Consider the following 41,724-nt stretch of genomic DNA (forward strand, 5'->3'; position numbering starts at 1 on the left):
TTTCCTGATGAATTGTGTCATAGGCAACGGCTTCTGTCGTGACCTCTAGCTCTGGTTTCACCTCGACCAAGCTTGGTGCTCCCTCACTTGGGATTGAGGTGGATTCTACCTTAGTGCCTACTGCGATGATTTCGGTAACTGGTTCTAAGGTTACAGTGTTGGATTTGACTTGGCGGACTTCCTTGCCATCTACAGTCGTCACTTCCGTTAAAATAGTGCGCTCGCCTGCTACTCCTGCTTGAATGACACGGGTTTGACCCTTGAGCAAGTACGGATCGTCCTGATGAATAGTATCATAGGCAACGGCTTCTGTCGTGACCTCTAGCTCTGGTTTCACCTCGACCAAACTTGGTGCTCCCTCACTTGGGATTGAGGTGGATTCTACCTTAGTGCCTACTGCGATGATTTCGGTAACTGGCGCCAAGGTTACAGTGTTGGATTTGACTTGGCGGTCTTCCTTGCCATCTACAGTCGTGACTGCCGTTAAGATAGTACGCTCACCTGCAACACCTGCTTGAATGACACGGGTTTGACCCTTAAGCAAGTCTGGATCGTCCTGATAAACAGTGTCATAGACAATGGCTTCTGTCGTTACTTCAAGCTCTGGCTTCACCTCGACCAAGCTTGGAGTACCTTCGCTTGGGGTTGAGGTGGATTCTACCTTAGTGCCTACTGCTATGATTTCGGTAACTGGTTCTAAGGTTACAGTGTTGGATTTGACTTGACGGACCTCCTTACCATCTACAGTCGTCACTTCCGTTAAGATAGTGCGCTCACCTGCTACGCCTGCTCGAATAAGGCGAGTTTCACCCTTAAGCAAGTCTGGATCGTCCTGATGAATAGTATCGTAAGCAACCGCTTCTGTCGTAACTTCAAGCTCTGGTTTCACCTCGACCAAGCTTGGAGAACCTTCACTTGGAATTGAAGTGGATTCTACCTTAGTGCCTACTGCTATGATTTCGGAAATTGGCTCCAAAGTCACAGTATTGGATTTGACTTGGCGGTCTTCCTTGCCATCCACAGTCATCACTTCCGTTAAGATCGTGCGCTCACCTGCTACGCCTGCTCGAATAAGGCGAGTTTCACCCTTAAGCAAGTCCGGATCTTCCTGATGAATAGTATCATAAGCAATGGCTTCTGTCGTAACTTCAAGCTCTGGCTTCACCTCTTCTAAACTTGGAACACCTTCACTTGGAATTGAGGTGTGCTCTACCTTAGTGCCTACCGAGATGATTTCTGAAATTGGTTCTAAGGTTACAGTATTGGATTTGACCTGGCGGTCTGCCTTACCATCTACAGTCGTCACTTCCGTTAAAATCGTGCGCTCGCCTGCAACGCCTGCTCTGATGACACGGGTTTGACCCTTGAGCAAGTCCGGATCGTCCTGATAAATAGTATCATAAGCAATGGCTTCTGTCGTAACTTCAAGCTCTGGCTTCACCTCGACCAAGCTCGGAGCACCTTCGCTTGGGGTTGAGGTGGATTCTACTTTATCTGCTTGTGGAGAATGAGGTTTTGTATTTTCATTTCTAGAAACTTCTCCATTCCCGCTTACAAAATAATAGCCTGTAAATTCATAACCCTCAATCTTTTCAGGTCTAGGCAAAAATTCTCCTGCAACTGTTTTGACAAGAGCTGGACGAAGCTCTACTAAGTTCTCCAAGGCAGAAACTGATAGTGCAGTCCCACCTACAGCCAAAACTGTCACTAGAAAGAGAGAGGCTCCCTTTCTCTTTTTAATGAGAGTGAGTGAAACCAGCAAGATTCCTGTACCCAGCACAGGCAGAATGGCATTTGAAAACAAGCCAGTATCAGGTAACTTAGTAGCAGACTTACGGTAGACGAAGTAATAATCCTTACCTTCCTCCACTTGGATAGCATTCTCTTCAAACCAACGTAGTTCAGCCTTCAAAGATTCAGGAAGATCTTTATCTTCCACATAGTGTGACACTAGCTGAGGAATTCTTTCCTCTGCAAGCACGGAATTTCCACCTGTGCCTACAAAAAACAAACTCGTTCCCAATAAGACGGAACAAGTTCCTACTGCATACTTTCTCAAAGAAAAGCGTTGTTTTGCTTTAAAATGATGTTTCTTCATGACAAACTCCAATTTCGTATCTATTCCTTTTCCCAGTATATCAAAAATAGTAAACGCCTACAAAAGATTTGAATAATAAAATTGCCATATCTAGCTTCTTTATCCAATTTTAAAGAAATCCATCCGTATCCTTTGTAAACATTCACAATAAGAACGTGATTTCCTCCCAGAAGTTCTTCTATTATCTGCTACTTAATAAAAATCTAGTGAATGAAAGTAGGAGGCCGATGAAGCTTAAAGAGCCTAAATTTCTAGATTATACAAAGCAAAAACCACAAGTAAACTCAGTTTTACTGACTTCACTTGTGGTAGTTATGTTTTATCAAAATATTTACCGAATCCTAATAGAACTCCAAAGCCACATACCTATCTCTTTTTCACCGACATTAAAGATATATCTCGCAAACTAAAATACGTAAGGACCAGCATGGCTACTGTGATAAAGAATTCTGTTGGTAGCTGAAAGATTTGCAGGATGGACAACATGAGCAAAATCACGAGGGAAACGAGACCAAAAACAAGAATTACAATATTAACCGTTCCCTTGATACTTTGAGGTGTCGCAAATATATAGAGTAAGAGTAATAAAATCCCTATGATTAAATAGACCATTTTCTGCTCTTTCTAGCTCTTATTCAGCTGATTTTTTCTTCTTGTTAGCTTTCTCACGCTCTGCCTTGTTAAGAATTTGTTTACGCAAACGGATAGACTCAGGCGTTACTTCCATGTACTCGTCGTCGTTCAAAAACTCAAGTGACTCTTCAAGTGTCAAGATACGAGGAGTCTTGATTACAGCTGTTTGGTCCTTAGTAGCTGAACGAACGTTAGTCATTTGTTTCGCCTTAGTGATGTTAACTGTCAAGTCATTTTCACGAGAGTTTTCACCGATAATCATTCCTTCGTAAACCTCAGTACCTGGGTTGACAAAGATAGTTCCACGTTCTTCGATAGACATGATTGAGTAAGTTGTAGCCTTACCAGCATCGATAGAAACAAGGGCACCACGGTGACGACCACCAATTTCCCCTGGAATCAATGGCAAGTATTGGTCGAAGGTATGGTTCATGATACCGTAACCACGAGTCATTGACAAGAACTCAGTTGAGTATCCAATCAAACCACGCGCTGGCACAAGGAAGACCAAACGAGTTTGACCATTACCAGTTGAAATCATATCCAACATTTCACCTTTACGTTCAGAAAGGCTTTGGATAACAGATCCTTGGTATTCTTCTGGAGTGTCGATTTGAACACGTTCAAATGGCTCACATTTAACACCATCGATTTCTTTGACGATAACTTCTGGACGAGATACTTGAAGTTCATATCCCTCACGACGCATTGTTTCGATAAGGATTGACAAGTGCAATTCTCCACGTCCTGAAACAGTCCATTTATCTGGTGAGTCAGTTGGGTCAACGCGAAGAGAAACGTCTGTTTGCAACTCAGCTTGAAGGCGCTCTTCTACCTTACGAGAAGTTACCCATTTACCTTCTTTACCAGCAAATGGTGAGTTGTTGACCAAGAAAGTCATTTGAAGAGTTGGCTCATCAATGTGTAGGATTGGAAGAGCTTCAATTGCATCTGTCGGAGTAATGGTTTCACCGACAAAGATATCTTCCATACCTGAAACGGCAATCAAGTCACCAGCTTTTGCTTCTTGGATTTCACGACGCTCCAAACCAAAGAAACCGAAAAGCTTTGTAACACGGAAGTTTTTAGTTGTACCATCAAGTTTAGAAAGGGTAACTTGGTCCCCAACCTTAACAGTACCACGGAAGACACGACCGATACCAATACGTCCAACGAAGTCATTGTAGTCCAAAAGTGACACTTGGAACTGCAAAGGCTCATCTGAGTTATCTACTGGAGCTGGGATATGGTCGATAATTGTGTCAAAGATTGGAGCCATAGTAGCTTCTTGGTCAGCTGGATCATCTGACAATGAAGATGTTCCGTTGATAGCTGACGCATAAACAACTGGGAAGTCAAGCTGGTCATCATCAGCACCAAGCTCGATGAAAAGTTCCAAGACTTCATCCACTACTTCTGCTGGACGAGCTGATGGCTTGTCAATTTTGTTAACCACAACGATAGGCACAAGGTCTTGTTCCAAGGCTTTTTTCAATACGAAACGAGTCTGTGGCATAGTTCCTTCGTAGGCATCTACGACCAAAACAACACCGTCAACCATTTTCATGATACGCTCAACTTCTCCACCGAAGTCCGCGTGTCCTGGTGTGTCCATGATGTTGATACGAGTTCCGTTGTAGGCAACTGCTGTATTTTTCGCAAGGATAGTGATTCCACGCTCTTTTTCGATATCGTTTGAGTCCATTGCACGCTCAGCTAATTCTGTACGCGCGTCAAGAGTTTCAGATTGTTTCAACAATTCGTCAACGAGGGTAGTTTTACCGTGGTCGACGTGGGCGATAATCGCGATATTACGGATATCTTCTCTTAATTTTGTCATGATTTCCTCTATTGTATTCAAAAATTTATTTTCTAACTGAACGATTATACCACAATTTTAAGCAAATGACTTAATTCAAGCAAGTGTAAATGTTTTCAAAAGAAAATTCATTCCTTCTCTTTTCTTTTCAAAAATCCTGACTTGTGATAAGATAGGCTGGTATGCGTTTAGATAAATTATTAGCCCAGGAAAAAATCAGTCGAAAAGCCATGAAACAAGCTCTTCTGAAAAAAGAAATCTTTGTAGATGGACTCCCTGCAAGTTCCCTTGCACAGAATGTTGATACAGGGTTGCAAGAGCTGATTTTCAAAGATAGAAAAATCCAAGGATATGAACACACCTACCTCATGCTCCATAAGCCAAATGGAGTCGTGACTGCAAGCAAGGATAAGAAACTCCCAACGGTCATGGACCTCCTTCCTCAGCATCTCCAGTCAGAGCAACTCTACGCCATCGGTCGTCTGGATCGAGATACGACGGGGCTCCTTCTCTTAACGAATAATGGACCTCTAGGTTTTCAACTCCTCCATCCTCAATACCATGTCGATAAAACTTACCAAGTAGAGGTCAATGGGCCACTAACTCCCGACCATATTCAAGAGTTTAAAGATGGGATTGTCTTTCTCGATGGAACTATCTGTAAACCTGCTCAACTTGAGATTTTATCCTCAAGTCCTAGTCTCAGCCAAGCCACCATTACCATCTCTGAGGGGAAATTTCATCAGGTCAAAAAAATGTTCCTCTCAGTCGGTGTCAAGGTTACTGCTCTAAAACGCATCCATTTTGGCCCTTGGAGTCTTGATGACAATCTCCAAGAAAGCGACTATCGACATCTAAATTCACAAGAATTGGCAATCATTCGTGACTTTCTTAGAAAAAGTGGTTAAAAAATGAGGTTGGGACAAAAGATCCCGACCTCACTTTTTATTAGCAATCAAACTTTGACGCGGTTGCTGATTGAACTTTTTGTTCGTCTTTTAGACTCCAAAAAGCTCCTAATCATCCTCGCGGGGCTGGGACTACGAAATCGAGACTTTGTCTATCGATTTCTGTCACACCGCCATTTCTTATTTTTCAACTTTTACTTTCCCTGTCCAAGAATCCAATCCGTAAGAGAGGATATAGATTTCTGAGAAACCTTGTTTTTTCAAGAAAAGTGCTGCGTTTGTGACACGTTGCGCACGTTGGTTTTCATAGAGAAGGACAGGTTTATCCTTGCGAAGAGCTGCAAGACTTGTCTTCAATTGATTTGAAGGAATATTACGAGCTCCGAGGATATGTTTTCTGTGGAAGTCAGCTGGATCACGCAAATCAATCAACTGACCTGTACGAATCAAAGACTCAAACTCTGCATTGTCTACAATTTTCGCTGCACGACGAATGCGAAGATAGTTATATCCCATCCAAGCCAACATCGCTATAATAAGTCCCCATAATACCCAAGTTACCATATTACCTAATCTCCATTTTTTTCTAAATAGTCTAATTCTAGTTTGTGCTCTCTGCGAAGAACAGCCTCCGCTTCAAGATAATCCAGCTTGTCCATCAAGCCTGCATCATAGATTCGAGATAGCTCAATCTTCATCAGTTCAATGTCATAGAGACGTTTTCCCATATAGACAATGATACCAAACTGTTTGAGAAATTGTTGCACATCGTAGAGTGTTTTCATAGCTTTCATTTTAGCAAATAATCAGAGTTTTTTCAATAGTTCCCTAATAGTTCGGGGTAGGTTTCCTTTTTTCACTATTATCTGAATTTCTTTACACTATGACAAAGAAGAAAACCTAGAGTCATTCCTACGATATTTTGCAGGAGATTTGGGATGATTTCTGGAATAGCTGCTCCCCAACCATTCATCCAAGCTGATGCCAAGGCATAGCCAGCTACCATGAGAATAGTCGCCAAGACTAAGCCTAGCCATTGCCATTTTCCTTTAAAACCTGCAAAATAGCCTTGTAAACCATGGTTAATTAAGCTAAAAATCATCCACTGAGGGTAGCCTGAAATGAGGTCAATAAGAAATCCTGCTAAACCTCCAACAACGGCCCCTTCACGACTGCCAAAGTAAAAGGCCGTGAAGAAGACTCCAACGTCCAAAAGTGTTAGAAATCCAGTTGGTGTCGGGATTTTTATAAAATACCCCAATACGATAGAACTAGCTGCCAAGATAGATACTAGGGCGATTTTAGTTGTTTTGGTTTGCTTCATACTGTCTCACTCCATATTGATCTGCTTGTGCAATGGCACGGTAAACAAAGGCTTTGGAAGTTTCAATTGCTGGTAATAGTTCCTCTCCCTTGACTAACTGACTAGCAATACTTGATGCAAAGGTACATCCTGCACCAGCATTTTGTCCTTGGATGACTGGATTTTCAAGAATAGTGAAATTCTCCCCATCATAAAAGACATCCACAGCCTTATCCTGACTGAGGCGATTTCCACCCTTGATAATCACTGCTGGTGCACCCAAATCATGTAATTTCTGCGCTGCAGCCTTCATATCTTCCAGACTTTCAATCTTTTGGTCTGCAAGCAACTCTGCCTCAGGAAGATTCGGAGTAATCACTGATACATAAGGGAAAAAGTGAATCAACTCTTGACAGAGCTCACTAACTGCAACGTCGTGCCTTTCCTTACAAACCAATACAGGGTCCAAGACTACTGGAACTCCTGATCTTTCCTTAATGAAATTCAATGCTTTTTCAGCAACACCGACTGTCGGCAAGAGACCAATCTTAATCCCTCCAAAGTCTACACTCTTGAGGCTATCCAACTGTTGTTGGAAAATAGTTTCATCAGTTGGAAAGACTTCAAAGCCATTTTCTGTCAAAGCAGTCAAGCAGGTCATGGCTACAAAACCATGCAAGCCATTCAAGGTGTAGGTTGCAAGGTCAGCAGCCAATCCACCACCACTAAAAATATCATTTCCTGAAAGTGCTAAAATACGATTATTCTTCATAACGAATCTCCTTTAAATACAAACCATTGGGTGCTGCAGTTGGGCCAGCCAACTGTCTATCTTTTTTCTCCAAGATGAGGTCAATCTGTTCAATCGGCATCCGATTGTTACCAATTTTCAGCAGGGTTCCAACCATATTTCGAATCTGCTTATAGAGGAAGCCATTGCCAGAGAATGTAAAGGTCAAAAACTGCCCTGTTTCATCAACCCTAAGACTAGCTTCCGTAATCGTTCTTACCTTGTCTTCAACACTAGTCCCTGATGCCGTAAAACCAGTAAAATCATGTGTTCCCTCCAGTTTTTTTACAGCAAGTTGCATCCGCTCCACATCGAGTGAATAGGGATAATGAGTCGCATAATGGCGACGCATGGGATTTTTAGGACGTCCTCTATCCACGATAAACTCGTAGGTCTTGCTATGCTTGGCATAACGGCAATGAAAATCATCGGCCACAATCTCAATCGAAATCACATCGATATCTTCAGGACTTTGGGTATCAAGAGCAAAGCGAAGTTTTTCCTCATCCATCTGATAGGGAAGATCAAAGTGGATGACCTGTCCTAAAGCATGAACACCACTGTCCGTTCGCCCAGCGCCATGAATGGTAATAGCTTGTCCTTTATTTAATTTGGTTAAAGTTTTTTCAATTTCCTCTTGGACACTACGCGCGTGAGGTTGCCTCTGGAAACCAGCAAAGGCGTGGCCATCATAGGAAATTACAGCTTTATATCTAGTCATGTATCTATTTTATCAAGAAAATTTCTCTGCAACAAGTTTGAGAATTAAAAATTGTAAGGGGACAGTTCCTAGTGTAATTTAGTTCTTATCTAGATTTTTTCATTCTGTATTTTCGTTCAGGAACTTCAATGGTTTGAATAATTTCAAATCCCTCTTTGTGGTAGAGGTCTCTAGCTATTTGATTTGACTCAAAAACCGTTAGGGAAATACTCTCAATTTCTTCATTTCCAAATATTTCTTGAACGAAGCCTTGGAAAGCTTTTCGACCTATTCCTTTTCCCTGCTTCTGTGGAGCTATGAGAAATCTTCCAATATGAAGATTTTTATCTTCTAGTTTGATTTTCTGGATGATGCCTACAAACTCTTCTCCAACAAAAATGGAAAAAATCCCTTCCATCTTTTGCAAGGATTGGGCAATCAAGGGATAAGAAATCTTTGGTCCCATCCATTGCTTCTGAAAACTTTCTCCCAAAGCATTAGACCACTGACAAATGAGTTGGGCATTTTCTATCTGAAGTCCTTTTTCAAAGTGAATTTTCATATTTGCTCCCATAACTTCTCCTATATCCAACTATTATACTCTTTCTCTTATTTTTTCCGAATAAATAAGTATGATTCATCTTTATTTTTTTCTTGTTGGAACGATTCTTGCTTCCTTTCTAGGCTTAGTCATCGATCGCTTCCCTGAACAATCCATTGTTTTTCCTGCAAGTCACTGTGATTCTTGTCAGACTCGCTTGAGACCACTAGATTTGATTCCGATTGTGTCCCAGATATTCAATCGCTTTCGCTGTCGCTACTGCAAGGTTCACTATCCTTTCTGGTATGCTTTCTTTGAGTTGTGCTTTGGACTGCTCTTTCTAGCTTTTTCTTGGGAAATTCTAACCTTAGGTCAAGTCATCCTGGTAACTGCCGGCTTAACTTTGGGAATTTATGACCTTCGTCATCAAGAATATCCCTTGATCGTCTGGCTAATTTTTCACTTAATCCTCATGATTTGCTCTAGTTGGAATCTAATCATGGCTTTCTTCTTGATTTTTGGAATCATTGCTCATTTCATCGATATCCGCATAGGAGCAGGTGATTTTCTCTTTCTTGCTTCTTGCACCCTTATTTTTAACCTAACTGAAATGTTGATTTTAATCCAATTTGCCTCCACAACCGGCATTCTAGCCTTTCTCCTGCTAAAGAAAAAGGAAAGACTTCCCTTCGTGCCTTTCCTCTTGCTGGCTGCTTGTATGATTATTTTTGGTAAGCTACTGCTTCTCGGATAAAGTCAGCGATTTCTGCTACTTGTCCTTCATACAGAGCCTTAACAATCTTGGAACCGACGATGACTCCATCTGATACAGCATTGAAGCGTTCCACATCAGCCTGTGTGGATACACCAAATCCTGTCAAGACTGGAATATCAGCTACTTGATGGAGTTGAAACAAGTGCTTGTCCAAATCATCTCGGTAATTTCCTGACTTCCCTGTGACCCCATTGATAGCAACGGCATAGACGAAACCTTCTGCCCCTTCAATCAACTCCTTCTGGCGCTCAATTCCTGTCGTCAAACTAACTAGAGGAATCAAGGCGATATCTGTATCTGCCAAAAATGGCTCTACGAAATTAGCATGTTCATGAGGCAGGTCTGGGATAATCAATCCCTTAACCGCTGTATCTGCCAAATCTTTGACAAAGTTCTCCACACCATACTGAAAGAGGGGGTTGAAGTAGGTCATGATAACAAGTGACACCTCTGTTTGAATGGTTTTCAAAGTTTCAACCAAAGCTTGTGTCGAAGTCCCATGAGCTAGACTGCGCAAGCCAGCTTCTTCGATAACAGGTCCATCTGCAACTGGGTCTGAAAAGGGAATGCCCACTTCAATGGCTGAGACACCCAAATCTTCTAAAAAGTGGATTGTTTCTCCTAGTCCATCCAAACCTTTCTCGTGGTCTCCAGCCATGATGTAAGGAACAAAAATTCCTTTTCCAGCTGCTTTTATAGCATTCAATTTTTCTGTTAATGTCTTAGGCATGAGCTTCTCCCTTCTTTGCTGCATCTGCTTCCAAGCGGTCTTTGACTTGAACCACATCCTTGTCCCCACGACCTGATAGACAGACAATCATGGATTTGTCTGAGCCAAGTTCTTTGGCCAATTTCACCGCAAAGGCGATAGCATGGCTTGATTCCAAGGCCGGGATAATCCCTTCCACACGAGACAAGAGTTGGAAACCTTCCAAGGCTTCTTCGTCAGTCACAGGAACATAGCTGGCACGCTTGATGTCGTGGTAGTGAGAATGTTCTGGACCGATACCAGGATAGTCCAAACCTGCTGAGATAGAGAAGGCTTCAAGAATTTGACCATGGGCATCTTGGAGCACATCCATGAGAGATCCGTGGAGAACACCTGGACGACCCTTGGTCAAGGTTGCTGTATGATGCTCTGTATCCACACCTAGTCCTGCTGCTTCAGCTCCATACATAGCCACTGACTTATCTTCCACAAATGGATGGAAAAGTCCGATGGCATTAGATCCACCACCAACACAGGCTACTAGGGCATCTGGTAAATTTTCACCTGTCAATTCACGGTACTGTTGTTTGGCTTCTCGTCCGATAACACTTTGGAAATCACGAACAATTTCTGGGAAAGGATGGGGCCCCAAGGCTGAACCTAGGATATAGTGGGTATCATCGATATTTGCCACCCATGAACGAAGGGCTGCATTGACCGCATCCTTGAGCACGCGAGAACCATCTGTCACAGCCTCTACCTTGGCACCCAAAAGTTCCATACGAAAGACATTGAGGGCTTGGCGCTTGACATCTTCCTCACCCATGTAAATGGTACATTCCATGTTAAAGAGAGCCGCAGCTGTTGCAGTTGCCACACCATGTTGACCGGCACCTGTTTCAGCAATTATTTTCTTCTTGCCCATGCGTTTAGCCAGTAAAACTTGTCCTAAGGCATTGTTAATCTTGTGGGCACCTGTATGGTTGAGGTCTTCACGTTTAAGATAAATCTTGGCTCCGCCGATATGCTGGGTCAAGTTTTTTGCGTAGTAAAGAGGAGTTTCGCGACCTACATACTGGCGCAAAAGTTGGTTTAACTCCTCTTGGAAACTTGGATCTGCCTGACTTTCACGATAGGACTTCTCCAACTCTAAAACTGCTGTCATCAATGTTTCTGGGACAAAACGTCCACCGAATTTCCCATAAAATCCATCTTTATTTGGTTCTTGATATGCCATGCTTTACCCTCTCTATAAATCTTCTAATCTTTTCATGATCTTTTTGTCCGTCTGTCTCTACCCCACTTGATACATCTACTGCAAAGGGGGTAAAGTGTTGAATAGCTTCTTCTACATTGTCCTCATTTAGCCCGCCTGCAATGAAGAAAGGCTGAGATAATTCTGTCGTATCCAGTTGCCCCCAATCAAAGGTCTGACCACTTCCTGCCACAGGTGCATCAAAGAGGAGATAGTCTGCCTGAGAATTGGGTACATGCCCATCCCCATCTACTTGAACAGCCTGAATGCTGGCACAAGGCAAATCCTCAAACAAATCATCCGCCACCTGACCATGAACCTGCACCAAGTCCAAGCCAACCTTTTCAATCGCTTCTAGTAATTCTTCCCGACTTGGTGAAACAAATACGCCAACTTTTTTTACATATGTAGGAATAATCTCAGCCAGTTCTGTTGCTTGTTCCAAGGTCACCTGTCTTTTACTGGGTGCGAAGACAAAACCAATATAGTCAGCCCCTGCTGACACAGCTGTTTCTACCGCCCCTTTGGTCGATAGTCCACAAATCTTAACCTTTGTCAATCTGCAACTCCTTGATTCTCTGGGCGACATCTTCTGCTTGCATCAGAGCTGTTCCCACCAAAATTCCGTTAAAGTAGGGTGCAACACGTTTCGCATCCTCTCCTGTAAAAATGGCAGATTCAGAAATATACAAGCAATCGTCCTTGAAGTGTTTGGCCAAGTCTACACTAGTCTGCAAGTCAACTTCAAAGGTAGTCAAATTACGATTATTCACACCGATAATTTGAGCTCCAAGGCGGTGAGCCACTTCTAGTTCTTCTAGATTATGAGTTTCCACTAACACTTCTAGTCCAAGCTCTGTCGCATAGTCATACAGTTCCTTGAGGCGTTCCTCTGATAAAGCCGCTACGATGAGCAAGATAACTGTCGCACCTGCATTGCGAGCACGGATGATTTGCTTTTCATCGATAATAAAATCCTTGTTTAAAGTCGGAATCTGTACCTGACTGGAAATCTCACGAAGGTAATCCAAATGACCTTTGAAGAAAACCTCATCTGTCAGAACAGAAATCATAACAGCGCCGTTAGCCTCGTAAGTCTGGGCCTGTTGAAGGATATCCACATCCAGATTGATATCACCCATACTTGGACTCGCCTTCTTGACCTCTGCAATGATTTGCAGACGTTCTTGATGCTTTTTCAAATATTCAGCCAAACGATAGCTTGCTCGCAGGGGCTGAAGTTCCTCTCGTTCCATCGTTTCAACTTCACGCGCCTTCTGCTCTAAGATACGTGACAAAAATTCCTGACTCATCTTTGATACTCCTGTAATAGTCTGAGTTTTTCAAGGGCCTTACCACTGGCAATCACTTGACGTGCCATTTCAACTCCGTCCTTGATACTGTCTGCTTTACCATTGGCATAAAAACCAAGGCCAGCATTTAAAACGGTTGTTTCCAAGAATGGACTTGGTTCGTTATTAAGAACGCTGACAAGGATGGCTGCATTCTCATGCGCATTTCCCCCACGAATGTCCTCAATGGCAATGCGTTCCATTCCCAAATCTTCTGGAGTAAAGGTTGACAAAGTGATTTCACCATTTTCAAGAAGGGCAATGCTGGTAGTACCATTCAAACCAGCTTCATCTAATCCTTCTGGACCAGCTACTACGATAGCACGTTTGCGACCCATGTTTTTCAAAACCTGAGCAGTACTTTCCAGAAGTTCAGGACGACTGATTCCTAGAAGCTGTGTTTCCAAGACCATTGGGTGAATCAGTGGGCCTGTCAAATTCATGATGGTTGGAATTCCCAACTCCAAGCGTGCTGGCATGATATATTTCATAGCTGGGTGCATGTTTTTGGCGAAGAGAAAGACAATTCCTGTTTGATCAAATACCTTACCCAATTGTGCTGGCTTGAGGTCAATATTGATTCCCAAAGCTTGCAAGACATCTGCTGAACCAGATTTAGAAGAAATAGAACGATTTCCATGTTTAGCCATGTGGATGCCACCACCTGCTAAGACAAAGGCTGCAGTTGTAGAAATGTTAAAGCTAAATGACTTATCTCCACCCGTACCACAGTTATCCATAGCATCTTGAATGTTGGTTGGAATGTGTTGAGCATGTCCTCTCATAACTTGAGCGAGGGCTGTTCTTTCTTCAGGTGTTTCTCCCTTCATCTTGAGAGCTAACAGTAGAGAAGCGATTTGTGCTTCTGTCACTCGCCCTGTTACGATGCGTTCGATCACATCTGTCATCTCAACACTTGATAAATCTTCAAAGTTCGCTAATTTTTCAATAATTTCTTTCATTTTGTGTTCCTCACTTTACAACTTTCTCGATAAAATTCTGAATAGAAGATAGGCCATCTGGCGTTCCAATACTTTCTGGATGATACTGCAAGCCATAAATCGGCAAGGTTTTGTGTTGAATACCCATAATAGCTTGGTCATCTGTCGAACGAGCTGTCACTTCAAACTCTTCCGGCATCTCTTCAATTAAAATACTGTGGTAACGCATGACTGGGCGATTGTCCTCAATCTCTTGATAGAGAACGGAAGGAGTCTCAAATCGAATCTGACTCTGCTTGCCATGCATGACTTTTGGAGCCAAGCCCAACTTGCCACCAAAGACTTCTGCGATGGCCTGGTGCCCCAAACAAATCCCTAGAATCGGTTTCTTACCTGCAAAATCACGAATCATTTCTTCCATTTTCCCAGCATCAGCTGGCCAACCTGGACCAGGAGAAAAGACCAGTCCATCTGCCTTTGTAGCTACTTCATAAAGGTTTGGATCATCATTTCTCAAAACCTGAACTTCTGCGAAATTCCCGATGTATTGGGCTAGGTTATAAGTAAATGAATCATAATTATCAATCAATAAAATCATGGTCTTAGTTCTCCCATTCTAGTCATAGATTTAGCTTTATTAATGGTTTCTTGGTATTCATTCTGAGCGATGGAATCATAAACAATTCCTGCACCAGCCTGTACGTAGGCTGTTTTATTTTTAAGAATCATGGTTCGAATTGCAATGGCAAAGTCCATATCTCCAGTTGCTGATAGGTAACCGATAGCCCCTGCATAGACGCATCGTTTCTCTGTTTCTAATTCATATATGCGTTTCATGGCCCGAATCTTTGGTGCTCCAGAAACTGTTCCAGCCGGAAGAGTCGCTTTCAAGGCATCCATGGCAGTTAGTTCTGGTAACAAACGTCCTTTAACCACGCTAGTCAAATGCATGACATAGCGGAAAAGTTCCACTTCCATATACTTGGTGACTTGGACACTGGCTGTTTCAGAGATGCGGCCGATATCATTGCGCCCCAAGTCTACCAACATCCGATGTTCTGCTGTTTCCTTCTCATCAGAAAGTAAATCTGTCGCCAAAGCCTTATCCTCTTCTTCCGTTGCTCCTCTTGGTCGCGTTCCCGCAATCGGATTGGTTGTCACGATGCCATTTTTGACAGAAACCAAACTTTCTGGACTAGCACCGATAATTTGATAATCCCCAAAATCATAAAAGTAGAGGTAATTTGATGGATTTGTCACTCGGAGATTTCTGTAGAAGTCAAAAGGATTTCCAGTTACTTCTGCTGAGAAACGTTGACTGAGCACGCATTGGAACATATCTCCATTGCGAATCAAGTCGCGAGCTGTTTCTACCATCTCTTCAAATTTCTGAGGTGCAATATGTGGTCTAAACTGAAGTGGTGAAACGTCCAAATCTTCAAATTCATTTGGAGCAGGGATTTTTAACTCCTCTAAAACCTGATTTAAAGCAATTTCTAGTTCATCATTGCTACGATTACTGTAAAGAGCATCCTCGATGATATGAATTTTTTCTTTCTTGTGGTCAAATACCATATAACTCTCGTAAACAAAGAAATGCATATCTGGCGTCCCAATCGTATCCTCAGGAAGCTGGCCAATCTCTTCGTAAAGAGAAATCATATCATAGCCAACAAAGCCAATCGCTCCACCACCAAAAGGTAGGTCTGAATGGTGATGGCTTTTATGAGTCACTTCGTAAAGAAAATCCAAGGGGTCACGATCAAGCACCTGACCATTTTGATAAAGAACTCCATTCTCAAACTTAATCTCAAAAACTGGATTATAGACCAAGATAGAAAATCGAGCATTTTCCTTTTCTCTTGGGATACTTTCAAGTATGACCTTGTGTTGTCCGTTCAAGCGCATATAAGCCAAGATTGGTGATAAAACATCTCCATGAATGATTCGTTCCATTGTAATTTCCCTTTCAGTTCTACTTCTAGTCCGTGGCGACTGTATGAAAAATCCCCACGCAAAATAACTTGCGTGAGGACGAAATTCGCGGTGCCACCTCAATTATAGGATTTCTCCTATCTCTCAATCCTGTCTCAGAACCTTCTTGTAACAGGCTGTGCGATAAAGGGCACTCCCTTGAGAATCATGTTTTCTTCTCTCATTTTCAGATGGACCCAATTTTACAGCTTTCTCTGCTTGTTTTCAGCAACCACAAGCTCTCTGAGAGAGAAATCTCTGTATCTTTTCCATCTTTTATTTTTTAGCTTCAAGGTAGTCTGCAATAGCAGCTACGTCCTTGTCTCCACGACCAGAAACATTGATGATGATAATCTCATCTTTACTTAGTTTTGGTGCTCGTTTGACTGCTTCTGCGATAGCATGGGAGCTTTCAATAGCAGGGATAATTCCTTCAGTCTTGCTAAGTAAAAGCAAGGCTTGGACAGCTTCTTCATCAGTCGCTGCGACATACTCTACACGACCAGAGTCTTTAAAGAAGGCGTGTTCTGGTCCAACCCCTGGATAGTCTAAACCAGCAGAGATCGAGTAAACAGGTGCAACATTTCCATCTTCACCAAAGACTGCATAGGTTTTCATTCCATCGACAATTCCGACACTACCCTTGGTCATTGTTGCCGCGTGTTTGTCGGTATCTAAACCGTGACCAGCAGCTTCTACCCCAACCAATTTAACTTCTTCATCAGCTACATACTGTGAAAAGGCACCGATGGCATTAGAACCACCACCCACACAGGCAATGACGTAGTCTGGCAGACGTCCTTCTTTTTCCAAGATTTGACGGCGAGACTCTTCACTAATAACCTTTTGGAACTCATGAACAATCGTTGGGTAAGGGTGAGGTCCCACAGCAGAACCTAAAACGTAGAAGGCTTCAAGGTCATTCATCCATGCTCCAAAGGCTGCATCTACCGCATCTTTGAGGGTACGAGTCCCTGTTTCAACTGCGTGAACAGTTGCTCCCATCATCTCCATACGGAAGACATTGAGACGTTGACGCTCCACATCTTCTGCCCCCATATAGACATCACAGGCCATACCAAACTTAGCTGCAGCTGCAGCTGTCGCAACACCGTGCTGGCCAGCACCTGTTTCGGCAATGACACGTTTTTTACCCATACGTTTAGCAAGAAGGATTTGTCCAAGGACATTGTTAAGTTTGTGTGACCCAAGGTGGTTAAGGTCTTCACGCTTGAGATAAATCTTAGCTCCACCTAGGTGCTCTGTCAAGCTTTCTGCAAAATAGAGCGGTGTTTCGCGACCTGAATAATCTTTCAAGTAATGGCGAAACTCAGCTAAAAACTCTGGATCGTCCTTGTATTTTTCAAAAGTCACTTCCAATTCATCTAGCAAAACCTGAATTGGTTCTGGTACAAAACTACCACCAAATTGTCCAAAATATCCTTTAGTTGTCATAAAATTTTCCTCCTTCTGTATGAATCCGACTTTTTATTTGCTTTTGGTAGTGAAATGGTCTGGGGGACCATTTCAGCCTTTACTAAAAGAACAAGTGAAACTTGAATATTACTCTCAGTTAACGCCCTAATAAAAGATAAATAAAATGACGGATAGAAAAAGCCCACACACGGAATATCTTTCCATGTGAGGGCGTTTGTAACGCGGTACCACCTCAATTGTAAAGAGAATATCCCCTTTACATCTCTGTCTTGTCTAACAACAAGTTGCACTGTAAGGTGTGCCTACCGAATTTTCATTGTTTCAAATTCACTTTTAAAATCAGCCCAATTTCACTAGTTCCAACCACCTGTTCGCAGTAACCACAGGCTCCCTGAAGATTAAAAATAATTACTTTTCTGATTTGTTGAGTTAATTATATGTTATTGTTTTTTCTTTGTCAACCGTTTTCACTAATTTTTTACTAATTTTTTTAATTATTTTTGTGAAGCGCCTAGAACTTCTTCAGAAACTCGGATAAAAGTCTCAATGATATAATCCACTTCTTCATCCGTTAATTTGGTGTGAAGTGGTAGTGTAATCTCATTTACAAAGTAGGCATAAGCCTTAGGATAGTTTGCTATATCAAAGCCAAGATTCTTGTAGGCTGTCAAAAGCGGAAGCGGTTTGTAGTGAACGTTACTTGCGATTCCAGCTTTGGCCAATTCTTGGATAATTTGATTGCGTTGCTCGAGACTAGCACCTTCTACATGGGTAACGTAAAGGTGACGACAAGATTCAACAGTATCTGTCTCATGCGCCAATGGGTGAATACGAGTTCCTGCAAATCCACGGTCATAGCGAGTCACGATTTCTTTACGACGTTGAAGCAAGCCAGGATAACGATCCAATTGTACCAAACCAATTGAAGCCATGATATCCGTCATGTTGCACTTGTAGGCAGGAGTTACGATATCGTATTCCCATGAACCCAGTTGCATCTTAGCTAGCGCATCCTTCGTTTGACCATGCAGAGATAGGATTTGGAATTCCTTGTACATTTCTTCATCGTCAATCGCTGGATTAGCTTTCCAAGTAGCACTTCCTCCTTCAGCAGTTGTGAAGTTCTTAACCGCGTGGAAAGAGAATGATGTGAAGTCAGCGATTGAACCAGCTGCTTGTCCTTTATATGTTGATCCCAAAGCATGGGCGCTATCTGATACAACAACGATACGGTTAAAGACTTTTTGCCACTTGCTAGTAGCTGTAAATAGGTCACGTTTCTTCTCAACAACTTGGAACAAACGGTCATAGTCACAGATAATCCCTGCAAGTTCTACTGGGATAATAACCTTAGTCTTCTCAGTAATCGCTTGCTCAAGCTTGTCATAATCCATTTCAAAGGTATCACCTTGGATATCAACCATAACTGGTGTAGCACCTACGTGAGTGATAACGCTACATGATGCTGTATAAGTCATAGCTGGAACGATAACTTCATCACCAGGGCCCACTTCAAGCACGCGCAAGATCAATTCAAGAGCTGCTGTTGCAGAGTTGAGGCAGACTGTCTTAGGTGTCTGAGTATAGGCAGATAGACGACGCTCCAATTCTTTTGTCTTTGGACCTGTTGTGATCCAACCAGAACGGAGGGTATCTGCTACTTCAGCAATTTCTGCTTCGGTAATATCGGGTGGTGAAAATGGAATATTGTAATTTGGCATTGATTTACTCCTTTTACTGTATTCACTCTTGTGATTACTTATTTTAAAACTTCAAATACAGTCTGGAACATGATTTTGATATCCCCGAAGAAATTAAAATCACGTAGGTAGGCTAGATTATAGTGCATCTTTTCTGGAAGGACTCTTTCGACATAAGCTTGGTCGACCGACATACCTTTTGCAGTCATTTGACTGATAATGGCATCCTCGTCCTTATAGTTAATGCTGGCAAGCGATGTAATCCCTGCTGGCAAGAGCAAGGTAGCCATCATTTCTGGGCTATACTGCTCTGTGTAGCGTGGTACTTCTGGACGAGTTCCCACAAAGGACATCTCTCCTTTGAGAACATTGACCAATTGTGGAAGTTCATCCAAACGAACACGGCGAATGAAATTTCCAACCTTGGTGATGCGGCTGTCATTGGCAGAAGTTACTAGACTTCCTTTCTTGTCCGCATCGGTCACCATGGTCCGGAATTTCCAAATCTTGAAATGTCGGTTGTACTGGGTTACCCGGACTTGCTTGTAAATGACTGGGCCCTTGCTATCTAGCTTGATCCAAATGCTTAGAATCAGAAATACGGGTGAAGTCAAGATTAACAAGACCAAGGCTAGAACCAAATCTAGACAACGCTTGAGAATCAGAGACCCTTTTCTTTTAGAAACAAGCTGGTAGTATGGTTTTACCTCACTCAATTGCATTTCTTGAGGTAGTTCATCCCATTTCAGCATGCACATTCTCCTCTGTTTTTTAATATGTAATCTTTAAACATTCTACATTATACCACAAAATGAAAGAGGCAGTGCAAGAAATCTGTATTTTAAAGGAATTCTTCCTTAGGAAAGAGCACCTGCTTGCAAACTATACATCTTGTGATAGGTTCCACCCAAGGCCAAAAGTTCCTCATGGGTTCCACTCTCAATAATACGTCCCTTATCAAGGACATAGATACAGTTGGCATCTTGGATAGTAGAAAGGCGATGGGCAATGGCAATGGTCGTCCGGCCCTGTCTCATCTTGGCTAGAGAATTTTGGACCAAGGCTTCTGTTTCAGAATCAATATTAGCTGTCGCTTCATCCAAAATCAGTATTTTCGGTTGACTGGCAACGGTTCTAGCAAAGGCAAGAAGCTGACGTTGACCAGTTGAAAAACTCGAACCACGCTCAGATACAGGAGCATCATAACCTAAAGGAAGATCTTGAATGAAGGAATCTGCATCGACAAATTCTGCCGCAGCCTTAACCTGGTCATCGCTGATATCTTGGTACATAGCGATATTGGACTTGATGGTCCCATGATAGAGGAAAGGTTCCTGTAGAACCAGACCGATATTTTTTCTCAATTCCTCTTGGCTATACTTACGAATATCCACACCATCTAGGAGAACTCGACCAGACTGGAATTCATAAAAGCGCATGAGAACATTAATGATAGAAGATTTCCCAGAGCCAGTATGCCCGACAAAGGCGATAGTTTCACCTTTATTGACGGTAAAGGAAATATCATCGAGAATCTGGTGTTTCCCGTCATAAGAGAAGGACACATGTTCAAAACGGATATTTCCTTCTCTAATCTCCGCTTGTCCATTTTCTTGGGTCGGTTCATAGTTGGTCTCATCGATAAGTGCAAAGACACGACCTGCTGACACCATGGATGTCTGAAGGGTAGAAAAGTTTTGCGTTACCTCGATGAGGGGATCAAAGAGACGATTGATGTACTGGATAAAGGCATACATGGTACCTGCCGTTATGCCTAGATAGAGACCACGATAGCCGAAGTAAGCCATCAAAACCGCATAACCCAACAACTTCAACAAACTCATAGCTGGACGTAAGAAGAGAGAGTCCAAAGCTACTGAACGGTTAGCGTAGACCAGATGTTCCTGATTTATATCATCAAACTCTTCTTGCAGGCGCTTTTCTTGATTAAAGGCTTGAATGATGCGAATCCCTTCGATGTTTTCTGCAAGTTTACTGTTGATATCTGACAAGAGACTTCTGGTTTTTTCGATAACCTTGACCGATTTTTTACGGTAGAGATTCACCAAAAGGAAAATCAAGGGTAAAAAGAGTAGAACCAAAGCTGTCAGACGATAGTCCAGAACAAGCATGGTATAAAGGGTTGTCACAAAGATAAAGACTGCTGAGACAAAGCTGGACAAAATCCCTGAAAACATATCACTAATAGTCTCCGTGTCATTGGTCAAACGCGAAACAATGGAACCTGCAGGTGTCTTATCAAAATAAGACATACCTAGCTTTTCCATATTGGCAAAGGCATCACGTCGAATATCTCTAACGATGCTGTAGGACACACGCGCAAATAGGAGATTTCCCACATATTGAACAATGGTTTGAAGAATGTAGAGACCATAGTAGGCTAGCAAAACTATAACGGCAAGCTGATTGAGGTTATTTAGATACTGGTCGATAAAGTGCGAAGCTACCAAGGGGATGATACTCTTGATAACAGTCGTCGTAAGGAGAAAAGCTAAGGCTAAAAAGGTTAGGAGACCATAGGGCTTTAGATAGGACAACAAGCGTTTCAATACAGTCCATTGTTCTTGTTTATTGCGCATCTTCTTCTCCTTTCATTTCTAATTGTTGTGACTGGTAGGTTTGTGCGTACCAACCATCCAAGGCTAGTAAGTCTTCATGTGTGCCTCGTTCAATGATGCGACCATTTTGCATAACCAAAATTAAATCCGCATGGACAACTGCACTGAGTCGATGGGCAGTGATAATGGTTGTCTTGTCCTTGCGAGTTTCCTTGAGATTATCGATAATTGCGAACTCTGTCTTGGCATCCACAGCTGACAAGGAATCATCTAAAATCAAGATATCAGGATTTAAAATCATAGCTCGACTCATGGCAAGACGCTGCTTTTGTCCACCAGATAGACTGACACCTTTTTCGCCGATAACCGTATCAAATCCCTGGGGCATGGCTTGAATGTCTTGATAGACTTGAGCCAACTTGGTTGCTTCTTCTACTTTTGAGAAAGGCAGGTCAGGATTTCCAAAACGAATATTATCTAAGATAGAGCTGGCAAAGAGAAATTGGTCCTGTGGGACGTAACCCATCAAACTACGTAAGTCAGCTAGTCGATAGTCACGAATGTCATGCCCATTTAGATAAATGGCCCCTTGGTTAACGTCATACTCACGTAGGAGCAACTTTATCAAAGCAGTCTTCCCTGAACCAGTCTGCCCAACCAAGCCTAGAGTTTGCCCTTTTTCGAGGCTAAAGTGAATATCTTTCAGCGTCTCTTCATCTTCAAAGGCAAAACTATCAATGGCATAGTCCAAGCGCCCATTTTCAATCCCGTCAAGTGGAGATTCTGGATCTTTGACAGGTGACTCTTGAGACAAGAGACTCTCAATACGTTGGTAAGAAACTTTCCCTCTTTGAGTAATATTAAAGAGGAAACCAATCGCCATCAGAGGCCAGACCAACATATCCAAGTAAGAGATAAAGGTGACAAGATTTCCGACGGTTACCTGTCCTGCTTGCACCATAAAGGCACCGACTAAGAGAGTTAAGGCATAAGAAGAACCAACAAAGAGCAAAACCATAGGGTCAAAGAGACTATCATATTTCATGGTTTGCAGATTCTTTTGGAAGGTCAAATCATTAACTTCCTGGAAAGATGCCAATTCATCAGACTGATAGCCAAAGGACTTGGTTACCTTTATACCTGATACAGACTCCTGAACCTTATTATTAAGTTCAGAAAAGGCTGCTTGTGATTCTCCGAAAGCCTTATGGGTCTTTCTCCCCAGACGACTAGTACCATAGGCCATAAACGGCAAAGATAGAATGGCAACCAAGGTCATCTGCCAAGAAATGCTAAAGAGCATAGTCAAGAGAGTCACCAAGGCTGTGATAGAGGCATCCACTGCCATCATGACACCACCACCTGCTAGACGAGTCAGAGCATTGATATCATTGGTTGCGTGAGCCATCAAATCCCCAGTCCGATAACTCTGATAAAAAGCGGGAGACATCCTTGTAAAATGTTCAAATAGTCTTGAACGCATGATTTGTCCAAGTCGGTAGGAAGTCCCTAGGATATACATGCGCCAAACGTAACGCAGATAGTACATTCCGAAAGCTGCCAGCAGGAGATAAAAGAGATGAAGCAGGAGCTCATCTTGTGTTAATCGTCCCGAAGTGATGGCATCGATCACGCGCCCCATAACCATAGGTGGGATGAGGTTTAGTACAGAAACTAAGACCAAAGCTACAATTCCAACTAGGTAACGACGTTTTTCTAACTTAAAAAACCACCAGAGTTTTTGGATGATAGACATAAAATTCCTTTCTAATGACAAATGGAAACCTGAGGCGACTACCTCAGGTTTTTCCTATTCATAGGTGACGACGCTTAGTTGACCCTTATCATACTCAGCGATAAAAATATTGGCCACATTATCATACCCTTGCTTATTCAGATGATCTAAGAGCCATTCTTCCGTTAAGCTGAGAGTATCGAGGACATCCGACTGAATGACACCATCTGTGATGACAGGAAACTTAGGATTTTCATCTCCATTTTGTACTACAATTAGCTGACCGTTTTGCTCTCGTACAGCACGCTTGACTTCTTTAAGCTGGAAGATACCTTGGCTACGAAGTTTAAGGGCTACGTCAGAAGCTGATAAGCCAACAGAACGGCAGGCTTCTGGATCAATTTCCCCATTTTTGATGAGTAGGGTTGGTTTCCCGTCAATCATTTGTTTTACAAAGCCGACGTTATTCGTAAGCCACTTGAGAAGTAAAACCAAGATTGTCCACATAATCAAGATAACTGCATACTGAAGGATAGTAATAGAGCTATTATAGATTACCCCACCGATGATTCCCCCAAGAACATAGTTTTGGATTTGGTCAATTGCTGAGTTGGGCGCTAGATTTCCCTTCCCTGTCATGTTGATAACAAAGACAAGAGATACAAGACCTAAAGCCAGTTTAATAAGAATCTCGATATAGTTAAATGTCATTTGTTTGCCTCCACTAATTCAATGTCACTTGTTTGATACAAGTCAAGTTTTTCCAAGAGATATTTATCCGGCTCACTCCCACTTAAAGCACGGTAGAATTTGTCTCCTACCTTGAGAAGTGCACCATCTGTGGCTGCAGAAGTATTGACGTAGACCTCTGATTTATCCACCCCTAAATCCTCAGAAACAACTTCTATAAAATGAAGTGAAGTTTGAAATTGGTTGTTGGAAGCTTGATTTGACTGATAAGTAGATATAATACCGAGAATGACAGCCAGTAAAGCCAAAGACGAGATCATCACCAACTCGCGAAACTTGGTTCCTCGATGGTCGCGGTAAGCCTTAAAAGCAAAAAATCCAGTGATGGCAAGCAAGAATACTCCAAAACCAATCATGACACTATTTTGTTGGCCAATCTGGCTCAAGACATATTCATATGAGTAAAATTTCATTTATTTTCTTTCCTTTACATAAATCATTCTTTATTATAAAGGAATGACCTTGATTTTTCAAACTATACGTTGGGGAATTACTTCTTTTTCTGGTATAATATTGTCTATAATCTGAATGAAAAGGTACACACTATGAAACTAATCTCATGGAACATTGATTCCCTCAATGCAGCATTGACAAGCGACTCTGCGCGTGCGAAATTGTCTCAAGACGTTCTCCAAACTTTGGTAGCTGAAGACGCTGATATCATCGCTATCCAAGAAACCAAGCTTTCAGCTAAAGGTCCTACTAAAAAACACCTTGAGGTGTTGGAAGAACTCTTCCCAGGCTACGAAAACACCTGGCGTTCCTCTCAAGAGCCTGCGCGTAAAGGCTATGCAGGAACCATGTTCCTCTATAAGAAAGAACTCACTCCAACTATCAGCTTCCCAGAGATTGGCGCCCCTTCTACTATGGACTTGGAAGGCCGCATCATTACTTTGGAATTTGATAAATTTTTCGTGACTCAAGTCTACACACCAAATGCAGGTGATGGACTCAAACGTTTGGAAGAACGTCAAGTCTGGGACGTCAAATATGCGGAATACTTGGCTGAGTTAGACAAGAAAAAACCAGTTCTTGCTACAGGTGACTACAACGTTGCCCACAAGGAAATTGACCTTGCCAACCCAGCAAGCAACCGTCGTTCACCAGGTTTCACAGACGAAGAACGTGAAGGATTTACAAACCTTTTAGCCAAAGGATTTACCGACACTTTCCGCCATGTTCACGGAGATGTTCCAGAACGCTATACTTGGTGGGCACAACGTAGCAAGACTTCAAAAATCAACAACACAGGCTGGAGAATCGACTACTGGCTCACAAGTAACCGTGTAGCAGACAAGGTTACCAAGTCAGACATGATTGACTCTGGCGCACGCCAAGACCATACACCAATTGTCTTGGAGATTGATCTCTAAGGAGAAAACGAATGGACTATCAAGCTGTCATCCCTGAATTTGTCGTATCGGATATCGAGAAATCGCGTCACTTCTACTGCGATTTACTGGGTTTTACCATCGAATACGAGCGACCAGAAGAAAACTTCCTCTTCTTATCGCTTGAAGATTGCCAGCTAATGTTAGAGGAGGGAACAAAGGATGAATTAGTTGAACTGACCTACCCCTTTGGTCGTGGAGTCAACATTTCCTTTGGCATAGAGGATGTCCCTCGACTCTATCAGAAAGTAATCGAGTCTAACTATCCTATTCATCGCCCTTTGACCAAAAGAGAATTTCGTGTTGGTGAACAATATATCTATCCTCATGAATTTGCAGTTTTAGACCCAGATGGCTATTTTTTAAGATTTAGTGAATAGTATAATACAGCACTAGAGTATAAGAAAAAGAGGCGTTTGCCTCTTTTTTATATTCCCTATATCCTCACCTGTCTATCTTCAGATCGTTGTCCTGTGACAAACATGGTGAAGGTTGCCTTGCAGACATTTCGGCCATCTTGGTTGGTGATATCAACATCGACGACACAAGTGGTGCGTCCATGATGGACACATTCCCCCTTGATAGTGAGAACGTCCCCTAGATTTCCAGCTTTCAAATAGTTGATAGAAGACTGGAGCGTCACTCCATCTAAGCCAAGCGAAATCACCACAAGTCCACTGATTTGGTCACAAAGGGTAAATAGATAGCCTCCATGGGCATTCCCATAATAGTTGAGTGAGGAGTCCACTACTTTTGTCGTCACCACAACGTGACCATCTCTCATTTTTTCAATTTCGTAGTTTTCAAAGGCAGATATAGCGTCAAAGTGAAAATCTTTCATACGTTCCTCCTGATATTTCAAACGACACTATGATACTACTTTTCAAGACTCTACGCAAGAGAGAAGCACTTATTCGGGCAAAATACCAACCTGCTCCACAAAGCGCATAAAGGCTGCTTGTCCTTCTTTGGTTTGCTTGTAAACTCCGGCATCTTCCAATACCCGAGCAAAGATTTTTCCAACAGATTCTTGGACGATTTCAAGAGCTTGGTCTTTATCAGTCAATCCAGGATGACTTTCTTTCAACTCATCTGCCCATTCTTGGTGATAATCTACTACTAAAACATCCTCTCCGACCAGGTAAGCTGCTACCTGCTCCACTTCTTCCTTCAAGCGTGGTGGCAAGATAGCCAAACCCATAACCTCAATCAAGCCGATATTTTCCTTCTTGATATGTTGGACATCCTTATGAGGATGATAGATACCATCTGGATGCTCTGGAGATGTTTGATTGTCTCTCAAAACCAAGTCCAACTCAAACTGCCCATCTCTTTTACGCGCAATCGGTGTGATAGTGTGATGCGGTGTTCCATTACTTTCTGCCAAGACCTGTACACTTGGATCGGAGTATTGACGCCAAGCCAGTAAGATTTTATTCGCTAGTTCTGTCAAATCGTCTTTTGAATCCGACGTCAATCGAATCACAGACATAGGCCACTGGACAATTCCTGCTTTGACTGATTCAAAACCTTCAAAGGTAAAGCTTTTCTGAATAGGAGCCACTTCCATTGGGAATACATGGCGCCCACCTTGGTAATGATCATGGATCAAGATTGAACCACCAACAATTGGTAGGTCCGCATTCGAGCCTGCAAAATAGCCTGGGAACTGCTCCACAATCGCTAACAAACGTTCAAAACTTTGGCGACTGATGGCCATAGGACAGTGTTGACTGTCTAGGAAAATACAGTGCTCATTAAAGTAAGCATAGGGCGAATATTGGAAGCCCCACTCCTGCCCAGAAATATCAAAACGGATAATACGATGGTTGCTTCTAGCTGGATGATTGACACGACCATGGTAGCCTTCATTTTCCATACAAAGCTGACATTGAGGATAGTTACTAGACTTGATTAACTTGGCTGCCGCAATCTCCTTTGGATCCTTTTCAGGCTTAGAGAGATTGATGGTAATCTCCAGTTCACCGTAGTCAGACGGTACACGATAAGCAATATTCTTTGCGATAGCCTTTAGTTTGATGTAGTCATTCTTCTGACTGAGTTGGTAGAAGTCCGCAATCGCCTGCTCTGGTGACTGGGCATAAGTAGCCCAAAAGTCTCGATTAACCTGACTTGGACAAGGCGTTACCAAGTCCATGAGGTCTGCACCGAGAATCTCACGCGCAGCCAGACTATCTTCAATCGTTTCCAAGCGAACGGCTTCCTCAACAAGCTGATCTTTAAGGTCAATCAAATCATTTTGGTCAGTCTCAACTTCAAGAACTCCATCTCCAACCAGTGCTAAAACACGATTGGTCAGATAAATCCGATCCAACTCTTCAAAGGTACTTTCTGCAATGACTTTGGTAACAAATCTTTCTACTAAGGTCACTAGAAAACCTCCTTCTTACTTTCTAAATAGTCTCTAACAGCATCCAAATCCTGAAAAACTTGTTCTGTTTTATTTAAGAAAGACTGTGCTGGTATTTTTAAATCTGGAATACAAATAACTGGAATCCCAGCTCTAGATGCCGCTTCAATCCCTGCTTCACTATCCTCTAGTACCAAGCAATTCTCTGGTAAAACGTTCAAATCGCTACAGGCCTTTAAAAATATATCAGGGTAAGGTTTGCTTCGCTTTACATCTTTTGCAAAAACTAAATGGTCAAATAGGGACAGTATACCATTGCTATCCAAGATCATTTTAGCTCGAGATTCAACACTTGATGTTGCTAAAGCGATTGGAATGCCTTCTTTTTGCAAATAAGTAAGCAAATTTTTAGCACCTTTTTTTAAATTTACACCTTGAGCTAAGATTTGAGCTTCCAGTTCATAAACTTTAGCCAAGGTTTGGTCAAAGTTCCAAGATAAATCATAGGTGTCCAAAAATCGTTGAACATTCTCCTCTTCCCTATGTCCACTGTAGTCTCTAGAATAAGTTTCTTCTGTGAAAGGAATTCCAAAATCTCTAAGCAATTCTTGATAAACTTTTAGAGAAATGATTTCAGTATCGGCTAATAAGCCATCTAAATCAAATATTACAGCTTCCATATCCTTCTATCCTAATCTAAGACGCGAGTACCACCTGCAACTTCAGCGATATAGAAGCTTGGTGCATAGCCAACGATTTCTTCATAGTGTTTGCCAACAGCTTCTTTAAAGGCCTCAACCGCATCTTTTTGAACCAGGGCAATGGCACAACCACCAAAACCTGCTCCTGTCATACGAGCACCAAGAACACCTTCTTGAGCCCAAGCAGTGTGAACAAGAGTATCTAATTCCAAGCCAGTCACTTCGTAATCATGCTCAAGAGAAACGTGAGACGCATTCATCAAACGACCAAACTTGTCCAAATCTCCTGCTTGAAGAGCCGCTTGTGCTTTAAGGGTACGTTGATTTTCAAGAACTGCGTGGCGAGCACGTTTCAAACGATTTTCATCTTTGATTAGGTAGCTATATTCGTCAAAAGCCCACTCGTCCAATTCACCCAAGGTTTGAATGTCCAAGGCCACTTGGAGTTCTTCTACTGCTTTTTCACATTCAGCACGACGTTCATTATATTTAGAATCTGCTAGCTCACGACGTTTGTTGGTATTCATGATCACAACAACATTGTCTTTCAGATCAAGTGGAACCAAGTCATATTCTAGAGTATTTGTATCTAGGTAAATAGCACGTTGGTCTGCCCCCATACCGATAGCAAATTGGTCCATAATACCAGAGTTCACTCCGATAAAGTTATTCTCAGTTAGTTTTCCGATTTTTACTAAGTCTAGACGGTCCAATTTTAGGTCAAAGAGGTATTCTGCTACGACACCTGTCAAAAGTTCCAAAGATGCTGAAGAAGACAAGCCTGCACCATTTGGGATATTCCCAAAGACATAGAAATCAAAACCTTTGTCAATCACATGCCCAGCTTCTTGCAAGAAATGAAGGACACCTTTTGGATAGTTGGTCCAGTTGTGCTCTTTCTCAAACTTAAGGTCAGCTAGAGGAACTTCGATAATTCCTTTATCCTCAAAGTTTGCTGAGTAGAAACGCAAAACTTGGTCATCACGTTTACGAGCAGCCCCATAGGTTCCGAGTGAAATAGCTGCTGGAAAAACATGACCACCGTTATAGTCAGTATGTTCCCCAATCAAGTTGATGCGCCCTGGCGAGAAGAAGGTTTGATCCGCTTCTTGACCAAAAACAGCAAGAAAATCCTTGCGAAGTGCTTCAGCAGTAAGATGTTGTGTCATATGAATTCTCCTTTTACGAAATATTAGGTAAAAAAGTTTATCCTGTAATCGTTTTCTTCTATTGTACCCAAGGGTTTTGCTTAGGTCAACATTTTTACCGATATTTTACTAAACTATGAGTAAAAAGGAAGAAAAATATGCTATAATAACCTAAAAAAGAGGGGAATTATGGCTACACTCAAAGATATTGCTCAGCTAGCCTCTGTCTCGATCGCAACTGTATCCCGTGTCCTCAATCGCGATCAGAGTCTATCTGTCACAGAAGAAACCAGACATCGTATTTTAACCGTTGCCGAAGAACTAGGCTACACCAAACATCTCAAAACAGGTGAATCTCATAAACTCAAACAGAAAATCGCTATCATCCAGTGGGTCAGTGAACAGGGAGAGTTAGAAGATCTCTACTACTACCAGATTCGCCTAGGAATTGAAAATAGAGCACAAGAATTAGATTACGACATCTTGCGCTATTTTAATGACCAGCCTTTCACGCTTAGCGAAGAAGTGATTGGGATTCTTTGTATTGGGAAATTTAGTCAAGCACAGATTGCATCATTTGAAGAATATCACAAACCCCTAGTATTTTTAGACAGTGATACGATTGCTCTTGGTCATACCTGTGTCATTACAGATTTTTATAATGCTGTTAGACAGGTTGTTGATTACTTTACAGATCATGGGCTTAATAAGATTGGTATCTTATCCGGTCTTGAAACTACTACTGACCAAGAAGAAGTCATCGCAGATAAACGTTTAGATTACTTTAAATCCTATATGCAAGAAAAGGGAATTTATAACGAAAAATTCGTTTTTCAAGGTCAATTTACTGCCCAATCTGGATACGATTTGATGAAGGAGGCTATCGAAAAATTAGGAGAGAAGCTTCCACAAGCCTTTTTTGCAGCCAGTGATAGTTTGGCCATTGGTGCCCTTCGTGCCCTTCAAGAAGCCAGCATCAGCATACCAGAGCGCGTCAGCATTATTTCCTTTAATGATACTATTCTAACCAAGCAAGTGTTCCCACCACTTTCCAGTATTACAGTCTACACCGAAGAAATGGGACGAACAGGAATGGATATTTTGAACAGAGAAGTCCTTCACGGCCGTAAAATTCCAAGCCTAACCATGCTGGGAACGAAACTGACTTTAAGAGAAAGTACCTTGCATTAAGCGCAATAGTTAAACACAAAAAAACCTAATAGAGATTCTCAAATCCTATTAGGTTTTTCTTTTTATACTCAATGAAAATCAAAGAGCAATCTAGGAAGCTAGCCGCAGGTTGCTCAAAGCACTGCTTTGAGGTTGTAGATAAGACTGACGATGTCAGTTACCTATATCTACGGCAAGGTGAAGCTGATGTGGTTTGAAGAGATTTTCGAAGAGTATTAATCCATCACAATCATAGACTTGATAGTCTTACGTTCATCCATGTCTTTATAAGCTTGGTCGATATCTTCCAGTTTATAGCTTGAGGTAAAGACACGACCCGGATTAATATCACCGTCAAGAACAGCTTTTAACAAAACTTGTTTATCATAAGTAGTAACTGAGGCTGCTCCACCCGCCACTGAAATATTTTGGGCAAAGGTTGAACCAAGAGCACGGTTATTGTAATGAGGAACGCCGACAAAACCTAAACGCCCGCCATTATGGAGAACACCGAGAGCTTGGTCGACGGCTGCTTCTGTACCGACACATTCGAGAGCTGCATCTGCTCCTCCACCAAGAATTTCTCGCACCTTGGCAATGCCTTCTTCACCACGTTCAGCTACGACTGCTGTCGCGCCTGACTCCAAGGCCATTTGTTGACGGTCTTCGTGGCGACTCATGAGGACGATTTGCGATGCTCCACGCATCTTAGCTGCAATGACAGCACATTGGCCAACAGCCCCATCCCCGATAACGACAACCTTGTCTCCTTTTTGCACATTAGCAACACGCGCTGCGTGGTAACCAGTCGGCATGACGTCAGCAAGTGTCAAAAGTGACTTGAGCATACCTTCGCTATAATCTGAAGGTTGACCTGGAATTTTCACAAGTGCCCAATTGGCAAAGTGGAAACGGATATACTCAGCCTGGACCCCACCTGACCAGTTGGTACCAATATGGCGGTCACAAGTCCCATCATAACCGGCACGACAGGCATCACACTCTCCACAACCATGAGTGAAAGGCGCAATGACAAAATCTCCTGGTTTGACCGTTGTAATAGCATCTCCGATTTCTTCGACGATTCCAATAGCCTCGTGACCGCTATTTTGATGCCCCTTTTCAATGTCTGGATTACGGTAGCTCCAGAGGTCTGATCCACAAACACAGGTACGGACCACACGAATAATGACATCATCCGATTCTTGAATGCTTGGACGCTTGACTTCTTCAATACCGACCTGACCTGCCTTGGTATAAATTGCTGATTTCATTTAAAATTTTCCTTCCTTGTAAAGTTTAATTTTGTGATTTAAGCGATTTAAAGCCACCTGTAACTGAGACAAGCGCGCCTCTAATTTTTTCTTTTCCTCTTCTAAGAGACCAAGCCTTTCCTCTCTCGTTTCATCCCCCTTTTGGTAGAGCGACATATAGTCAACTAAACTGTCTACTGAGACACCTGCCGAACGAAAACACTTAATAAATTCCAGAGCTTCTATGTCATGTTCTTTAAAATCACGAATCCCTGTCGCGGTTCGAGTAATTGGTGGCACAAGACCAACCCGTTCATAATACCGAATCGTATCCGCTGAAATTCCCAACAAATCACTGGCTGATTTAATGTTCACATGCTATCCTCCTCTCATTTTATTCACTGAGTTTAAGCTATTCTAACTCACTTATCTTATTATATAACTTTGAGTTGACTCTAAGTCAAGCATTTGGCATCTAATCGAAAAATTTTTATAATTAGCATTCATGTATATGGAGTTTGTACAATGCTCTTAACTTACCAATCTTTTAAAGTACTTAAATAATAAAGAAAGTTCTCTATTCCAAATAAGATAGTACCCAATCATTTTTCACTTTTTTCTAATGATGATGCTCATAACTTCTCTCCAACTCACACACCTTTCGCTTATGGGCTTGATGAGTTGCTAGGTCTGCATCAACCTCAATGGTGATATTTTGAAAACCACAATCTTTGAGTAGGGTTCGAATGGATTCTTTACAAAGCTCCATCTTTTCAATTTCTTTTAGACAAACATGGACAATGGCATTTTTTTCCAAACCATCCATGGTCCAGAGGTTTAGTTGATTAATACTAGCAACGTGGTCCAATTGCTCCAAGTCACTCTTGACTTGCTTGATATCGACACCTTCTGGCACAGCATCAAGGAAAATCTTGAGCGTAGACCAAAAACGAGGAATAGCTTTTGAGAGAATAAAGAAAGAAATGACCAGAGATAAGAGCGAATCCAGAATATACCAGTCGGTAAATCGCAGAACAATGGCCATTAGGATAACAGCCACCCAACCCAGAGTATCTTCTAGAAAATGAAGGCTCAAAATAGACTCATTCTTGGTTTTTCCCTTACGAACTACTAGACTTGCTATTACATTAACGCTGACAGCAATGATTCCTAACCAGAGGATTCCTTCATCATTGACCGCTTGTGGATGAAAGAGTTTTGTTATATTTTCTAAAATGACCAAAACGGACCCTGTCATGAGAATCACAGCCGTTACCAAGGCTCCTAAGAGACTAAACCGTTTGTAACCCAAGGTGTAGTGACTATCTTCTTCACGATTGGAAATTGTTTCAAGAACGGCTGATACACCAATTGCGATGGCATCTCCCAAATCATGGACAGAGTCAGCAAGAACAGCGCTCGAACCAAATACTCCACCTGCAATAAACTCGACAATAGCATAAGTCAAATTTAAGAAAAAAGCCACCCAAACAGCATATTTTGCCTTCATATTTCTCATTCCTTTGTTATAATAGATTCATGAACATCTTGTTCATTATCATTATCTAACATTCATTTCAGAAAGGATAGGAGCAAACTGTTTACTTTGTAAGATACGGAACAGTTTGTTCAAAGTGTCCATATGACTGCTCAAGATCGTCGCATTACCAAGACTCGAAAAGCTATCTATACTGCTTTTTTACAATTACTAAATCAAAAAAGCTTTGAAACGATTACCGTTCAGGAGATAATAGACATAGCAGATGTTGGTCGTTCCACCTTTTATAGCCATTATGAAAGTAAAGAATTACTCCTAGACGAGCTCTGCCGTTATCTCTTCCATCATCTTTTTGAACGTGAGGAAAATATATCTACAGAAGCTTATTTGTCCCATATCTTTTCGCATTTTAAGAAAAATCAAGACCACGTCACCAGCCTCCTTTTCTCAAAAAATGACTACTTCCTCCGTCAATTACAGAAAGAATTGGAACACCATGTCTATCCAATGGTTGCCAAAGACTTGCAAGTTTCCTATCCTAATATTCCTACTTCCTACCTCAAGCACTTTGTTGTAACTAACTTTATCGAAACACTAACCTGGTGGCTCAAAAAAGGAAAATCTTATAAGGAAGATCAAGTAGTGAGCTTTTACTTAGATGTTTTAGAGATGAAGTAGCAAACACAACTATAGATTTCATATCCACTCAAAGAAAAATACCAGTCGACATTCTATCATTCAAATATTCCAATTCATCACGGGTATTTTACCTCTACTTTCTACTTACTAATCTAATCAAACTATATTTTTTGAGCCAATAAATTTACTAAAAAAATTCTAAGACAAGAAGTCTTAGAATTTTTTTATCGTAACCAACTTTCGTCTAACTGGCCTTTACTCTTGCTAAAAGCTTTTCCATGTTCATCAATAACAGCATGAATCTCTTGGCATTGTTTGAGAGTTAGACCTTCCAAGACGTTACCATAAACAGCATGCATTTCACTATAGGTTTTAAAGTTTCCAAATCCTAAGCGTCGAAAAAGTCTTCTAGCATATTCATCCGAAATAAAAACTGGATGATCAAAAAGATAAAGTAAAAGTGCATCTGCAGTCTCTGGCCCAATCCCTTTTAACTCCAAAAGTTGCTTTCGTAAATCTTCTGTTCCAATCTTGGCAAGAACCTCAAAACCACCAACTTCTCTTAACCAGATCAGAAGTCCCCTAATCGTTTGAGACTTTTGCTTAAAAAATCCAGCAGGTCGAATACGTTCCTGTAACTCTTCTAGCGATAAATCCAGAATCCCCTCTACTGTCATGACATCCATAAGACCTGATAAAGCTAACTTAGCATTCTTCTCAGTTGTTCGCTGGATCAGAATAGTCGATACCAAATCTTCCAGCTTGTTATCCGATTGCCACCAATTTTGCTCTCCATAGTGCTTGCAGAGTCGCAAAAGAGTTTCTTGTATTTCATCTTTCTTGATCATTTCTTCAATAATCCCTGTTCCACCAAGAAATCATGTGCAACAGTATAAGCATCCTTATCATCAATACCAACCTGATAGTTCATCTGACTCATCTGGCTCTCGGTGATTTTACCAGCTAGTTTATTAAGAACAGCTTCCAACTCCGGATGTTTTTCGAGTAATTCAGCTCTCATCAGTGGTGCACCTTGATATGGCGGGAAGAGTTGTTTATCATCCTCCAAAACCACTAAATCATACCGAGCAATTTCAGCATCCGTTGAGTAAGCATCTGTAATTTGAATGTCACCTGACTGGATGGCTTGGTAGCGAAGAGCTGGCTCCATAGTTGCCACATTGAGATTCAATCCATAAACAGACTGTAACCCCTTGTTTCCATCTTCACGGTCGTTAAACTCCAGAGTGAATCCTGCCTTGAGCTGTCCTTCTACTTTTTTCAAGTCTGAAATCGTCTTAAGCCCATATTCTTGCGCAATTTTTTTAGGAACTGCTATAGCATAAGTATTTTGATAAGCCATGGGTTTAAGAAAGGCTAGTTGATCCTGTTTGGCAATACCATCACGAGCCACCTCGTAAACCTTTTCTGGGTCATTGCTCACTTTAGGAGCTGGCTGCAAGAGAGAACCTGTAATAGTCCCTGTAAATTCTGGATAGATATCAATGTCCCCTTTTTTCAGCGCTTGATAAAGGAAATCTGTCTTCCCAAAGTTAGGCTTGACCGTCACCGTCATATCCGTATTTTCCTCAATGAGAAGCTTATACATATTCATGAGAATCTCAGGTTCAGGTCCCAACTTCCCAGCTATAACCAGATTTTCTTTCTCTTTGTTAGGAATCATGCTTGGAGCATAACTAGCTCCCAAACCAAGGACCATCACTGCAAAGGCTGCAACAATCGTACGCAACTTTGCCTTTTCCAACCATTTGAGAACAACATTAAAGAGAATAGCCAAAATAGCTGATGAGATTGCACCGATTAAAATCAGACTAGCATTCCGACGATCAATTCCCAAAAGGATAAAGGAGCCTAATCCACCAGCTCCAACAAGAGCGGCTAAAGTCGCTGTCCCAATGATCATAACGGTTGCTGTACGAACCCCCGATACAATGACAGGCATGGCCAGTGGAATTTCAAACTTCTTGAGTCGCTCCCACTTGGTCATTCCAAAAGCAATCCCTGCTTCCTCAAGACTAGGATCAATGCCGTTCAAGGCTGTGATTGTATTTTCCAAAATCGGGAAAATAGCGTAAATGACTAGAGCTGTGAGAGCTGGTAAGGTTCCAATCCCCATGAAAGGAATAAAGAGACCCAATAAAGCCATTGAGGGAATGGTCTGGAAGATACCCGCAACTTGTAGCACCCAGTTCGCTACTTTTTTGTGACCATTTAGATAAACCGCCAGCGGAATGGTCAGAAAAATAGCAACCAATAAGGTCAAAAGAGACAATTGCAAGTGTTGTCCAAGCGCCGTTAACCATTCCCCAAAACGCTCTTGAAATGTTGAAATCAAATTAGACATGAAGGCTACCTCCAAACAAGTTTGCTACAAAGTCTGTCGCAGGCGCTTGTAAAATTGTTTCAGGTTCTGCGACCTGGCGAATTTCTCCATCCTGCAAAACTGCAATTCGATCCCCTAATTTTAAGGCCTCATCCGTATCATGTGTTACGAAGATGGTCGTCATGCCGAATTCTTTATGTAATGCCTTGGTCAATTCTTGCAACTGCTTGCGTGAGATGGCATCCAAGGCTGAAAAAGGTTCGTCCATCAATAAAATTTTTGGTTCCCCAATGATGGCTCGTACAATACCAATCCGCTGTTGCTCCCCACCAGATAACTCGCTTGGTAAACGATGAGCATAATCTGCCGCAGGAAGCCCCACTTTGGCTAAGAGTTCTTCGGTTTTAGAAGTGATTTGTTCTTTAGTCCAGCCCTTCATCTCAGGAATGAGAGCAATATTTTCCGCAACTGTCAAGTTAGGAAATAGGGCAATGGCTTGAAGGACATAGCCGGTACTGAGACGTAACTCCCGTTCATCATAGTCCTTGATACGTTTCCCATCCATATAGATATTGCCATCTGTCGGCTCCAAAAGACGGTTAATCATCTTGATCATGGTAGTCTTTCCAGATCCTGAAGGACCTACCAAGACCATAAATTCTCCATTTTCAATACGGAGATTGACATCTTTTAAAATATTTTTATCCGTGTAGCGCAAGGCCACATGTTTGTATTCAATCATGTTCTTCCTCAATAAGTTTTCTGTCTCTAATAATATCCAATAGGCTGCTTGCTGGATGCCCTAAGACTTTTTCGATATCTGTTGAAACCCCAGCCTGTTCCCCAACTTTAATCGCTGTATAAGTACTGACCCAGGCATCGTACTCCCAAGTTTGTGCTGGCCATTTTTTTCGTGACTCATAGGCTTCTTCTACTGATTCATCTACATACGTGATGGTCTTACCGCTCTCTTTTGAGAGGAGCGCTACGATTTCTTGCATAGAAAAATCCTCTGGCCCTGTCAAATTCAAGCTTTGATTTTCCCACTCCTTAGGATTTAAAAGAATTTCTGCTGCAACCCTAGATGTGTCCTTACGGGCAACAGCTGATACCAGGCCACTACCAGCCGGACCGCGAATTTCTCCATTTTCAAGTGCAATATCAATCAAGAAGTCCAAATAAAAATTATCTCTCAAAAAAGTGTAGGTGAACCCTAACTCCTTGATATATGCTTCCGTCTGGGCATGATCTCGAGATAAGGTAAAAGTTGCCTTCTCATCTGCCCCATAAAAGGAAGTATAAACGATATGTTGCACCTCCGCTAGCTTTGCAGCATTTAAAAACTCCTTGTGCTCCTTGACACGCTCTGGATTTTCCCTAGTAGAAACCATCAACAAGATATCGATACCCTTCAAGGCCTCAACCACCTCTGGAGTATTGGCATACACCATTTCACGGATTTCCGCAGACGCGTAAACTTTTGCACGCTCTGGGCTTCGTGCTAGATGGACTGAAGCGATTCCTTTTTTATCGACAAGATCAGCCACATAGGAACCTAATTTTCCTGTTACACCTGTAATTCCGATCATAACTGCTACTTCCTTTCCCTATATATCATTTTCTTTAGCTTTTAGATTTGAGATAATACGCGCTTGATAAGCTTCAAATTCTCGGATTTCTTGATCTGAAAAACCTTGGTAGAAAATCTCTCCCAACTCTTTACTAACGCGGTCACCGATTTCTTTTTGCGCCCAACCGAGGTCTGTCAAAGAAATATATTTTTTCCTTTTATCCTGCGTGCAAGGTTGAATCGTGACCAAGCCTTGTTCTTCCAATTTCTTAACCATACTGGTCAATGTATTATTGGCTAGACCTGTCGCAAGAGCGATATCGGTCGCTGTAGCGCACCCCAACTCTTGCTTCCACAAAATCGTTAAAATTTTTCCCTGTTCACTTCTGTATTGAGCATCTGGTTGCTTGCTCAATAGTTTTTGAAAGATACGTCCGTTTAACAATCGAATCTGTAGAGCTTGGTAGCCTCCTAACATCTTGTCCATTTTGTCTCCTTTTTTTATTCTATATCGAACTTTTTAATTATTGTAACACCCTGAATTACATCTGTCAACTATTTCGATATAGAAATAATAAAAAACTTCCTACCAAAAAGTAGAAAGTCATCATTTTTATAAAATTAAACATGAATTACATCTGAAGCATTCCTCTCAAAGAGAGTACTATGGACTAGATAAGGACCATACTTAGAATTTTGGCTAGAAACCAAGCATAAAGGAATGATAAAAATTTGTATGAAGTAAAGCAGGAAAAAGAGTAGAAAAGAACTAAAACTAAGAGTCTTTAAATCAAAAAAGTAAAGATAAAATAAAAGTGAAGCATTGAATAGAATATTAACCCCCATAGCAAAACTAGCTGATAAGATATTCGTCTTGATCTGAGAATTAAAGAGTTTGACAGCAAATAAAGTCAATAAAGAAATATTATAGATACAAATTGGCTTGAAATCATGACGATAGATAACTAAAAACAAGAACAAAGAATGCTATAGTGGATTGAACTTAGAGTAGTACAATATAGATTCTAAAACATTTTTAGCAGTCTTGGTGTACTGTTCTAGATTCATTATACTATATTATAGATAATGCAAGATTCCATAGAATGGGCAAGCTAGAGCTCTTATGTGAAGAATTTGGGCATAAACTTTTACCACTTCCTCCCTACTCACCTGAGTACAATCCTATAGAGAAAACATGGGCTCATATTAAAAAGCATCTCAAAAAGGTATTGCCAAGTTGCAATACTTTTTTCGAGGCTCTTTTGTCCTGTTCTTGTTTCAAACGACTATAATAACTGATGGTTTGTTTAAGGTTGGTAAGAGAAACTTCTGAAACCAAGCTTCAAAAAAGTCGCTCGTCATCGTCTCTTCGTAAGTCATTGGAGCGATTAACTCACCATTTGTTAGCCCTGCAACCAGTGAGATCCTCTGATATCTTCTTCCAGATATTTTACCTCTTATCAACTGACCTTTTAATGCGCGACCATATTCTTGATAAAAATAAGTATCGAATCCTGTTTCATCAATATAAACAGGTGCTAAGTGCTTTAAACTATTAAAATTCTTAAGAAATAAAGCTACTTTTTCTGGGTCTTGTTCATAGTAGGTGTGATTCTTTTTTTTCGAGTGTACCCCATAGCTTTGAGAGCATAGTGGATAGTAGTTGGATGACAGTCAAATTCAGAAGCTATCTCAGTCAAATAAGCGTCTGGATTGTCAGTGAGATAGTTTTTGAGTCTATCTCTATCAACCTTTCTTGGTTTTGTTCCTTTTACTTGATGGTTTAGCTCTCCTGTTTTCTCTTTTAGCTTTAACCAGCCATAAATGGTATTACGTGAGATTTGGAAAATGTGTGATGCTTCTGTTATACTACCTGTTCGCTCACAATAAGCGAGAACTTTTTTACGAAAATCTAATGAATATGCCATAAGAAGATTATACCACATTATGTACTGTTTTAGGTTCAATTGACTATAGTTTTATGCATTTTATAATGGATACAAATCCATAATGAAATTAAACGATAAATTTCTACAATAATTGTTTTAAGGTAAAAATTTCAGTGAAGATTCATTCTAAATTATCACGTTTTAGTAATTTTTCAAAAATAATTTGAAACACATCTTTCTCAATGAAACTCTTCAATAATCTTATATTCCCAAAAGAACCCACATGTTTCCTATACGTTTCTTTTAAACCATAATTTTCTATAAATTCCTTATCTTCTTCTGATAATTGGGCGGTCACATCATTAAAAATATTATCAACTACTCTAAGCAGTTCAGTTTCGGTTAAATTTTGAAATTCTATCTTTAAATCAATCCTAGAAAAGATAGGAAGGCCAAGTTTTTCAGCAATTTCTTGATCATTACTAAAATTTGTTGTCAAAATAAATATACAATTAGAAACATCTACCAAATAATTTATATCTTCCAACTCTCCCTCATCAAACATTTGATAAAAAACATTGAATAAAGCGCTATTTACCTTATCAAATTCATCAATTAATACAACATTGGTTTCTCTGGATAATAAATCTTTAGCTAATGAACTTTTAGCATGAGTATCGCCAAATATATATTTGTACGCTTCCTCGGTTTGCATCATCGAAAACTGTATTCGAGTCAATTTCCCGTTAAAATATTCGCTCATCGTTTTAGCTAATTCAGTTTTACCAATTCCTGAATTTCCGTAAAATAACATGACAAGAGGAGACTTATTTGTGAGCCCACTGAAAAAGTCATCCAATAGATGGCTTTTTTGTTATACTAGAGATGAGGTGAAATGATGCTTGATAATCAGTTAACTATGGATGTCAGTCCTTATTCTAGTTTGTATAATATCGTGGTTCCTAAAACCCACTTTTTACGTCAGCTAACTGAACTCTGTGATTTTAGCTTTATCTATGATGAACTAGAAAAGAATTATCGTCCCGATTTTGGGCGTAAAGCTTATTCACCGGTTATGATGTTTAAATATCTCTTGTTAAAAGATATTTATAAGTTATCAGATGTCGATGTGGTGGAACGTTCCTTGTCAGATATGGCCTTTAAATTTTTTCTTGGTCTAGCTCCGGAGGATTCTGTTATCGAACCATCCTCTCTGACAAAATTTAGAAAGTTAAGAATTAAAGATGACAAGCTACTTGATGTATTGATTCAGAAGTCTGTTCAAATTGCACTCGAACACAACTTGATTAAGAGTAAGATCCTCATTGTGGATGCCACTCACACCAAATCTCATTATAATCATAAGAAGCCCCAAGAAATTCTTAGGGAGCGCTCAAAAGCTTTACGTAAAACGATTTATCAACATTCAGAAGATATCAAAATAGAATTTCCAAAGAAACCTCAGGAAGATAACCTCGAAGCAGAGTTGACCTATACAGAGGAGTTAATGGCTGCGGTTGAAAAACACGAGGAACTCTTAGCTCTACCGGCTGTGTCTCAAAAGTTCAATTACCTAAAAGAAGCTATTGATGATGACTTAGAACACTTGGAAGCTTCTGTTAAGGAGGAGGCTAGGCTTGGACATAAGACAGCCGACACCTCTTTCTATGGATATAAAAGTCATATCGCTATGACGGATGAACGGATTATTACTGCTTGTGTGGTCACTTCTGGCGAACAAAGCGATGGGA

The 41,724-nt window shown here is 41.3% G+C and carries 44 protein-coding genes, 2 pseudogenes and 2 other annotated features; of the genes and pseudogenes, 9 read left to right on the forward strand and 37 right to left on the reverse strand.

All coding sequences use genetic code 11. From position 1 onward, the window contains the following. From QM374_RS07745 to typA, 3 genes are all read right to left on the reverse strand, one after another. A partial coding sequence (locus tag QM374_RS07745; RefSeq protein WP_414311377.1) for a G5 domain-containing protein occupies positions 1-2,098 on the reverse strand: 2,098 nt, incomplete at its 3' end. A gap of 366 nt (positions 2,099-2,464) precedes the next feature. Next, on the reverse strand, positions 2,465-2,710 hold the full coding sequence (locus QM374_RS07750) for a DUF3165 family protein (RefSeq protein WP_045763157.1): 246 nt from the start codon (positions 2,708-2,710) through the stop codon (positions 2,465-2,467). 19 nt (positions 2,711-2,729) lie between these two features. Further along, complete coding sequence (gene typA, locus QM374_RS07755) at positions 2,730-4,571, reverse strand: translational GTPase TypA (RefSeq protein WP_000164108.1); 1,842 nt, start codon at positions 4,569-4,571, stop codon at positions 2,730-2,732. A gap of 161 nt (positions 4,572-4,732) precedes the next feature. Here typA and QM374_RS07760 point away from each other — a divergent pair, with 161 nt between their 5' ends. Then, positions 4,733-5,458: a pseudouridine synthase gene (locus QM374_RS07760; RefSeq protein ID WP_414311378.1), complete on the forward strand. Its 726-nt coding sequence runs from the start codon at positions 4,733-4,735 to the stop codon at positions 5,456-5,458. 180 nt (positions 5,459-5,638) lie between these two features. Here the strand turns inward: QM374_RS07760 and QM374_RS07765 are convergent, their stop codons facing one another. The 6 genes from QM374_RS07765 to QM374_RS07790 form a co-directional block, all read right to left on the reverse strand. Continuing rightward, positions 5,639-6,022 carry a rhodanese-like domain-containing protein gene (locus tag QM374_RS07765; RefSeq protein WP_414311379.1) on the reverse strand — a complete coding sequence of 128 codons (384 nt, stop codon included), beginning with the start codon at positions 6,020-6,022 and terminating at the stop codon, positions 5,639-5,641. 5 nt (positions 6,023-6,027) lie between these two features. Further along, the gene (locus QM374_RS07770; RefSeq protein WP_000646475.1) at positions 6,028-6,252 is read right to left on the reverse strand and encodes a YqgQ family protein; all 225 of its coding nucleotides are present in this window, start codon (positions 6,250-6,252) and stop codon (positions 6,028-6,030) included. Between the two features lie 68 nt (positions 6,253-6,320). Then, a complete protein-coding gene (locus tag QM374_RS07775; RefSeq protein ID WP_414311380.1) occupies positions 6,321-6,782 on the reverse strand; it encodes an ECF transporter S component in 462 nt (153 codons plus the stop codon). Beyond that, on the reverse strand, positions 6,760-7,533 hold the full coding sequence (locus tag QM374_RS07780) for a bifunctional hydroxymethylpyrimidine kinase/phosphomethylpyrimidine kinase (RefSeq protein ID WP_414311381.1): 774 nt from the start codon (positions 7,531-7,533) through the stop codon (positions 6,760-6,762). Before QM374_RS07780 ends, QM374_RS07775 begins: the two co-directional genes overlap by 23 nt. Next, a complete protein-coding gene (gene truA, locus QM374_RS07785; protein WP_414311382.1) occupies positions 7,523-8,272 on the reverse strand; it encodes a tRNA pseudouridine(38-40) synthase TruA in 750 nt (249 codons plus the stop codon). The genes QM374_RS07780 and truA overlap by 11 nt, the downstream gene beginning before the upstream one ends. Positions 8,273-8,357: 85 nt before the next feature. Beyond that, a complete protein-coding gene (locus tag QM374_RS07790; protein WP_414311407.1) occupies positions 8,358-8,813 on the reverse strand; it encodes a GNAT family N-acetyltransferase in 456 nt (151 codons plus the stop codon). 70 nt (positions 8,814-8,883) lie between these two features. On the opposite strand from QM374_RS07790, the gene QM374_RS07795 reads away from it, so the two are divergent. Next, positions 8,884-9,546, forward strand: coding sequence for a prepilin peptidase (locus QM374_RS07795; RefSeq protein WP_414311383.1), 663 nt, complete (start codon positions 8,884-8,886; stop codon positions 9,544-9,546). On the opposite strand, the gene trpA is transcribed toward QM374_RS07795, so the two are convergent. From trpA to QM374_RS07865, 14 genes are all read right to left on the reverse strand, one after another. Beyond that, complete coding sequence (gene trpA / locus QM374_RS07800; RefSeq protein WP_414311384.1) at positions 9,515-10,297, reverse strand: tryptophan synthase subunit alpha; 783 nt, start codon at positions 10,295-10,297, stop codon at positions 9,515-9,517. The genes QM374_RS07795 and trpA overlap by 32 nt on opposite strands. Continuing rightward, positions 10,290-11,513, reverse strand: a complete 1,224-nt coding sequence (trpB, locus tag QM374_RS07805) for a tryptophan synthase subunit beta (RefSeq protein WP_414311385.1) — start codon at positions 11,511-11,513, stop codon at positions 10,290-10,292. The genes trpA and trpB (QM374_RS07805) overlap by 8 nt, the downstream gene beginning before the upstream one ends. Continuing rightward, complete coding sequence (locus tag QM374_RS07810) at positions 11,491-12,090, reverse strand: phosphoribosylanthranilate isomerase (protein WP_414311386.1); 600 nt, start codon at positions 12,088-12,090, stop codon at positions 11,491-11,493. Before QM374_RS07810 ends, trpB (QM374_RS07805) begins: the two co-directional genes overlap by 23 nt. After that, the gene (gene trpC, locus QM374_RS07815) at positions 12,077-12,844 is read right to left on the reverse strand and encodes an indole-3-glycerol phosphate synthase TrpC (RefSeq protein WP_414311387.1); all 768 of its coding nucleotides are present in this window, start codon (positions 12,842-12,844) and stop codon (positions 12,077-12,079) included. Before trpC ends, QM374_RS07810 begins: the two co-directional genes overlap by 14 nt. Then, complete coding sequence (gene trpD, locus QM374_RS07820; RefSeq protein ID WP_006152760.1) at positions 12,841-13,845, reverse strand: anthranilate phosphoribosyltransferase; 1,005 nt, start codon at positions 13,843-13,845, stop codon at positions 12,841-12,843. The genes trpC and trpD overlap by 4 nt, the downstream gene beginning before the upstream one ends. A 10-nt stretch (positions 13,846-13,855) precedes the next feature. Next, positions 13,856-14,422: an aminodeoxychorismate/anthranilate synthase component II gene (locus QM374_RS07825; protein WP_414311388.1), complete on the reverse strand. Its 567-nt coding sequence runs from the start codon at positions 14,420-14,422 to the stop codon at positions 13,856-13,858. Beyond that, complete coding sequence (trpE, locus tag QM374_RS07830; RefSeq protein WP_414311389.1) at positions 14,419-15,780, reverse strand: anthranilate synthase component I; 1,362 nt, start codon at positions 15,778-15,780, stop codon at positions 14,419-14,421. Before trpE ends, QM374_RS07825 begins: the two co-directional genes overlap by 4 nt. A gap of 71 nt (positions 15,781-15,851) precedes the next feature. After that, positions 15,852-16,084: a binding site (T-box leader), on the reverse strand. Further along, the gene (trpB, locus tag QM374_RS07835) at positions 16,075-17,253 is read right to left on the reverse strand and encodes a tryptophan synthase subunit beta (protein ID WP_075230604.1); all 1,179 of its coding nucleotides are present in this window, start codon (positions 17,251-17,253) and stop codon (positions 16,075-16,077) included. (Overlaps the previous feature by 10 nt.) 185 nt (positions 17,254-17,438) lie before the next feature. Beyond that, positions 17,439-17,669 (reverse strand) — a binding site (T-box leader). 60 nt (positions 17,670-17,729) lie between these two features. Further along, on the reverse strand, positions 17,730-18,956 hold the full coding sequence (locus tag QM374_RS07840) for a DegT/DnrJ/EryC1/StrS family aminotransferase (RefSeq protein WP_414311390.1): 1,227 nt from the start codon (positions 18,954-18,956) through the stop codon (positions 17,730-17,732). A 38-nt stretch (positions 18,957-18,994) separates the two neighbouring features. Further along, entirely contained in the window at positions 18,995-19,687 is a 693-nt protein-coding gene (locus QM374_RS07845) for a sugar transferase (RefSeq protein WP_049509748.1), read from the reverse strand. A 105-nt stretch (positions 19,688-19,792) separates the two neighbouring features. After that, the gene (locus QM374_RS07850) at positions 19,793-21,535 is read right to left on the reverse strand and encodes an ABC transporter ATP-binding protein (RefSeq protein WP_414311391.1); all 1,743 of its coding nucleotides are present in this window, start codon (positions 21,533-21,535) and stop codon (positions 19,793-19,795) included. After that, entirely contained in the window at positions 21,525-23,270 is a 1,746-nt protein-coding gene (locus QM374_RS07855; protein ID WP_414311392.1) for an ABC transporter ATP-binding protein, read from the reverse strand. Before QM374_RS07855 ends, QM374_RS07850 begins: the two co-directional genes overlap by 11 nt. Before the next feature lie 54 nt (positions 23,271-23,324). Then, positions 23,325-23,960, reverse strand: a complete 636-nt coding sequence (locus QM374_RS07860; protein WP_414311393.1) for a DUF421 domain-containing protein — start codon at positions 23,958-23,960, stop codon at positions 23,325-23,327. Next, a complete protein-coding gene (locus tag QM374_RS07865; protein WP_414311394.1) occupies positions 23,957-24,412 on the reverse strand; it encodes a DUF3290 family protein in 456 nt (151 codons plus the stop codon). The genes QM374_RS07860 and QM374_RS07865 overlap by 4 nt, the downstream gene beginning before the upstream one ends. A gap of 132 nt (positions 24,413-24,544) precedes the next feature. On the opposite strand from QM374_RS07865, the gene QM374_RS07870 reads away from it, so the two are divergent. Together QM374_RS07870 and QM374_RS07875 are read left to right on the forward strand one after the other, a co-directional pair. Beyond that, a complete protein-coding gene (locus QM374_RS07870) occupies positions 24,545-25,372 on the forward strand; it encodes an exodeoxyribonuclease III (protein ID WP_414311395.1) in 828 nt (275 codons plus the stop codon). Between the two features lie 11 nt (positions 25,373-25,383). Further along, on the forward strand, positions 25,384-25,770 hold the full coding sequence (locus tag QM374_RS07875; protein ID WP_414311396.1) for a bleomycin resistance protein: 387 nt from the start codon (positions 25,384-25,386) through the stop codon (positions 25,768-25,770). A gap of 56 nt (positions 25,771-25,826) precedes the next feature. Here the strand turns inward: QM374_RS07875 and QM374_RS07880 are convergent, their stop codons facing one another. The 4 genes from QM374_RS07880 to QM374_RS07895 form a co-directional block, all read right to left on the reverse strand. Further along, the gene (locus QM374_RS07880) at positions 25,827-26,231 is read right to left on the reverse strand and encodes a PaaI family thioesterase (protein WP_036759319.1); all 405 of its coding nucleotides are present in this window, start codon (positions 26,229-26,231) and stop codon (positions 25,827-25,829) included. Positions 26,232-26,300: 69 nt separating this feature from the next. Further along, positions 26,301-27,782, reverse strand: coding sequence for a UDP-glucose--hexose-1-phosphate uridylyltransferase (locus tag QM374_RS07885; protein ID WP_414311397.1), 1,482 nt, complete (start codon positions 27,780-27,782; stop codon positions 26,301-26,303). Then, positions 27,782-28,441, reverse strand: a complete 660-nt coding sequence (locus QM374_RS07890) for an HAD family hydrolase (RefSeq protein ID WP_414267927.1) — start codon at positions 28,439-28,441, stop codon at positions 27,782-27,784. Before QM374_RS07890 ends, QM374_RS07885 begins: the two co-directional genes overlap by 1 nt. An 11-nt stretch (positions 28,442-28,452) precedes the next feature. Next, the gene (locus QM374_RS07895; protein ID WP_414311398.1) at positions 28,453-29,631 is read right to left on the reverse strand and encodes a galactokinase; all 1,179 of its coding nucleotides are present in this window, start codon (positions 29,629-29,631) and stop codon (positions 28,453-28,455) included. Between the two features lie 168 nt (positions 29,632-29,799). On the opposite strand from QM374_RS07895, the gene QM374_RS07900 reads away from it, so the two are divergent. Further along, positions 29,800-30,801, forward strand: coding sequence for a LacI family DNA-binding transcriptional regulator (locus QM374_RS07900; protein ID WP_414311399.1), 1,002 nt, complete (start codon positions 29,800-29,802; stop codon positions 30,799-30,801). A gap of 71 nt (positions 30,802-30,872) precedes the next feature. Beyond that, the gene (locus QM374_RS07905; RefSeq protein ID WP_414311400.1) at positions 30,873-30,998 is read left to right on the forward strand and encodes a hypothetical protein; all 126 of its coding nucleotides are present in this window, start codon (positions 30,873-30,875) and stop codon (positions 30,996-30,998) included. 18 nt (positions 30,999-31,016) lie between these two features. Here QM374_RS07905 and QM374_RS07910 read toward each other — a convergent pair whose 3' ends face one another. From QM374_RS07910 to QM374_RS07920, 3 genes are all read right to left on the reverse strand, one after another. Beyond that, on the reverse strand, positions 31,017-32,054 hold the full coding sequence (locus QM374_RS07910) for a zinc-binding dehydrogenase (RefSeq protein WP_371608475.1): 1,038 nt from the start codon (positions 32,052-32,054) through the stop codon (positions 31,017-31,019). Continuing rightward, positions 32,055-32,408: a stress response transcriptional regulator NmlR gene (gene nmlR, locus QM374_RS07915; protein WP_371608476.1), complete on the reverse strand. Its 354-nt coding sequence runs from the start codon at positions 32,406-32,408 to the stop codon at positions 32,055-32,057. 244 nt (positions 32,409-32,652) lie between these two features. Beyond that, entirely contained in the window at positions 32,653-33,543 is an 891-nt protein-coding gene (locus tag QM374_RS07920; RefSeq protein ID WP_371608477.1) for a cation diffusion facilitator family transporter, read from the reverse strand. A 132-nt stretch (positions 33,544-33,675) separates the two neighbouring features. Between QM374_RS07920 and QM374_RS07925 the strand changes: the two genes are divergently transcribed. After that, positions 33,676-34,209: a TetR/AcrR family transcriptional regulator gene (locus QM374_RS07925; RefSeq protein WP_371608478.1), complete on the forward strand. Its 534-nt coding sequence runs from the start codon at positions 33,676-33,678 to the stop codon at positions 34,207-34,209. 185 nt (positions 34,210-34,394) lie between these two features. Here QM374_RS07925 and QM374_RS07930 read toward each other — a convergent pair whose 3' ends face one another. From QM374_RS07930 to QM374_RS07950, 5 genes are read right to left on the reverse strand one after another with little or no spacing between them, the layout of a single operon-like run. Continuing rightward, positions 34,395-35,018 carry an endonuclease III domain-containing protein gene (locus tag QM374_RS07930; RefSeq protein ID WP_371608479.1) on the reverse strand — a complete coding sequence of 208 codons (624 nt, stop codon included), beginning with the start codon at positions 35,016-35,018 and terminating at the stop codon, positions 34,395-34,397. Further along, entirely contained in the window at positions 35,015-36,535 is a 1,521-nt protein-coding gene (locus QM374_RS07935; RefSeq protein ID WP_414311401.1) for an ABC transporter permease/substrate-binding protein, read from the reverse strand. The genes QM374_RS07930 and QM374_RS07935 overlap by 4 nt, the downstream gene beginning before the upstream one ends. Further along, positions 36,528-37,256: an ATP-binding cassette domain-containing protein gene (locus QM374_RS07940; protein ID WP_414311402.1), complete on the reverse strand. Its 729-nt coding sequence runs from the start codon at positions 37,254-37,256 to the stop codon at positions 36,528-36,530. Before QM374_RS07940 ends, QM374_RS07935 begins: the two co-directional genes overlap by 8 nt. Next, positions 37,249-38,103 carry an SDR family oxidoreductase gene (locus QM374_RS07945; protein WP_414311403.1) on the reverse strand — a complete coding sequence of 285 codons (855 nt, stop codon included), beginning with the start codon at positions 38,101-38,103 and terminating at the stop codon, positions 37,249-37,251. The genes QM374_RS07940 and QM374_RS07945 overlap by 8 nt, the downstream gene beginning before the upstream one ends. A gap of 18 nt (positions 38,104-38,121) precedes the next feature. After that, positions 38,122-38,571, reverse strand: a complete 450-nt coding sequence (locus tag QM374_RS07950) for a MarR family winged helix-turn-helix transcriptional regulator (RefSeq protein ID WP_414311404.1) — start codon at positions 38,569-38,571, stop codon at positions 38,122-38,124. Positions 38,572-39,160: 589 nt separating this feature from the next. On the opposite strand from QM374_RS07950, the pseudogene QM374_RS07955 reads away from it, so the two are divergent. After that, positions 39,161-39,376 (forward strand): annotated as a pseudogene (locus tag QM374_RS07955) (transposase); the annotation flags it as partial. Here the strand turns inward: QM374_RS07955 and QM374_RS07960 are convergent. Beyond that, positions 39,369-40,012: pseudogene (locus tag QM374_RS07960) on the reverse strand (IS630 transposase-related protein); the annotation flags it as partial. The pseudogenes QM374_RS07955 and QM374_RS07960 sit on opposite strands and share 8 nt — an antisense overlap. 142 nt (positions 40,013-40,154) lie before the next feature. Continuing rightward, entirely contained in the window at positions 40,155-40,787 is a 633-nt protein-coding gene (locus QM374_RS07965) for an AAA family ATPase (protein WP_414311405.1), read from the reverse strand. A gap of 84 nt (positions 40,788-40,871) precedes the next feature. On the opposite strand from QM374_RS07965, the gene QM374_RS07970 reads away from it, so the two are divergent. Further along, on the forward strand, positions 40,872-41,724 hold an 853-nt coding region (locus QM374_RS07970), incomplete at its 3' end, for a transposase (RefSeq protein WP_414311406.1).

The sequence above is a fragment of the Streptococcus infantis genome, from assembly GCF_047465525.1.
GTDB classification, from domain to species: Bacteria; Bacillota; Bacilli; order Lactobacillales; family Streptococcaceae; genus Streptococcus; species Streptococcus infantis_R.

Coding starts and splice junctions, on each gene's coding strand:
- QM374_RS07900 (WP_414311399.1), top strand. CDS start 29,800: ATGGCTACACTCAAAGATATTGCTCAGCTAGCCTCTGTCTCGATCGCA.
- QM374_RS07940 (WP_414311402.1), bottom strand. CDS start 37,256: ATGATTGAATACAAACATGTGGCCTTGCGCTACACGGATAAAAATATT.
- QM374_RS07775 (WP_414311380.1), bottom strand. CDS start 6,782: ATGAAGCAAACCAAAACAACTAAAATCGCCCTAGTATCTATCTTGGCA.
- QM374_RS07825 (WP_414311388.1), bottom strand. CDS start 14,422: ATGATTTTATTGATTGATAATTATGATTCATTTACTTATAACCTAGCC.
- QM374_RS07865 (WP_414311394.1), bottom strand. CDS start 24,412: ATGAAATTTTACTCATATGAATATGTCTTGAGCCAGATTGGCCAACAA.
- trpA (WP_414311384.1), bottom strand. CDS start 10,297: ATGCCTAAGACATTAACAGAAAAATTGAATGCTATAAAAGCAGCTGGA.
- QM374_RS07850 (WP_414311391.1), bottom strand. CDS start 21,535: ATGCGCAATAAACAAGAACAATGGACTGTATTGAAACGCTTGTTGTCC.
- QM374_RS07845 (WP_049509748.1), bottom strand. CDS start 19,687: ATGCTGAAATGGGATGAACTACCTCAAGAAATGCAATTGAGTGAGGTA.
- QM374_RS07965 (WP_414311405.1), bottom strand. CDS start 40,787: ATGTTATTTTACGGAAATTCAGGAATTGGTAAAACTGAATTAGCTAAA.
- QM374_RS07855 (WP_414311392.1), bottom strand. CDS start 23,270: ATGTCTATCATCCAAAAACTCTGGTGGTTTTTTAAGTTAGAAAAACGT.
- trpB (WP_414311385.1), bottom strand. CDS start 11,513: ATGGCATATCAAGAACCAAATAAAGATGGATTTTATGGGAAATTCGGT.
- QM374_RS07765 (WP_414311379.1), bottom strand. CDS start 6,022: ATGGTAACTTGGGTATTATGGGGACTTATTATAGCGATGTTGGCTTGG.
- trpB (WP_075230604.1), bottom strand. CDS start 17,253: ATGACAACTAAAGGATATTTTGGACAATTTGGTGGTAGTTTTGTACCA.
- trpD (WP_006152760.1), bottom strand. CDS start 13,845: ATGAAAGAAATTATTGAAAAATTAGCGAACTTTGAAGATTTATCAAGT.
- trpC (WP_414311387.1), bottom strand. CDS start 12,844: ATGAGTCAGGAATTTTTGTCACGTATCTTAGAGCAGAAGGCGCGTGAA.
- QM374_RS07860 (WP_414311393.1), bottom strand. CDS start 23,960: ATGACATTTAACTATATCGAGATTCTTATTAAACTGGCTTTAGGTCTT.
- truA (WP_414311382.1), bottom strand. CDS start 8,272: ATGACTAGATATAAAGCTGTAATTTCCTATGATGGCCACGCCTTTGCT.
- QM374_RS07770 (WP_000646475.1), bottom strand. CDS start 6,252: ATGAAAGCTATGAAAACACTCTACGATGTGCAACAATTTCTCAAACAG.
- QM374_RS07935 (WP_414311401.1), bottom strand. CDS start 36,535: ATGTCTAATTTGATTTCAACATTTCAAGAGCGTTTTGGGGAATGGTTA.
- trpE (WP_414311389.1), bottom strand. CDS start 15,780: ATGGAACGAATCATTCATGGAGATGTTTTATCACCAATCTTGGCTTAT.
- QM374_RS07890 (WP_414267927.1), bottom strand. CDS start 28,441: ATGGAAGCTGTAATATTTGATTTAGATGGCTTATTAGCCGATACTGAA.
- QM374_RS07875 (WP_414311396.1), top strand. CDS start 25,384: ATGGACTATCAAGCTGTCATCCCTGAATTTGTCGTATCGGATATCGAG.
- QM374_RS07905 (WP_414311400.1), top strand. CDS start 30,873: ATGAAAATCAAAGAGCAATCTAGGAAGCTAGCCGCAGGTTGCTCAAAG.
- typA (WP_000164108.1), bottom strand. CDS start 4,571: ATGACAAAATTAAGAGAAGATATCCGTAATATCGCGATTATCGCCCAC.
- QM374_RS07760 (WP_414311378.1), top strand. CDS start 4,733: ATGCGTTTAGATAAATTATTAGCCCAGGAAAAAATCAGTCGAAAAGCC.
- QM374_RS07790 (WP_414311407.1), bottom strand. CDS start 8,813: ATGAAAATTCACTTTGAAAAAGGACTTCAGATAGAAAATGCCCAACTC.
- QM374_RS07880 (WP_036759319.1), bottom strand. CDS start 26,231: ATGAAAGATTTTCACTTTGACGCTATATCTGCCTTTGAAAACTACGAA.
- QM374_RS07870 (WP_414311395.1), top strand. CDS start 24,545: ATGAAACTAATCTCATGGAACATTGATTCCCTCAATGCAGCATTGACA.
- QM374_RS07920 (WP_371608477.1), bottom strand. CDS start 33,543: ATGAAGGCAAAATATGCTGTTTGGGTGGCTTTTTTCTTAAATTTGACT.
- QM374_RS07910 (WP_371608475.1), bottom strand. CDS start 32,054: ATGAAATCAGCAATTTATACCAAGGCAGGTCAGGTCGGTATTGAAGAA.
- QM374_RS07950 (WP_414311404.1), bottom strand. CDS start 38,571: ATGGACAAGATGTTAGGAGGCTACCAAGCTCTACAGATTCGATTGTTA.
- QM374_RS07930 (WP_371608479.1), bottom strand. CDS start 35,018: ATGATCAAGAAAGATGAAATACAAGAAACTCTTTTGCGACTCTGCAAG.
- QM374_RS07780 (WP_414311381.1), bottom strand. CDS start 7,533: ATGAAGAATAATCGTATTTTAGCACTTTCAGGAAATGATATTTTTAGT.
- QM374_RS07750 (WP_045763157.1), bottom strand. CDS start 2,710: ATGGTCTATTTAATCATAGGGATTTTATTACTCTTACTCTATATATTT.
- QM374_RS07925 (WP_371608478.1), top strand. CDS start 33,676: ATGACTGCTCAAGATCGTCGCATTACCAAGACTCGAAAAGCTATCTAT.
- QM374_RS07795 (WP_414311383.1), top strand. CDS start 8,884: ATGATTCATCTTTATTTTTTTCTTGTTGGAACGATTCTTGCTTCCTTT.
- QM374_RS07945 (WP_414311403.1), bottom strand. CDS start 38,103: ATGATCGGAATTACAGGTGTAACAGGAAAATTAGGTTCCTATGTGGCT.
- QM374_RS07895 (WP_414311398.1), bottom strand. CDS start 29,631: ATGACACAACATCTTACTGCTGAAGCACTTCGCAAGGATTTTCTTGCT.
- QM374_RS07840 (WP_414311390.1), bottom strand. CDS start 18,956: ATGCCAAATTACAATATTCCATTTTCACCACCCGATATTACCGAAGCA.